The organism is Nostoc sp. (genome assembly GCF_036919815.1).
Lineage (GTDB): Bacteria > Cyanobacteriota > Cyanobacteriia > Cyanobacteriales > Nostocaceae > Nostoc.
The window spans coordinates 1-53,523 of sequence record NZ_JBALCE010000052.1 but is presented as its reverse complement, the minus strand read 5'-3'; the positions used below and the strand labels follow the sequence as shown (position 1 = coordinate 53,523).

Sequence of the window (53,523 nt, the reverse complement as noted above, 5' to 3'; positions counted from 1 at the left end):
TTTAGAATTTCTTATCTACTATCTCCTTCGCGTAGTTTGTATAGCAAATTATACTATGTTGTAGCGTATTAAATTTGTTTATTGTAGTGCGGGCAAGATGCCCGCACTACAATATTTTTGGGTTTTAGTGTTATACAATTTAGCTGCACATCAACTTAGTCTAGTTCCAGAACAAGACATGGTGTTTGGTTATCATGTCCATCTTCAAGGGGGTAAAGTGATGAAGTTGGAAACCCCTACATTCAACGAACATTGGGGTAGCCGAGGTGGATTAGTAGAATTTCAAAATCGTGTTGTAAAAGCGCTTAAATTAAAACGATAAGATGCATTTTTCTTGGGGTTTTATGCGATCGCATCACCGTGCATAAATCCCAAATTAAAACAGCCACAGCCAAAGTGGGAGAGTAACCAGCAATACTATAGCCCCAGCAGCTAAGGCAGTAACTGCCAGATCGCGATCGAGATTGAATGTCTCAGCAATTACCAGTGTGGCGAAAGCTGGAGGCATGGCCATTTGTAGCACAATGACTTTTGCGATCGCCCCAGTTAATCCAAATAGTGGTAAAATACTGCCCAATATCAAGGGAACTAACAACATTTTGATTCCCAAGCTCATCCCTGCTTGTGGTAGGCTACCCCAAGATTTCAGCAGCGCCAGTCGCATCCCAATTAACATCAAAGATAAAGCTACGACACTCCAAGCAAATTTCTCTAACCAGAATTCCGCGACTGTGGGAATTGTCGCCTGTCGAAACAGCAAGCCAAATCCGAAACCCCACAGTGCAGGATTAATTAAGATGGACTTAGCAGTCTGCCAATGATTATGTACACCGCCGCCAAAACGCGCTGCTATTAACACACCCAAGCCATAAGTTCCTGGGAATGAACCTAACAAATCGTAGAATAAGGCCCAAGCAAAGTATTCCTTGCCTACCATTGCTAAAGTAATGGGAAAGCCAAGATAACCTGTGTTACCCAGCATTGCTGCTAATATCAAGCTAGCCTGAGTCGATTGTTGCGGGACGGTATTTTTAAAATAGGCTTGTCCTTTAATGGCTAACCAAGCTAAAAATCCTCCTAGTAAAATGGCTAGGTAAGCGATCGCGGGTGCAATCCAAATTTGCCCCGACAAGCTAGATTGACGCAAAAACGATACTATGCTGATGGGTACTCCCACCCAAAACAGAAACTGTCCCAAACGTGTAGGAACTGTCATAGGTAGTTTGCGTCCCAGAATAAAACCTACCAGGACTAATCCTCCTAGCTTGACGTATAGTTCTAAAAGGTTTGTCAAGATTGCGCCTAAAAACCACAGATGTAAAATGCTAGCTGTTAGGTCTACTTTTGTCCAGTGCAAAATCTCTTATGGCTATCCCACAAAAACAGGAGTTTACCCTTGAATAAGGCTGGGTTTTCTGGAAAACCGCAAAACTCATCAAATGACCTTGGTGATGATATTCCAGTGGCTGTACGCGATACCCCTGATGCAACACCTAAAATATGGTCGCAACGCCAAATTGTGCTGATTGGGGGACTAACAGGATTTGTCCTGCTGGCTTTAATTAGCGGTTTTTTGTTTTTCGTCACTGCACCTAAAAAAATCGCCGATTCTCAACCCTCAGTTACTACTTCTACACCGGCACCGACTACAGAATCTGGTAATGTCAATACTGTGTTAGGGCATCTGGCATACCCAGAAGCGCCTGAGTCAGAACTAATAACCATCTCTGCAAATAGGGGCTTTAGAATGCGAAAAGCAGCTGCCCAAAAGTTTCAGGAGATGGTAGCAGCAGCGCGGAGTGCAGGTGTAATTTTAGTACCAATTTCTGGCTTTCGCTCAATCAAAGACCAGGAGCAGTTGTTTTTTGCTGTCGGTGCCCAACGAAATCAGACGCCAGCACAACGAGCTGCCCTCAGCGCTCCTCCTGGTCATAGCGAACATCACACAGGTTATGCTGTGGATGTTGGAGACGGAGCAGTACCAGCAACTAATCTCCAACCTAACTTTGACAATACCAAGGCTTATCGGTGGCTGCAAGCGAATGCAGCGCGTTTCAGCTTTGAAATGTCATTTCCTAAAGATAATGTTCAAGGTGTGAGTTATGAGCCTTGGCACTGGCGTTTTGTCGGCGATCGCAACAGCTTGGAAATGTTCTACAAAGCCAGAAATTTGAAACCCGCTAAGATGCCTTAATATAAGTTGATCTAGAGATTACTATACTTTTGATAAAGGAGCGGTTATTTGATGATTGGCAATTAAACTCGCGGGAAGTTTATATGGTTTATCCGAGCAGCTACCAGCAAAGCTAATTATAGTCATTGAATCACTATTTGGAAAATACAAACAATTTTCTGCACGTTGCCCAATACTAGGCAGAGTCGCTTAACGCACTGGCTCTTTTTGAATTTTGAATTTTGACTTCCGCCTTGCGGTACTAGTCTCCAGTCACATGTCCTGAATTTTGAGTTTTAGCTTCTGATGACTCAGGCTGAAGTTTTTTATACTTACCTGGATACTTATGTTGAAAATAAGCTTCTAACACTTGTAAAACCATTGGCCCACAAATAGTACCACCATGCTCGCCAGTATTTTCCCCAAAGGCCACAACCACAATTTCCGGCTGATTACTGGGGGCATAGGCACCAAACCAAGTATGATTTGGGCGACCACCACCAGCTTCAGCAGTACCACTCTTTCCAGACGCTGGGGGAATTGTCGGCACATTCAAGCTCTTACCTGTACCCTCACTCACCACCTTCCGCAGTCCCTCACGGAGAACTTTGATAGTTTCCGGCTTCATATTTAACGACGATCGCCAACTTTTTGCGTCTTCGTTGTCTTTGAGCAAATGCGGCTGAACTCGATACCCACCATTAGCGGGGACAGAAAACATAATCGCCGATTGCAGGGGTGTCACTTGCAAAGCACCTTGACCAATTGACATATTAATGGTATCACCGACACTCCAAGGCGTTTTCAAAACTCTCTGCTTCCATGTTTCATCTGGAACCAAGCCTTTTGATTCTTCGCCCTGAAATTCAATGCCAGTTTTTTGACCAAATCCGTATTTGCGACTCCATTCGATTAAAGTTGGGCCACCGACTTTTCTACCAACTTGATAGAAGAAAGTATCACTACTCATAGCGATCGCTCTGGGAAATCCTAATGTCCCGAATCCGGCGTGGTTCCACTCACCAAAAGTCACTCCCCCAACAGTTAAGGAACCAAAGGTCTGTAATATTGAGCCAGGAGAGAATTTACCCGATTCGAGTCCAGCTGTCGTAGTGACGATTTTGAAGGTACTGGCGGGTGGAAAGGCACTCAGCGCCCGATTGATCAAGGGATGCTCTTTACCTTGGACGCTTTCCCAATCTTTTTGGGAGAGTTTTTGTTTGGAAAAGATATTTGGGTCAAAGGTGGGGTAAGATACCATTGCTAAAACTGCACCATTCTTCGGATCAATTGCCGCGATCGCACCTCGATTATTTCCCAAAGCTTTTTCTGCTGCCTTTTGCACATCTAAATCTATGGTCAGGTGCAAATCGTTACCAGCTTTTGCCTGTTTCTCTCCCAAAACCCGGATTGGTCTACCCGCACCATCTACTTCCACTTGCTGACCGCCCCATTCGCCCCGCAGAGCTTTCTCATAAGCCTTTTCCACCCCCATCTGACCAATTACATCTCCGAGCCGGTAGCCTTGCTGCTTCTTGTCCTTTAACTGGTCGGCGGTTAATTCCCGTGTATAACCTAGTACGTGTGCTAATTGTTTACCGTGGGGATAATAACGCACAGCATCTGTATTAATTTCCACTTCCGGGAGTTGATTTTTATACTCTTTTAATGCCGTAATTTGTGCTTCATTTAGATCACGAGCGACGCGGATAAGTGAAGAAGAATTAGCACCGGCTTGTTCTAATTTCTTTTCCATCTCATCTTGCGAAATGTTGAGAATTTGCGTTAGACGCGGGCCGACTATAGACCAGGAAGGTTTAGTATGTGCCATCGGCCATAAGTATACAGAGCTAGCATAGCGAGTACTGGCTAAAAGTTTGCCATTTCGGTCAAAAATACTGCCCCGTTCCGGTTGTTTGAGAATCATCCGAATTCGGTTCGCTTCGGCTCTTTGGCGGAGTTTTGGCCCTTCAACAATTTGCAAATATGCCAAACGTGCCTCAATACCTACGGTCATTAATAGGGTAAATACGATTAAAAATATTGATTGGAAACCACGTCCAACTGTACGTGTATCTTTTTTGCTGCCAAGTGATGGGAACATAAACAATTCAAAATGAATAAACGCAATCCTAGCCAGCTTTTTAGCAATTGCTAATATGTAATTTTAATGCATATTAGCTTAACTAAAGAATGGATAAATCTAAGTAAAAATACATATTTTTGTACTCAGTAAGAGGGATGAAGAAATTGGGCGAGTATATTCTTAAACAATTGTTTTTGGCGGATACAATAAACCAAAGTGTCAAATCTAGTCTGCCCCATAGACTAGATCAATTGACAAACTAACGTTAGATCAGGACATTCTACTGAGGATTATGGCTCAAATTGTCATGCAGAATCAGAGGGGGATAACAACTTTTCAGCCACTTGATGTTGAACTGCGTAACGTCTTCAAGTTTTTTAACCAAGAACCAGCAGTACATGGAATCGATTTGGATGTCAGACAAGGAGAATTTTTTAGTATTTTAGGCCCCTCCGGTTGTGGTAAAACAACAATACTGCGTTTAATTGCTGGGTTTGAAATCGCTGACGCTGGCAAGGTGTTGATTCAGGGTCAGTCTATGACTAATGTGCCGCCTTACCGCCGACCGGTCAATACTGTATTTCAAAGTTACGCTCTATTTAACCATCTTGATGTCTGGGATAACATCGCCTTCGGACTGAGGTTAAAAAAAATACCAAAATCGGAAATTGAAAGTAGAGTCCAAGAAGCTTTAAAACTCGTGAAAATGGAAAGTTTACGATCGCGCTTTCCCAATCAACTTTCTGGTGGTCAACAGCAACGTGTCGCCTTAGCAAGGGCTTTAGTCAACCGTCCCACTGTCGTACTACTGGATGAACCTTTAGGGGCCTTAGATTTAAAACTGCGTAAGGAAATGCAGGTTGAGTTATCAAATTTACACAAGGGCTTAGGAGTGACCTTTGTGATGGTGACACACGACCAAGAAGAAGCATTGTGTTTGAGCGATCGCATTGCCGTGATGAACCAAGGCAAAATTGAACAAGTTGGCACTCCCAGCCAAATTTACGAACGTCCGCAGACAGCTTTTGTTGCTGATTTTATTGGCGATACTAATTTATTCAGTGGTGAAATCGTCGGCGTAGACTCCTCTAATGTGCAAATTTCGACAAAAACTGGACTCTCAATTGTCATTAGTCGCGTTGAAGATACACCATCTGAAATATCACAAGCGGTAGTAGTGAGTGTGCGCCCAGAAAAAATACAGCTTTCGCTTTATCCACCTAATTTGCCAGCTAATTGCTTTGAAGGACGGCTTGTGAATGTTATGTATTTGGGCACACACGTTAATTATGTTGTGGAATTAACAAATGGCATTAGCATAAATGTGCTACAACCTAATACTTTTGGCGGTTTACCAGACCGCGACACCCCCATCTACGCTTGGTGGGCAGAAAATGATTGTTTAGCTATTAGTCAATAGTTATAAGAATCTCCCTTAATTGGTAAGAGATCACAAATTCAGTTCCCTCGTTTGGTACGGAATTCACTTTAATCGAACCACTGTAGTCAATGTGGATAATTCTTCTTAATCAAATCCTATTATGTGGAATGTGGGTTATAACATTCAGTAATGGAATAATACCTTGACACCGTACTAGGAATATCAACCCATGTCAATTTTAAAAAGAGTTCCTTGGGTGTCCCTGGCGCTAGTGCTGCTTAGTTACAGTACTTTGGGCTGGGTAATATCTGAAGCACATCCTCCTGTGTTTGTGTGGCTGATAACTGTATTTGCTATCTTGCTTTTAATAGTAACGTTGACCGCTCCTTGGCCAAAGATGACATATTACATTTTGCTTAAATCAAATACCAGGACTTTCGGCGTTGCAGTCTTAGCAGCTTTCTTATTCTTTATCATGATTGCTTGGTTTCAGATATTTCTTGATACCTTACTGATCATTTCAGCGACTATATTAGTCAGGATAGACTTTCAAAGAGCGGGTCTTAGAGAAGGGCTAGCCTTTTCTACTGCATCTATATTTTCATTGGGAGGTTTAGCTTTGGGTGCGCTAATCTACAACTTAATATATTCCCAAATTCCGCTAAGGTTATGAACTATAGCCAAAAAAGCTAGCGATGCCTGCGGTGGGCTGTGCGAAGGCTTCATAACCACTATTGCATACTCACAACTTTCTTTTTGGATCAGATTCCCCGCTTGTTAAAAAAATTGGTCATCTTGTTCTTCAATACTTGGGTTCAAAATACAGGCTGTTCAAACAGCAGTAGAGAGAGGAAAAAATCCATGATAAAAATTGATACCCAACTAGTGACAACTGCTTTTGTTGCAGATTCTCCTACTTCCTTTGCTCCTCCTTTAGTAGTTAACCCCCAACTACAGCCAATAACAGCAACCAGCACTCCAAAAATAAACCCTTTTAGCAAAATAACAAACAAATCTGACGGTTCTAAAAAATCTCTGACTGATTCTAAAAATGTTTCGGGAATAATTTGGTAAAACTGTGAGCCGGCAAAAACTCCGCCGCTGATGCCCGTAACTAAAGCCAAAATCGTCATCAAAGGCACCATCAAACCACAAGCAATTACTCTCGGAAGTACTAAATAATCAATTGGATCAGTTTTGAGCATATAAAGTGCATCAATTTGCTCTGTTACCCGCATTGCACCTATTTCTGCGGCAAAAGCCGAACCGACTTGTCCCGCCATAATACTAGCGGTCAAAATTGGAGCCAATTCTCTACAAAAAGCTAAGGCAAAAGCGCCTCCCACAGCATTGATAGCCCCAAATCGGGCTAATTCCCTCGTTATCTGAATAGTAAAAATCATTCCGGCAAAACCGCTGACAAGGAGAACTGGAGAGATAGAAACTGGCCCAGCAGTGACCATATGTTGAAGAATCTTGCGGTAGTATGTTTTTCCTTGGACTAAATGTAGCCACACTTGACCGAAAAGCAATATTGCCGCAAAGCAGCGTACAATCTCAGATTGCTCAAAATTTGTTTTTAATCGCAATTTTATCGTCCTTAAGACTGACTTTTTTTGCACATATGTGATCTCAATTCTCTAAAATCAGACTACAGATACACAGAATGGTGGAAACCCAGCCAGATGTAATTTGACTTTCTCCATTAACTAACCCTGAAAGTAGAGGAGGTGTTTGGGCATGGTTCAACTTAGCTTAGTAAACTTTAGCGTTAATATTTTTAAATCCTACACGCTGACGCTACCAGTTGGGTGCTGTATTTTGGGAGATAAAGGAAGGCTACTCAAAAATTATTAGCGAATTTTCCGGAATCGATCACAACGGGGTGGTAGTACATATCAGAGCATCGATATTATACTGAACCTCTATAACTAACCTTCGGGGAATATAGCCCCATTGTTTCCGCTCAAAAGCCCGGTCTTCATGACCGGGTTTTTGATGTTTATAAGTAATTGGATAGAATTAATTACACAATGACTGTAAGTATCTTTGTTCATCTACTTACCAAGTTGCAGTCCAGCAATTCAGAGTCAGAGCGATCGCCTACGGTGGTCAAGTCGCTTCGCTCCAATTAAAAATTGCAATCAGTGGGGGCTTGTACCCCAAATTAATTAATTAAAAATTATTATTCTTCTCAATTTTTAACTTTTAATTTTTAATTAAAAAAAGGTCACTGAGCTTGTCGCACTTCGGCAAGCTACACAACACTTATTGAAACTGTCTGCGTATCAAATAAAACTATTTTCCAGAAACCTTTAAGAGATTTTATCAGTCTGGTTTTCCAAATTATCCAAAAATCTGCCAATGTTATCTTCTGCTCAAGGTATTCCCGGATTACCCGATTTGACGCATCCGATTTGGCTATACGCTGCTTGCTAGCTATAAAATCGAGCGTGACGGTACTAGGTTACAATAAACCGGGAGATTATGATTTTCCCTTCCAGCTGCAACCAGGGGAATAAACCACCTTTCGAGTCACTTATCAAGCTCAAGGAGGTTCTCACTGGGTTTATAGTGCAGGGGGACAGTTACTATCTAACTTCCGCCTGACCGCAATTACTAACTTTGCACCGGCTGATTTTGCCAGTGGTGTTGTACCTAATGAGATTAAAGTTGACGGACGCACTACTCAATTTACTTGGAAGTTTGACGATAATGTTTCAGTCAAAAATCCATTTGGAGTGTTTACCAACACCGACCCCATTCGTCATACGGGAGTAATTCCTCGGCTTTTATTATTAGCACCAGCAATATTTTTGTGGTGGATATTATTGTTATATTTATCACTACCAATGAGTTTCAGAAATATTGCGATCGCTGGTAGTATTTTCTTTGCTTGTCTGTTGACTTTGACCTATCTATCTCGCGTTATAAATGCTCAGTTAGCTTGGACTTTAATTTCCATCATCTTACTAATTTTAACATGGGGATTGGGAGCAAGTCGCAATGCTTCTCTGGCTGCAATCATTTGCACTATTGCTGGAGCAGTATTACCCATCTTTGGATTATTAGTACCATTCAGCGGCCTTACCCTCAGCCTAGCGGGTTTTCTTTCAGCCATCTGGCTAGCAGTTCGTCACTGGTATGGCTGGTACAGTTTGCACCCAGAAGACCAAAGATTGCAGACTCAGAAAAACGCTAAAGATTAGTTGATTCCGCTATGATTAGCGAAGTTTTAGCAAATACCACTTATGGATAACGATTTACTGGCTTTCTGTGCAGGTGCTGGGTTACTCATTCTCTATCTCATCTTTTCTGCATTAACTGAAATGGGGAGTAAACTACCTTGGAAGAAATAAGCAGATGGGGCGATAAAGTTACTTAAAAGTTTACACTTCTAAACCTCATTGGGCTTGGAAAAAGAAGTAAACATCCTTTAGGCTGAGTTGATATATTTATTGTTTGAGAGAGTGCCAAATGCGCGATCCACAGAAGAACCATATTAAAATTGATCCGGCAACTCTGGTTTTGATTGTGTCTATCCTAATACTCTTGCCTCTGCTGGTTGTTGGTTTTTTATCGCAGTGATAGCTAGTGAGGAGTAGTTAACAGATATATTCTCCCGACGTTTTTCACCAAATGCGAACAAGTCGCACTTTATATTGCTGTGCGATCTTAACCCAAGCTGCTGAATTGTTAATGCATCGACTGGTAATGGCATTGCATCGACTGGTAATGGCATTGTATCGACTTGTAATGGCATTGCATCGCCTGGTAATGGCATTGCATCGACTGGTAATGGCATTGCATCGACTGGTAATGGCATTGCATCGACTTGCAAAAATTAACCTACCCTTGAATTTTTAGGATAACTAAAAAGAGTAAGTAAATTAGGACTTATTATATCATGTCCAGGCAATTAAGCATCCCGGAACCCCACCCTGCCAAAGCTATGCTTCGTCTCCCCTCCCCGCTTGCGGGGAGGGGTTGGGGGTGGGGTTCTTTTATTATGGGTAATTTAGCGGACATGATATTACGCAATAACTCTCTGAAGCTCTTATTCCTTTACGTCCTTCTCTGCCAGACGCTGCGCCTAGCTTGCTTCTCCGTAGGAGTATGCAGTTCGTTTTTTCATGATTTTGCGTAAGTCTTGTAAATGTAAGAGATCAATTTTCCTTTAATTTTCAAACAATGTTAGCGCAATGCCTACGGCGGGATACGCCTACGCTCTTTGTATTAGGTGCGTTACGAAGACAGTTAACGCACCTGATTACGCAAAAACTACTTAGGTAAAACTTGCCGCAGTGCTGCTAAAAGTTGGTCAACACTTTCTTTACGACTATTAAAGCCCATCAATCCCACGCGCCAGACTTTACCAGCGAGTTCGCCAAGACCGCCGCCAATTTCAATATTATGTTCATTGAGTAACTGCCGAGCGATCGCTTTCCCATCTACCCCTGTTGGAATGCAGACAGTAGTAAGCGTTGGTAGTCTATACTCTTGCTCAACGTGCATACTCAATCCTAAATTTTCCAACCCTTCCCAGAGATATTCTACGTTCTTTTGATGCCGTTGCCAGGAGTTTGCTAACCCCTCTTCTGCAAGCAAACGCAATGCTTCCCGCAATGCATAGTATAAATTAATTGGTGCTGTGTGGTGATAGGTGCGTTCATGGCCCCAATACTTGCCCAGCAACAACATATCCAAATACCAGTTTGCAACCTTTGTTTGACGCTGTTGTAATTTCTCAACTGCACGCGCACTCATCGTAAAGGGGGAAGCACCAGGCGGGCAACCCAACCCTTTTTGGCTACAACTATAGGCAAGGTCAACTCCCCAAGTATCCAAAAACACGGGGACGCCACCCAAACTTGTCACCGTATCCACCAGCAGCAAAGTGCCAAATTCCTGACACAAATCAGCCACCCCTTCCAATGGTTGACGTGCGCCGGTCGAGGTTTCGGCATGAACTAGAGCTAAAATAGTTGGACGATGAGTTTTTAAAGCAGTTTGAAGTTCATCGAGGTTAAAAACTTGTCCCCAAGGTTTAGTAATGCTTCGCACATCAGCACCATAACGTCCAGCCATATCCACGAGGCGATTACCGAAATAACCAGCTACACCAATCAAAACCACATCACCGGGTTCAACGGCATTGGCAATAGTTGCTTCCATTGCAGCTGTTCCCGTACCACTGACTGCAATGGTTAGCGGGTTTTCGGTTTGCCATACGTAGCCTAGCAACGACTGAATTTCATCCATGAGTGCGAGAAAAGCTGGGTCAAGATGCCCAACGGGTGAGGTATTCATCGCCTGGAGAACTGTAGGATGTGCATTGGAGGGACCAGGCCCTAACAGCAGACGGGATGGGATTTCTAGCGGTGTGAGTTGCAAGCGCCCAGAGTCGTTGATTGAAATTGTTTGCGTCATAATCTGTCTTCGCCTAGACGATACTTATCGCATCATAGAGCGAACGCATCACCGATGTTTTAGTGAATCTGTCATTTGCCAGAAGATGCGAGTGCGGCAAGGTATTACACTGATTCAAACATTCAAACAAATGTGTGACAGTATACTTATTCAATTACCCGGAGAGATAATTATGGTTTTTGCTGGCAAACCACCAAATAATTTAGGTGTTAACAATGGTAAATTAGCATCCTGCCCTAATTCCCCTAACTGCGTTTCTAGTCAGAGTGCAGATGCAACCCACAAAATTGCACCACTGAGTTTTACATCTACTCCAGAACAAGCGATTACTAATCTCAAAAAGATTATTCAGTCCTTACCAAGAACCAAAATCATTACCGAAAGTAAAGATTATTTATATATAGAATTTAAAAGTGCTTTACTGGGATTTGTGGATGATGTAGAATTCTATCTAGACCGGAATGCTAATGTTATCCAAGTGCGTTCAGCCTCACGCTTAGGTCAGAGCGATTTGGGTGTCAATCGTCAACGAATAGAGACGATTAGAGGCAAATTAAAGTAATTTGTAATGACGCTCTCTACGAGACGCTAAAAGCGTAGCTTGCTTCTCTGTAAGAGTACGCGGACTCGCTACCGCTACGCTAAGGTAATTCGTAATTCAATTAGGAATTACGAGTTATTTAAACTGGACTAGATAACATCTGCGATCGCAACATTTGTGAGACTTAATTTATTTAAAAACTTTGACCCTCGACCCCGACTAATCTTTGCTGTCGGACTCGCTATATTAGTTTCAGTAATCCTTCCGCATTGGCTGCACTTACCCACTCGCATTCTCTGCGCTTGGAACTCTGGTGTTGACTTTTTCTTAGCCGTGACGTGGTGGAAGATGATCAAGGCTACCCCAGAAAAAATTCGCCGTTATGCTGAGAATAAATATGAAGGACATTTGGCTATATTTATGCTGGTGATAGCTGCGGCTTGTGCTAGTGTTTTAGCCATTGTGTTTTTACTAACTGATAAAAAAGGGGTGTCCAAACTTCTGCTTAACCTACATGTCATACTTTCAATTATGACTATTGTCGGTTCCTGGTTATTAGTGCATACGATGTTTGCAGTCCAATATGCACACAGCTATTACAAATACATTAATCGTAATAATAGTCAAGAAATCACCGGAGGTTTAAATTTTCCTGATAATGACCATCCAGATTATTGGGAATTTTTATATTATTCTTTTGTAGTTGGCATGACTAGTCAAGTTTCTGATGTGGAGACGAAATCACCCGCTATGAGGCGCTTGACTCTCTTACATAGCATATTATCCTTCTTTTTCAATACCAGCATTTTAGCTATGACTATTAATATCGTTGCATCGCTGATTTAAATTGGAGACTAGGGAACTGACGTGGTTCTCCATGCCGTCGGAAAATATGCAATGCTGTAGCTCTCCTTCTGGCAAAAGGAGAAGAAATTTTTTATGTGTCTGGGCGTGGCCAGTTGATCATGACTACTTAGTATATTAACTCGCGTCTTCCCAGTCACTGAGTAACTCATGTTGTTGTGCTGTTTTATTGCATTGGCGGAATGGTACTTTAGGAGTACCAATATTCAAACCAGGAAAAGACTGTTTTTTAGTCTTGGTGGGTCTATTTTCTGGTATCGTTGTGAATTGTTGGGTTTTCATTGGTAAATAAATTACTGATTAAAATCTCAGCACCAATCTATAACACCAATTTTCAAACGGCAACTTTCACTTTAGATAGCTCAATTCATCCAAATATTCTGGGAGAATGCGATTGCTAGTAACTGTGGATTCTATTTAATTTCTTAAGAGTTTTGCTCAAGCTTGTTTAGTCATTACTGGTGACATACTCGACACCCTCCCCTTTCAGGGTGAGTGTGGGCTTCTCAACGACTCTTCTATGAAGACATTAATTGAGCTTTTAGGGCGTGTGTCCCACGCGCCTTTATATTAATCGAAGCGTTCAAATCCCTGCACAAACTGGCATGACATACAGGACAGTTATGTATCCTTTGAGATAGCGGCTTTTTAACTTTATGACCACAGTTAGAACATTCTTGACTTGTACCGTTTGGGTTTACAGCTATTACTCGCAAACCAGCATTTTCGCGAAAGTGACCACAGGGATACTCCCCGTGGCGCATTTCGCGGCTTTGTTTGAAAGTATGTTTATAAACTGACCCCACCCCGCATCATTTATGCTTTTAGCCAATCTTGTTTTAGCCAGTCCCTTAATGTTCAACTTCTCAACAACGACTACATCATACTTATCAAGTAGTGATTTAGTAGTTTTAAAGTGAAAATCTTTTCTAGTATCAGCTACTTTTTTATGCTTTATTCCCAATTGCTTAATCGCTTTTTTGCGGCGATTAGAACCCTTCTTGCGACGTGATACTTTACGCTGTGCTGACTTTAATTTACGTTCAGCTTTACGTAAATGTTTTGGTGCTGCAATCCTGGTATTGTCGGAAGCGACATAAAAATCTATCAACCCTACATCAATACCAACAATATTATCAGCATCAAAATCAGGACTGATAGTTGGAACTGTTTTATCATCAAGGCTTAGAGTAACATAATAACCATCTGCTTTTTTGGTAACAGATACAGTCTTAATATCAAAGCCATCAGGTATTTGACGATGAACAATTACCTTAATATCACCTATTTTTGATAACGTAATTATATTATTGGCAAAGTGATGACGCTTGAATTGAGGGAATGTAAATGTTTTGTATTGACCAACTCCTTTGAATCTAGGTCTACCAGATTTCTTACCATTAATATTACCTTTTAACCAACGGTCAAAAGTTATCTCAACTTTTTTAGGAACTTCCTGCAAGACTTGAGAATGTATATTTTTGTACCAAGCTCTATTTACTTTAAGGCTAGTTAAAGACGCTTTTTGGTTGTAGTAGCTTGGTTGTTCTTTTAACTCTGGTAAGTGACAAATTAAAGGACATCTATCAATAGGACACCGATTCATCTCATACCAATCAAACCTTTGGGCAACTAAATAATTATATTGACAACGTAACATTTCTAGCGTGTTATCAATCTTTTTAGCTTGCTCTTTTATTGGCTTAAGTTTGTATTGGTAGGATGTTCTCATACGCTTTATTTTCGACCAACCTACATAGTATCATAAAAGCGTAGACATTGTGTAGGCGGATATGAAAAATAAAGCATTAAATTTGAGAATGTCCGAGCGTAGGTTAAATAAGTTACGGCTATACTCGGTTCAAAAGGATATGACTATGACTCGCATTATTGAAGACTTCATAGATTCACTTAATCTGGAAAATGGCAATTCCGACGCGGGAGTACCCGCTAACGCTTCTCTACGAGAGGCTGCGCCAACGCTATCATCGACCAACATTGTTGAGTGAACTACGTTCACTGTCACACGGCAATATCAATTCGTCATTGCCCCGCCATTCATCCCACGCTAAGAGTGAGTACAGGGTGAGGCGTGGGGCTTCTGTCGGTTTAAGCTAAATTCGCCACACATTCAGGGAATTGACGCTTTAATGCTGGAAACACCGGACAAGGCGCTTGTTCTTGTAAATTATCCGGTTTACTCCAAGTAAAGGGGGCTTTTTGTGCCGCAGACATCCACACCAGACGCTTTGCTCGTGTCATCGCAACGTAGAGTAAACGGTACTCCTCAGATATTTTCAAGTTCTTTGCCTGTTCCCATGCTTGTGTGACATTTGGTATAGTAGATTCTCCGTGGAGAGCCGCACGAATTTGGGCGCGGGCTACTTCTGATAAGGTAAAATCCCCTAAGAACTGCTTTTGGGGAGGAACCCAAAATCTACCAGGAATTAAGTTTTCGTGGAGAAAGGGAAGAAACACATAGTCCCAATCCAGCCCTTTGGCTTTGTGCATCGTAATAATGGTTAATTGACCGGGACGAGTGTAACGTTCTTCCGAATCCTCCGTTTCCACTGGTTCAAACCGTTCAGAACTGACGATTTCACTTAAAGCTGACAGCATTCCCCCCATCGAACTATTGCCAGCTATCTGCTGGTTAACCCGTTCTGCGAGTTTGTCAGCAGTTGCTAATTCTGCCTGGTCGTAATTTAAGGTCAAGGCGAGAAAGGAAATTAGCTGGTATAGGGGTAATTCCAAGCGAGCGCGGAGTAAACTGCGACACAACCGAGCGGCTTTTTCTACTGTCTCTGGCTGGGCTACTGCTAAAGGACCAGGATACAAAAATTCTTCTGGAAGACTAGCGAGGGCGTTGAGGTCTTGGGTAGGAATTAATTGGCGCTGTACTAATGCTTCTAATGCGGCTTTGAGGTAATCGGGGGAGTGAGGGCGATCGCAAAATTGCAATAATCCTAAAATTTCTTGCGGGACATGGGAACGGCGATCGCGTTCTCCCACATCGTAAAGTATAATATTATGCTCTTTGCAGACAGGTGTCAGAGCCTCTGCTAACCATCGTCCTTGGCGATTTTCTCGCACTAAAATCGCGGCACTATTTTTTGTTGGATCTTCGCCAAATAATTCAATCACTCTTTGAGATAACAATTCAACCGTGTGATGAATGTCACGCGGTGTATAAAGTTCTAGTCCTCGTCCGACTGCTGCGGGGTTAGCGTTAGTTTGCGGATCATTAACTTCAACAGGGCGAATTGTCTGCAAGCGAAATGGTACTTGGCGGTTATCTGGAGTCTGTTGTTTATGATTCGTTGTTGCTAACGACTGATTATTGATCCATTTAAGGGCAAAGTTAGCAGCTTCAATGATAATTCTAGTACTGCGACCAGCTTGATCCATCGTTGCCAATCGTTTAATGCGATCGCACTCTTCGCAAAATTGCCGAAAATAAATCGGATCGGCTGGAGTGAAAGTAGAGTTAATCGCTTGGTTAGGATCGCCGACTCTTACTAAATTGAGTGGGGAGTTAGGAGAGACGCGATTAATCGCGTCTGTACTGGGGAGTGAAGAATTATCTCCCCCATCACTTGCCAAAATTTCTAAAAGCTGCGTCTGAAGAGGGCTAGAATCTTGGGCTTCGTCTTCAAAGACGGCGAAAACTTGGTTTTGCTCGATGCGACGCGCACTGTCATTTTCTAAAACGCGCAGTGCGGCTAAAATCATATCGTCATAGTCGATGAAGTCACGTGATCGCATTAAGTTTTGATATTGCTCATACAATCCCGCTGCGACGCTTAATATTGCATATTCATCTGTGATTTGTTTACTCCACTCCCGCAACTTCTCTGGCGATATCCCAGAACTTTTTGCTTCATGAATTACCGTATTAGCCAATTCCGGTAATACTTCTGTTCGCAGTACCGATTGACGACGCAACCTTTCTGTCTCTTCACCATCAAATTGATGACCTTCTAATAACCGCAAATATATGCCGGGATTATTCCCAATCCATTGCTCTACGGCTGTTCTGATAAAGCGGTTACTTTGGGTTGGTGTAATTAATGTGACATTTTCTAATTGCAAACCTGATAAATCGGAATGGCGGCTGGCAATGTTTAACGCTAGACCATGTAGAGTATAGACAAAAAAGCCTGTCTGAGGTATAGATAAATCATCTCGTAAGAATTTGCGAATCTTCGCTTTAATATTGGCAGCAGCCGAGCGAGTAAAAGTCACAACTACCAAGTGACGGCGTAAGGATGAACGTTCATATTGACGTGCGATCGCGATCGCCGCCGCCGCCGCCATACCAGTAGATTTACCTGCACCAGGAACCGCAGAAATAGCCAAAGGGCCAGATTCCCAGTCAGCCATTTGTTGCTGTCCAGGGCGTAGACTGTTACGGATTCCGAGAATCTTCTCTTGCAGGTTAGGAATAAGCGATCGCACTTAGATATTCCATCTATATGAAGTGGTCGGGAATTCTGATTTTGGGCTGAAGTTTCACGCTTGGCGGGCTTCATTCTCTACTGAATAAGAATAGCATTATTAGCGATCGCGACGAGTTATGTATTTTATATATATTATTTTAAATCCACTTCTACTTCCTACTTTGTCGCCATTTAGATGTGTTTGCTCTGGGGAGGACACAACAACGTGTCCCCCCAGCAGGAAAAGTATCCTTGAATCTCCCTTCTGATGTCAGTACAATCTTTAATTTGACAACATTTTTATTTAATACTGACTCCTAGCGTATAGGAAAAATCAGGTTCAGAGTTGGTACCAAAGAAAGTTCCATTATTTTGAGGCAAGAAAGAATCTTGACTCACTGAGATGGAATACGTACCTGCACTCAGTAAACCGGTGATTGATGACGATTTTTGACTGGTGATTAAAGTCCCATAATCCTTAAACAGTCCGATAATTGCCTTTCCCGATGTCACTGTGTTGATAGTGATGGTTGCTGAATTTGGTAAATAAAATGTAAAAAAGTCAACATCGGGATTGTCTCCCCCTGGAACTGTTGCTAACTCGCCTGAAATATTAACTTTTGAGCCTGATGATAAGTAACCTAACCCTTCTGAGGTTCCTAGTGTGTTGTTTGTACTTTGTCCAGCATCTTCCCGCTCATAGAAAAGGAAGTCATCACTACGAAGTTGGAGATTGTTTTTCCCTTGCACAATACCGATGATCTCATCTGTCTGTCCCGGTTGCTGTGAGAATATTCGTGTGTTCCCTCCAACAGCTTGCAGGCGGTAGTCCTGTGGAGTTCCTTTGAGTTGAATTCGATCTTGGCTAGAGTCGAAGTCAGTAATAGTAGCGAAGTCTCCAAAACCAGGATTCGTACTGTTGTTATCATCGTAGAAAACATTTTCAGCGTCCCCCAAGACAAATGTATCTGCCCCAGTCCCGCCAGTCAAATTATCAATTTCTCCTAATCCAGGTGGAAGCAGACTCCCAGGATAAACACCGATGAGGATATCGTTTCCAGCCCCCCCATTAAGTACGTCATTGCCCGGCCCGCCCTGGAGACTATCATTGCCGTCGCCACCATTGAGGATATCATTACCAAAATTACCATCTAGGGTGTCATTGCCTCCTCTTCCATTCAGAGTGTTGTTAACACTATTACCAAAGAGGAAGTTGTTAAGACTGTTACCTGTGCCATTGATCGGGTTATTTCCGAGTAGCTTCAAGTTCTTAAAATTGGCACCTAGTGTATAGGTGACAGAAGACTGGATGCTATCCTTGCCGAAAGTAATTGCCATCTTATTTATCTCTCCTTAATTTCTCACTAATGATACGTACAAAGCCGATTTAAGTAATTGCCCCTTTTGACGAACTCCTAGAACAAGGGAAAATTACAGGCTAGTACCGCTTTGCAGAATTCTATTTCGTTAAGAAACTAAATCAGAAAAACAAGAATTTGTTTTTGGCTCAATAATTCTGCTTATAAAATATGAAGATACTGCAAAATCTAAAATCACAAAAAAAATGCTTAATTTCTTAAGCATTTGGCTCTTATGATACATCTATTGAGATTCTTGACCCAGTGTGTTCTAAACCTGATCTAAGTTGAGAACCGTAGTTTTCGCCCTCACCCTAAATCCCTCTCCCATATCTGGGAGAAGGACTTTGAAATTCTGGCTCCCCTTCTCCCAAATCTGGGAGAAGGGGTTGGGGGATGAGGGCAAATCCTTTTGATCACCGAAGAACTACAGGTTTCAAGATAGACGTGGTTTATTAAATAAAAGTTATTACAAAATTTAGTTGAATTTTGTAATAAATCGAATTTATTCGTCAATCTGCCAGGAATCCTTAGTTAATTCTTCATCGAGAATTTTCTTAGGACGCACAATGATAATAATTTGTCCTAGTAGAGGAACTTCCGGCTCAGTTTCAAACCACTGAAAATCTAATTCACCAGCATTTTCAACGACAAAGTAGTTGGAAATATCCCATTCTCGTTGGGCACGATCGATGACTACGACGACGGGTTCTATTCGGCTTTGGTTTTGGATGGGGAAGCGATCGCTATTGGCGATAATTACTACTGGATCTTCTGCTGCTAACAGCACTTGCCAACCTGGTAATGGTACCCAAGCTTGCTCTCCAGAAAACTTTACCATCCGAAATGGTTCAATTTCTGTAACTATGGGCACAGCTTGCAAATCTTGCCGTGACAATGGCAACTCGCCGACTACGGGAACGATTCGGGGTAATTGTTCTTCAGATTCCAGACGGTAAAAAGGTAAAATAGGAGCTGGACGCTGGGGAACGGTAGTAAAATCAGTTAGTAACTGTTCGATTTTTGTCCTTGCAGCTGGCGTGTGAGCAAAGCGTAAACCTTTAGCGATCAGACGCGATCGCTGTTGTAAATCTGTATTTTGGCGTGCCCGTTTCCAAACTTGGTAAGCAACGGCATCCCCAGGATGGGCAGAAAAGCCTTCTGGCAAAATGCGGAAATAGGAGAACTCTTTAATGGCTTTTGCCACATCCCGCGCTTCATCAGCATCGACTTTCTGGATAAAAATCAGTTCGGCGGCGCTAGCGCGTTCTTCTTGAGTAAGCAAACGCAATTCATATAAAATATCACTGCCGCGTGTGGCATAGTGCGATCGCGTTGCTGAGGAAGCTCCAAACTTTTCCAAAGAATTGTAAACTTGAGAACCAACAACCACCTGATTTTGTTGAATTGGCTCAAATCCAGTCGCCTCAAAAATTTCTTGGGGATTGTAACCGACTTTTAGCAACGAGGCGATCGCCATTCCCCATTCTACCCAGTTGCCTTGTTTTTGCCTCAACTTTCGCAGTAATTCTTGTGCTACATCGTTGGTAGCATTTTCTTCGGGATTCTGAGCGTTGGCTGGTAGATCAGTCATAATCGGAGTGCGAACTTCAACTTGAGAGGTTAATTAACACCTCATGAGCAAGTCCTATTCTAATCTATGAACTACCCAGACCTACTGCCTTGAGTTGATCTGTGGAAACTTATCTCGACTTTAATTTTGAGACGACTTACGCACAAGAGATCCCCCAACCCCCGATAAATTGGGGGCTTTTAGCGTTCCCCCCAATTTATCGGGGGGATCTAGGTTTCAGGTTTTCAGTGCGTAAGTCCTGTTTGAGATCCCAGGCCAGCAGAGATGTGCTACTTTACTGCGCGTTGCATCCAAAGGAGGTTTGTTAACGTAGCTCATCCATGATCAAAACCGTTATAGTTACGCTAAGTTAGTTAGTTTTTCTTGTGCAATTTTCTCTCTCTTCAGATATTTGAGCAGGCAAATTTCCTCTGTAGCATTTAAAATTACCGTATTTAAACATCTAAATTAAGTCCGTAAAAACCCTTGATAAATTTGAGCTATTATCAACTAAGCTTGGTATGGAATATAACAAGATAATGAATATTTAAAGGAAATATCTATCTGATGGATAAGTCCAATCTCGAAATTGATAAACTCCAATATCAAGTAATGACTCTCGAAAGACCAAAAAAGCTGAAAATCCTGGTAGTTGACGATGAGCCAGATAATCTCGATCTGCTTTATCGCACCTTTCGACGCGACTTTAATGTTTTGAAAGCTGATAGTGGGGTAAACGCCCTAGAAGTTTTAGCAGCAGAAGGGGAGGTAGCGGTGATTATCTCCGATCAACGGATGCCCGAAATGAAAGGAACTGAATTTCTCAGCAAGACTGTACCTCAGTTTCCCGATACGGTAAGAATAATTCTCACCGGATTTACTGATATTGAAGACTTGGTAGAAGCGATTAATGCGGGGCAAGTCTACAAATATATCACTAAGCCTTGGGACCCAGGGGAACTGAAGGCAGTAGTGCAAAGAGCAGCAGAAACCTACGACTTGCTCAAGCAACGTACAGAAGAATTACGCCGTGCTTATGCTCAGATGGCGCTGCTGAGTGTTTTGGTACAGGTAACTCAAGCAGCTTCTAGCTTAGAGCAAACTCTCGCTCCAATTGCTAGGGCTGTGAGTCAGACTTTTGGAGCAGAAGGCTGTATCTTACAACTTACAGATGGAAATACTCTGGTTGCGACTCAAGGAACTTACAGCGATACAGGTACAATAGAGAATTGGCTATCTCAAGATCCACTCACAAGGGAAGCGATCGCCACCGGGCAAATGCAACTTTCCTTAAATGTAATTAAAGACACTAAATTAGTTGATGCGATTCACTACAAAAATACGGGTGTGCAAGCACATTTAGTTATCCCAGTTAGCTATCGTAATCAACTTTTGGGCGTATTGTCCCTACAGTGGAAAGACCCCTGCACTTTACGGGAAGATGAATTAATGCTAATTAATTTATCAGCGCAACTGGTGGCGATCGCTCTTACTAGTTGTCATTAGTCATTAGTCATTTGTCATTTGTCAAAAACCAATGCCCAATGCCCAATGCCCAATGCCCAATGCCCAATGCCCTACCCCCAATGACAAACGAAATTCAGTCTATTTTTAACCGTATTGCTCCAGTTTATGACCAGTTGAACGACTGGTTGAGTTTGGGACAGCATCGAATATGGAAGGAAATGGCAGTGAAATGGAGTGCAGCTAAATCGGGTGATACTGCACTTGATTTGTGTTGCGGTAGTGGTGATTTAGCCTTACGTTTGGCGCGGCGTGTGGGAGCAACAGGACAGGTCTACGGAGTGGATTTTTCCCACAACCTCCTAGAAACTGCTTCATTACGTTCCCAAAGGCAGTACCCCGAACCTGCGATCGCCTGGGTAGAAGCCGATGTCCTAAATTTACCCTTTGACGATCACCAATTTGATGCCGCAACAATGGGCTATGGTTTAAGAAATGTTAAAGATATTCCCCGCAGCCTCCAAGAGTTATACCGGGTTTTGAAGCCGGGTGCTAAAGCCGCCATTTTAGACTTTCATCGACCGAGTAATCTTCAGCTACGTACCTTTCAGCAGTGGTATCTAAACGGTTTTGTGGTGCCAGTTGCCAATTATTTAGGCTTAAAAGAAGAATATGCTTACATCAGTCCCAGCTTAGATCGCTTTCCCATCGGGAAAGAGCAAATAGAGTTAGCGCATCAAGTTGGTTTTGCTGTTGCCACACACTACCCCATTGTGAACGGTATGATGGGAGTGCTGGTGGTCAAGAAAAATGAGTGATGAGTGAGGAGTTATAAGTTAGAAGTTATGAATTATCAGTAGTGATAAATTCTCATTTAAAATTTATCATTCTTAACTCCTAACTCTTGTACAGACGCGATTAATCGCGTCTCTGCTAACTCCTGACGCGATTAATCGCGTCTCTGGTAACTCCTGACTCTAAACTCCTAACTTATTTAATTCTTCCCTGTGGACTGGTCTCATCTTTGGCTTTATGTGTCTCCCCCGGTACTGGGTGGAATTATTGGCTATTTCACAAATGATATAGCCATCAAAATGTTGTTCCGTCCTTACCGAGCAATTTACATTGCTGGACGAAGAGTACCCTTCACCCCTGGATTGATTCCCCGCAACCAGGAACGTCTGGCTAAGAACATTTCCGATACAATCATGGGGTCACTCCTAACACCAGAAGAATTGCAAAATCTGGCGCGGCGTTTGTTGCAAACAGAACGGGTGCAAGCAGCAATTCTCTGGTTGTTGCGGCTGGCGATTGAACAAATCAAAACAGATAAAAACCAAAAAAGTGCCAAAATTGTGGCGGGAATTTTGCGGGATTTACTAGGGGAATCTTTGCCACGGTTACTCAAGGTTTTGGCGCGACGTGAAGACTTTTTGGAAGCGCAGATAAATCAAATTTTTGACCAGATATTGCTGGAATTTCAACTGAGTGAAGAACAAGCCACGCGGCTTGCTGATTGGTTGTTGCAAGTAGTTTTACCGCCGGATATGCTGCGCCAAACGATAGTTGATTTTTTGACCGATCGCACAATTCAAATTATTGATGAAGGCTTCCGCGAAAAAACCAGTGGTACTTATTGGGTAGTAGCGAATTTGTTTGGCTTACGTAATACTCTCACCCGGCTACGGACTTTTTGCTTGGATGAAAAGGAGGCTACCAATATTCGCTTGCAGGAATTGACTCAAGATTTAAAAATGCGCGATCGCATTAGGAAATTACTGCAAAATTTATCATTACAAAACCTGCCAATGGGTACGGTGCGCCAACTCCAAAAGACTACCCGCGAAAGTGTGCGCCATTACCTGCAAAACAGTGGCAGCGATTTTTTACAAGGATTAACTGATTCTGTTGATTGGGAAAATATTGCTGGAGTGCTGCTGAATCGTCTTAGTACTTCACCTGTTGTTAGTACTTCTTTAGAAGTCATGAGTCAAGAGTTGGCTCTAATTTTAGATAAGTATTTGGAAAAAGATTTAGAAGTAATTGTGGCGCAGGTGATTCCGATTTTGTCGATCGATGAAATGATAGTTGACCGTGTAAAATCAACTTCCCCGGCTGATTTAGAAGCTGCAATTGAGGGAATTGTGAAAACTGAATTGCAGGCGATTGTAACTTTAGGTGGTGTTTTGGGTTTTGTTATCGGGTTATTGCAGACAGTGTTTTTAACATTAAGTCAATATTAATTTTTTGTTTTCCCTGTAAATTTTTATCCAATTATAGTTTGAAGTTGGCTAGATTCTGAAATTGAGCGATCGCTTAACTCAAAATCTGTGCTAAATCCAGTATAAATCCAGGCAATATATCCTCACCTGATAAGGTAGTGGGCGATTGTAAAACCTCAACATCCTGTCCTGGGCGGTAAATTTCCACCTGTTGGTTCTGGGGGTCAATCAGCCATCCTAAACGCACACCATTGTCAATATACTCCTGCATTTTTTGCTGCACAGTCTTTAAGCTGTCTGAAGCAGAGCGCAATTCTACCGCAAAATCGGGAGCGAGTGGTAGGAATTTTGCAGGGTCTGGATTCAGGGCTTCTAATCGCTCCCGGCTCACCCAAGATGCATCAGGAGAGCGATTTGCACCATTGGGGAGTTTGAAACCCGTTGAGGAGTCAAAAGCCAAACCTGTGCCATCAGTGTCAGCCCAATTACCTAAGCGCTGTGTCAGTCTACTATTGCGATTTCCGCTTTCCCATCCAGTAGGTGGCATGATAATTAATTCTCCCTCTGCCGTGCGCTCAAGTCGCAAATCTCGATTATTTTGACACACTTGGAAGAACTGCTCATCTGTTAGTTCAATGGTGGGGCTGAGGTTCAGAATCAGGGCAGTCATAGTTGCCTCTCAATCTTGGTAACTGTAGCGTAGCACTTGGTTGACAACTCAAGCAGCAGTTAATTTTATTTTGGCTGGTGTGTGACGTACTGGGGATTAGGGATTGAATATTGGGAAACTGCGATCGCGGTTTGTAGCAGCAAAGGCAGTCAGTGCTTCTTGGCTCAGTTGGGTAGTTTGTTGTGATTCAAGTCTAATTTTGGATTGTACGTTACTCATGCTTATTCCTTTGATAAACCCAAGCCCTTAGGTTATATTTTAGAAATTAAGATATCAAATGCCAACAATCTTAAGAAAAGGCGGTTTTGAAGTTCGTATCTACCTTAACGATCATATTCCTGCTCATGTCCATATTTTTAAAGGGGGCGGAGAGGCAAAAATCAACATAGGAGATGAAAACCTCGCTCCAGAGTGGGTTTGGGTATCTCCGGGAATGAGTGATAAAGATGCGGTGAAAGCCTTACAGTTAGTTGCGGATCACCAATTGGAACTACTAAAAAAGTGGCGAGAATATCATGGTTAAGAAAATTGCGGCTACAGAAGAATTAAAAGAAAAGCTAGCCAATGCCAGAGCAAAGTCAGATGCGATCGCCACATCTGAACCACGAGCTACTCGTGCTTTTTATGACGCTTATTTAGGAATGATTATAGTTGTTTTGTCCAACAAATGTATGTTTGGGTTCCCTTCAGAGGTAGGAGAAGGACTGGCGGATGCTTCGGTCAAAGATTTAGCAGAAGTAGAAATAACACCTTCTGGTGAAGGATTACACTGGAAAACCCTAGATGTAGATTTGAGTATTCCTGCTTTGATGAATGGAATATTTGGAACTAAAAAATGGATGGCTGAACTTGCCAGAAAGGGTGGAAGTTCCACTTCTGCTGCAAAAACTGAGGCATCTCGACTGAATGGGACAAAGGGCGGTCGTCCCCGAAAAGAAATTGTACTGGCTACTGATGAAACTTGACGTACTAATAGGGCATTGAGTTCAACTAATTTGCTTCAACTTCGGATAAGCAATCCGTTTGTGATGAAATTGCTGCCAAACATCCACAAATATCTGGGCAATTTGTGACATTTGTTCTCGTGTTAGTCCTGAATCTACGAGTTGATTGTCTTGCCATTTTGCACGCAGAATATTATTCAGCATTGTTAAAGCTTGTTCGGTGGAGACATCTTTGAGCGATCGCTTCTCTCCCAAAGGTTTAGCCGATGCTTCGAGCGATCGCAGCGCTGCTTCACAAGAATCTGCTAACATCACAATTCCTGTTTCTCGTGATTGGGGAATTGGCCCATCGTAACGAAAGTCTGCGTCGTCTACTATTAAACTTGGATCTGCCTGAGCCATTTGCAGAGCTTGGTGATGGAAATAGGCAATCAGCATCGTTCCCTGATGCTCTGGAATAAAAGCTTGAATTGCCGTCGGTAAAAGGTGTTTACGCGCCATCACTACCCCTTCGGTTACGTGCCTTTTGATAATTTCTGCACTCTTCCAAGGGTCTTTAATCTCTGTATCATGTTTATTCAGCCCCCCCATTTGATTTTCAATAAAGCCAAGAGGGTCGTGCATTTTGCCAATATCGTGATATAATGTTCCAGCCCTAACTAATTCAACATTGCATCCCAGTTGTTTAGCAGCAGCTTCGGCAAGGGTAGCCACAAATAGCGTATGTTGAAAAGTTCCGGGAGTTTCAGTAGCGAGTCGTTTTAATAAGGGGCGGTTAGGGTTTGCCAATTCTGCGAGGCGGATTGGAGTGACTAAATCAAAAACTTTTTCCAGATAAGGACTCAAGCCTAAGGCGACAACACTCCAACCTAAACCGGATAAAGCAAATAACGCCGCTTCTCGGAGGACGATATACCAGCCCTGACCAAATGCTTGACCAATTAAGATTTTAACAACCAGATAAATGCTGCCCTGAGTTAAAGCGATCGCAATACCCAATAATGCTAATTCTTCACGCGATCGCAATCTCTGTGCAATGTAACTACCTAATATTGCTCCGCCTGCACCAGCTAAAAGCGCCGCCTTGCTCATCTCCAAGCTAATTGCTAATATCAGTGACAGCAATCCGACAACTGTCAACCCCAAAGTCGGGCCGTAGAAGCTTCCCAACAATAAACCAAGGGCGCTCCAGGTGGTATAAGGCAATCCCATCGTGATCACTGCTGGCACACTCAGAGTCAGCAATAATACTAATAGCCGATCGCGTTGTCGCAATTCGTAATTGATATGTCGTTCTACCCAAACAAAAATCCCAATGGCGATCGCAATAAAGCTTCCTAACTTCACCAACTCCTGCCATTTTACCTGACGGCGAATCAGGTGATAATACTCCAGCACCTCAAAGTTCCATGCACTAATCTGCTCTCCTTTTTTGACAATCACCTCACCATACCGAACCTTCACCATTACGCGAGGCACTCCAGCAGCAGCCTTTTGAGCGTTTTGTCTCGTTTGTTCTTCATCTTTTTGCAGATTCGGCTTGAGTACAGTTAACAACAGGTTCTTTGCCAAAGTTTCAGAAGATTCTGGTACAAAGGTCTGTAATTGTAAACTCACCGCATCTTCTAAGATATTTTTTGGTAGTCCCTGTGGGATGCCTTGGGTGAGAATCCGTTCTGAACTCTGATGGATTCCCATTTTTGTTTTTTCCCACTCCTCATCTAACAAATCCAAAAGCAGGGATTCCTCGTATATTGCTTTTGAGCTAACAGTCTCTAACTGTAAAAGTTTGGCAGTGGCTTGCGTGTATCTTGGGCGTACTTGAGAAATTTGGGCTATTAGTAAGGACAAGTTTTTCTCAGAAGTTGTGACACGGTAAGATTCTAGTTCTGCTACTGCTTGAATAAAGTCACTGTTTTGAGAAAAATCAACTGGCTGTGGCTTTACTGGCAAACTCTGGGAATCAGATTTTTGTGGTGTTGTGCGTGGCTGGCGTTGCTGATTGGGTGCAGCTATAGATGATGAACCGGATGAAGCGGCGGTTTGTCCTGTTCCTTTCTTCTGCTGATTTTTAGTATTTTCTATAGCTACTAGCAGTGCTTGCCATTCTGAGTCAACACAAGAGCGGAGGTAACGCTGGGTAGAGATGGACAAAACTACAGGATCAAAAAAAGGAAAAGCTCCAGCAACAGCGCGAATTTTGTTACCATCATCTAGAAGTTGTTGCAAATTTTTGTTGATTTGTTCGTTCGTTGCCGCATCAACCATCAACATTTGTAAAGAGCTATTACTGACGGCTTGGCGCTCGGCTTCGGTTTTTTTCTGATCTTCGATGCTAGCTGTGTAAGGCGCTGTAATTGTCTGGGGCGCGAGATGTCCTACTTGGAGTTGAGTCTGGTTGTATAATTTATACCCAATAACGCCTGTCAGAGACACGATAGCGATCGCCAAAATTACCGAGTAACGCTGTTTATGTGCCCAATCTAAACCGACTACATAAATACTACTCTTAGTTTTGACCAATTTTGCTTTTGATTTGAGCGCTCTTTCTTGTTTTCGGCAATGCCTACGGCGGGCTATGCCGGAGCTTTTCTCATTGGTTTTTGATAAAAACAGAAGTACATTTTTGAACATAGTCCTTAGAAGTTCGCTTCTATGACTTTTGCCTTTGGGACTTCTGATTAACTTTCCCTTACGGCGTAGTGCTTTGCACTGTCGCCGCCAGTGAGTCAATTGCTGCGTAAAGAACTGCAAAAATTGCTGCATTTTTATTATCTCTGCCTGCAATTGCCGACTTTGATAGCTCCAAAAAAGACAATCATCAGGGAAGTTTGATCTGCGGCTACTGCAACTAGGGTGGCGGGGGCTAATTCGTAATTCGTAATTCGTAATTCCTAATTAAGAATTGATAACTATTGTTAACGGGATCGAATCACGCGAGCTGCTGCGTAAACACAAAGCAAGTCCACCTCACATCCTTCTTCTGTTAACTCCCTTAGATTTAAGGTAATATCATACACTCCTGACCACACCGCCACAAATGCATCGATTAATTTTAACATTTGGGAAAAGCTAGTTAATCCCCATGCTGGAGAATTCTTCTGCAAGTGCAAGACTTGCCAATTTACGGGAATTCCACCTATACCATTATATGCGCCTGATAAAGCACCAGTAATTACGCCTGTAGCCTGTGAGCTTAGAGGCGTAGCATCTTGCACTTGAGAATTTCCATTGTGAGTCGCCCGCAAAACTGCAAGGCGAAAGTCTTCCAAAGTACTCAAAAAGCAGTAAAATGCCATAGGAATAATCTTACTGAGTTTTTCTTCCCTAGCAAACTCAGCTTCCGCCCTTGACAATCCCGCCCCTTGTTCTAATAAACTCTGGACTATTAATAAATTTTTTGGGATTGATGTCGGTGTTTCTCCGATAAAAGAAATTATTTGCGGGATGAGGGTTAGGGAGTCAAGTTTTTCTGTTAAGGCTTGAGCGATCGCATATCCGATTGCGAGTGTTCCATCCCGTACTACTGGGTCATCCTCCCAGATTTTGAGTACATCCAGCAACTTTTGTCGGAGCTTAATGGGATTTTCGTGAAAAAAAAGTGCTACTGGTAGTGTGGCAATAATTATTTCTATCGATATGTCATCAGTTGCTGCTAAATGAAGAGATTCTTGTTGCTGACGCCCTATCCAATCATCTAAATCTAATCTACCCAATGCAATCAAACTTTGGGTACCCAGAACCGCCATTCTACCCAAATTTAGGTAACTTTGAAACTGTATTTCACCACCAGCAGCTAAACTTTCCCCCAGCAATGCTCCGAGTAAAGTACCTTTAAACCGACTTAGAGGAGAGTAACGCATGAATTATATAGTTAAAAGTGAGGAGTTAATTATAGATTGCTAATTCCTAACTTTACTACCAATTCCTAACTCCTAACTCCTAACTGCTTCTTAAATAATTGACTAACGCTTGTAAGCCCAACAAGTAACTTTGTCCGCCAAAACCACTTATTTGCCCGATCGCTACTGGGGCGATGTACGAATGATGGCGAAAATCTTCCCGGCGGTAAATATTACTCAGATGCACTTCTACTGTGGGCAAGTTAACAGCAGCGATCGCATCCCGCAATGCCACACTTGTATGGGTATATGCCCCCGCATTAATCAAAATTCCCTGATATTGTCCTAATGCACCATGAATACTATCTACCAAAACTCCTTCATGATTTGACTGCACAGAAAAAACTTTCGCCTGTAACTTGAATCCTTCTTCTTCTAACAGGCGGTTAATTTCAGCTAATGTCAACGAACCATAAATTCCTGGTTCTCGCTGTCCTAGCAAATTTAAGTTTGGCCCATGCAGTGCGAGAATGCTTAAGGGTTGCAACGTCGAGTTCAGCACTTTCGGGCTAGTGGCGACGGCGCGAGCGATCGTTCACAGGAATCGGAATCAGTTCCGGTTCCCGCTCAACCTCTGGCCCTAACAGGCTCTCAATTAGCCTACGAGCTAATTCCTTAAGCTTTTCCAGCACCTTTTCTATATAGTCCATGAACTGACCGCTCCTGAGATACTACCTCAATTTTTGATTAACAGGTACGCAGAAAATGGCATATTTTCGCACCCTTGGCTTCCAATCGGGCTGAAACACAATCCCGTATTTCGGACATCAGCCACCTCTAAAACTTGGCGTTGTGTTCTCCCTTACTTTTTAGAGTATCACACTTGCAACCTACCCAACTTCATCCTATCAAGGATGGAGATCAAGGGTCAAGAGTCAGACTTTGGACTCTTGAGTGCCAATTTTAGATTGAAGAAAAGCCGATAGCCCCAATGGAGAGCGAGTCAGACGCTCTACGAGACGCTAGGCGAACGCTAGCTATCGAGCGTCTTTTAGATTTTTTGATTTTTCGTTCATGCCCGACTAACGTCAAACTACGCTAACACCTCTTGTAGGTGAAACAAATCCAAAATCGTTCGACTGAGCATCTCGACTTCGCTCGACGGAACCGTAGCCGTACCCCTCCGGGGAAGCAAGCTACGCGTACCGTTCCCCAGGAAAGTCCAAAATTGTTTGACTTGCAATTAACCTTCTGTGGCCTTTTTTTTCGCCGCAGTCGTTGATGACTTAGCAGTTGACTTAGATTTGGAACTCGTTGATTTACTCGTTTTGCGAGTCGATTTCCCAGTCGATGCTTTACTTGCCAACAAGTTCAGCGCCGCAGCCAGCGTTATATCTTCTACCGATTCACCTTCTGGGATACTTACATTAGTTTTGCCATGCTTAATGTAAGGGCCATAGGGTCCATCGTAGATGTTGATTGTTTCCCCGTCCTCTGGATGTGGACCCAATTCGCGTAAGGCTACCTTAGACTTGCTGTTGGTGGAACTGCGTCCCTTTTTTGGTTCGGATAATAATTCTAATGCACGTTCTAGGCTAATTGTCAATACATTATCAACAACTTTTAGGGAACGGTAGTCTTTCCCCTCCTTACCCTGGTCATGAACCACATAAGGGCCAAAGCGCCCCAAACTTGCTTGAATTTTGCCACCAGTTACTGCATGAACTCCCAATGTCCGGGGTAGTGCCAACAGACCAACAGCCATTTCCAGGGTAACGGTTTCTGGGGTGACACCTTTGAGTAGGGAGGCTTGTTTCGGTTTGGGATTTTCGTCGGTTTTGTCACCCAATTGGACATAGGGCCCATAAGCACCAATTTTCACATAAATCGGTTCGCCAGTTTCGGGATGCCGACCTACTTGATCAGGTCCTATGATTTTTTGTCGCAGCAATACTTCTACCTGCTTGGGGTCGAGGTCTGCTGGTGTCAGGTCTTTGGGAATTGAGGCGGTGATCACCCCCTCCCCATTTTCCACTTCAATATAAGGTCCATATTTCCCAATGCGGACTTTGGCATCTAGATTCTCTAGTTCTACAGTCCTAGCTTTGGTGGCATCAATTTGACTTTCCTGTTCTCTGACCAGGGTTTCCAGCCCTTTTTCTCCGAGATAGAATTGCTGCAAGTAGGGTAGCCATTTCACTTCACCTGTAGCAATGTCATCAAGGGTTTGCTCCATCTTCGATGTAAAACTGGGATCAACGATGTCTGGGAAATGTTTTTCCAGCAAGTCGGTGACGGCGAAAGCGGTGAAGGTGGGAATGAGAGCGTTAGTCACCAATTGGGCATAACCCTTGTCGATGATCGTGCCAATGATGCTGGCGTAGGTACTGGGACGACCGATACCTTCGCTTTCTAAGGTTTTCACCAAAGTAGCTTCGGTATACCTAGCTGGGGGTTGGGTTTCGTGCCCAACTGCGTCCAGTTCTGTACAATTCGGATGATCACCCACTTTCAGATTCGGCAAAATTACTTCCTGGTCTTCCAGTGCTGCTTCCGGGTCGTCTGAGCCTTCAACGTAGGCACGTAAGTATCCGGGAAATTCAATCCGTTTGCCAGAAGAACGAAATCCCGCGTCCTCGACTTGCAATTGCACGCTAATTTGAGTTTGCCGGGAATCAGCCATTTGACAGGCAACAGTCCGCTTCCAAATCAAATCGTAAACCGCAAGTTCCCGACCGCCCAAAGCAGTTTCTTGGGGGGTGCGAAAACTGCTACCGGCTGGACGAATTGCTTCGTGCGCCTCTTGTGCGCCTTTGGATTTGGTAGTGTATTGCCGAGGTTGGGGACTGAGGTATTGTTTACCGTAGAGCTTTTCTACACAACTACGAGCAGCTGCGATCGCCTGATCTGACAAATGCACCGAATCTGTCCGCATATAGGTAATATACCCCTGCTCGTACAAATTCTGGGCAACCCGCATCGTGTCACGGGCTGAGAGGCGCAGTTTTCGGTTAGATTCTTGTTGCAGCGTCGAGGTGGTGAACGGTGGCGACGGTTTGCGCGTCACCGGGCGTTCCTCGATATCGCTAACACTCCAAGTTTTTCCAGTCAGGCGTTCCTTGAGGGCGATCGCTTGGTCAACGTTTAGCAATAAGACATTGCGGCCTGCGGTAATTTGTCCGGTTGCTGCGTCAAAATCGCTGCCGTTAGCTATTTTCGCTCCTGCCAATGTTACCAACTGGGCACCAAAGGCGGTTTTTTCCTTTGACAAATTGGCTTTCAAATCCCAGTACGTACCTTCATGGAAAGCGCGGCGTTGGCGTTCCCTAGTCACTAAAAGTCGCACCGCTACAGATTGCACTCGCCCAGCAGATAATCCCCAGGCGATTTTTTTCCATAGCAGAGGAGACAGGGTGTAGCCCACAAGTCGATCTAAAATCCGCCGCGTTTCTTGGGCGCGAACCAACTGCTCATCAATATTACGGCAGTTGCTCAACGCTTTTTTGATCGCGTCTTCGGTAATTTCGTGAAACACCATCCGCTTAGTCGGAACTTTTGGCTTCAGCAATTGGTATAAATGCCAACTAATGCTTTCACCTTCCCGGTCTTCGTCCGTTGCCAGAATCAGTTCATCTACATCTTTGAGGGCTTCTTTGAGCTGAGTGACAATTTTCTTTTTGTCTTTCGGGACAACATATACCGGTTCAAAGTCGGCGTCCACATTTACCCCTAGCTGCGCCCATGTTTCCCCCTTGACGGCGGCAGGAATTTCACTAGCCGACTGGGGTAGGTCACGCACATGACCCATAGACGCCTCCACCCGATAGCCTGATGGCAGGTAGTTGCGAATGGTACGAGCTTTGGTTGGAGATTCGACGATGACGAGGGTTGACATGGAAATTTCAAAAAAAAGAATAGCTACTAAGCTAAACAGTCAAATTGAGGTAATTTTTGCAAATTGTCAAGATAAAAGGTCACGCTTAGGGCGGTGATTTAATCCTCACACAAACTGCCCGTTAGGGCGAAAATCCGCTTAACTTAGGGTGCAGTCCTTCCTAAAGGATAGGGTAGGGGAACGCTGGGTGTGAATATTCCAGCTATTTCAATCTTTAACTTATCTAACGCATAATTGGCGAGTAAAGTTTTCAAAATATCCTTTAATTGGGGAATGGGGAGTGGGGAAGAAATAACCAATGCCCAATGCCCAATGCCCCACTCTCATAGAGCTTGTGCCAAAATTAAAACAAACTTGAGAGTAAAAGCGAAGTGGGGTTTATACCTATCCGCTTGAGGCAAAACTATGCAACCAATTCGTCAAGGTGATGTAATTTTACTACCTGTGCAGCAGGTTGAAGGATAAAAAATACCTCATTTAACTTTGGCAGAAGGCGAAGTTACGGGTCATAAACATCGTATTACTGAGGCCAAGGCGGAATTATACGAACAAGATAGCACACTCTATTTACGTGTGTTTTCCAAGTCGGCATTGCTAGCTCATGAGGAGCATAAAGCTATTTCTATTCCCCAAGGTGATTGGATGGTGAAAATTCAGAGGGAATACGAGCCTGAAGGTTGGCGTTATGTCGCTGATTGAAAAGTTAACGCCTGAGCAAGAGGCTTTGATTCCAGTTTATCGAAAGAAGTGGCGAAAAATTGCGCTTTCAACTGAGCGAATTGATAGAGAGAAGGCGGCGGAAGCTGTAAAAGCTGCCTATGTTGCAATTGACTTTGGCTATGAATGGCTGCTTTCAACCAGAAATTGAAGTTAATCGCATGACTGAGTTTGATTTCTATATCTCTGCTTTGAACATTGATTATCCTCAACAGGAATGGAAAGTATTTCAATCTTTAATTCAAGAATGTGGTTGGTTGTTTGCGTATGATGATATTTGTATTATCTGCGATCGCCCCCTTCACCTGCGTTTCGACAATCAAAATCGCCTCCACGCTGAAGGTGAACCCGCTATTGAATTTACCGATGGATATAGTTTGTACTCATACCACGGTGTAACTTTGCCTGAAAAATACGGTAAAATCCACCCGCAGCAATGGCAATCTCAATGGCTTTTGACAGAGGAAAACGCCGAACTGCAGCGAGTGCTAATTCAGGGTATTGATTACGCCCGAATTTGCCAAGAATTACAAGCTATTGAATTAGATACTTGGAATGAATACACGCTATTAAAAATTGATGCTGATGTTGATGAAGAACCAATTTATTTATTAAAAATGACTTGCCCTAGCACAAGCTTTATTCACGCCTTGCGAGTTCCACCGAATATGAACTCAGCGCGTGAAGCAATTCGCTGGATAAATTGGGATGTTGATCCAGAAGAATTTGCTGTGCAAACCTGAGTTTTGAGTAGGACAACAAACTAAAAAAATAGTAAGTATAAACACAAACGATCGACCCTACCATACATCAGTAAAATTGACTGTACAACATAAAACTCTAAACTTAAACAAAGCTTCATTAATTCAGTATATATACTGACAAATTTTTTAGATTAATTCTCTTCAGATGCTTTATTATAAAAACTTTTTTGCCATCTTCAGATTTATTGGCTCAATAAATTGTTTTGATAAAAATGATTCTTGCCTACTACACAAATCCCAGCCTGATATGCCAGGGTATGGGTATCAAATGTTTCAGGTAATAAATCAATGTCTACTGTGCAAAAACTATCATTAGCCTTAGTTGGAACAGCAGTTCTTTTGATGAGTGCTAACCCAGCTGGCGCTGTTACCCTGACTAGAGGAAGCACAACTCCTACTCCAAATGGGATATTCTCTACTGTTGCTGGAGCCGTTACAGTTAATTTTGAAAGTGGCGCACCGACCACTGGATTTGCTAAATACTCTTCTCCTGTTGGTACTCCCACGGTAGTTCAAGGAACCGTAGATAGTCAATATGCTGCACCGGCTGGTGATACAAGCAAATATTTAACTATTTCTCCCGTAAGCTCCAACGTCAAAGGCAACACTGGTTCTGTGACGATTGATTTTGCTCAAGCACTTGATTACTTTGGCTTGGACTGGGGTTCAATTGACACGTATAATTCGATCGCATTTTTTAACGGCAATACTCTGTTGAATACCTTTACTGGCAGCCAAGTTCCTGGAAGTACTGCTAGCGGTAATCAGAGTAGTCCTCAGGACAATGTTTTCGTTAATTTCCTCGCAGATCAGGGACAGACTTTTAATAAGGTAGTCCTAAGTTCTAGTGGTGTTGCATTTGAAAGTGATAACCATAGCTACAGATTAGCTAGTGTCCCTGAACCTACTGCAACATTGGGCTTGCTAGCGTTCGGTATTATGAGTGCTGGTTCATTTGTGAAACGGAAATCAAAGTTAGTTTAAAATCATCTATTTAGACCAGATGATAAACTAACAATATCATTCTCATTTTAAGATATAAAACCCAGCAAAAAATGCTGGGTTTTTATTTTGAAATCATCCAAAAAAGCGAAGACACAAATAATAAATTTGCGTCTTTAGGTAAAATTGGGAAAATTAGAAAGTGAATGTGGTTCTCACTGTACCAATCACAATATCATCGTTTTGATTGTTATGATCTGGCGCTGTTAACCAGATAATTCCTGGGGTAATGCTGATATTGTCACTCAGGCTATATTGATAAAAACCTTCAATGTGATATGAAGTGTCTGGATCTTTGTTGATACCTGCATTGCTCAGAGAACTGCTCACACTGGTAACTTTAGGTTCCATACCCACAATAATGCCTGCAATGTTACCTTTTTTACCAAGATCCGGGAAAGCCAGTGTAACAGCATAGTTCCAGATTTCAGCATCACCAGGAGTCACTGAAAGGACGCGAGCTTGCGTCAAGCCAGCCCAACCGCCAATCACGAATTTTGAGCTAGGTTGAAAGGATGCTTCTATACCGTAGGAGTTGCTAGAAGCATTCTGCAATATGTTGTCATTAGCGTTATTGCTACCACCACTACCATTGGCAAAAAAAGTATTTTTGTAGGCGTTAATGTAGGTCAAACCAAGGGTAATTTGGTCGCTAGGCTTTACAGTTAACTGCGCCATAGCACCATAAGCACCGTTCAATAGTCCAGAGCCTAGCTGAGGGCTAGCAGCATCATTCGCTAAATACCCCAAGCTTAGTTCGAGGTTATCACTGAACTCGTGTTTTATTCCTATACCAGTACCATTAACTAGATAATAAATTGGGTTGCGACTCCCAAATTGGGAAAAGGCACCGCTACCACCGTCCCCATCTAAGTAAGGGTTGACTGTGTTAGTGAAATCATCAATTGCACCTGCATTTGCTTCCAGGGTGACACCTGTTCTCTTACCGAGAGGAAACTGATACAACAGCGCGTCTACCACAACTCCATTACTGTTGTTACCACCAGCAAATCGGAAGTCACCTTCTGGTGTAAAGGTAGCAGTCTGAGAGAAGGGGTCTAGGTTTGTTGCCTGAAGTCGTGTTCTGAGTAAATCTTGACCTGTGAAACTAGTGTCGAAGTTCAGACGCACCCGGTCTGCAAGGACAGTATTTTGGTTGACTTTTTGACCATTAACTCTGTTTCCACTTATGACGCTGGCGATCGCTATTACCACTTCCGCATTCAGCTTGGTTGTGGTTGAGAACTGATTCGCTTCCAATTCAGCAGTGTGTGCTTCTACTGAATCTACACGACCCCGGAGTGTCGCTAGTTCGGCTGAAAAGTCTTCTTGCAGCTTTTGTAATGTGGCTAAATCTTCTTTTTTAACTAAATCACCAGTGGCTGTAGCAATTAGTTCGTTAAGGCGGTTAAGACAAGCATTCAAACCAGCAGCAAACTCATATCGCGTCAATGCCCGATTACCACGATAAGTGCTATTTGGGTATCCTGCAATACAGCCATAGCGCTCAACTAAGGACTGCAATGCTTGGAATGCCCAATCAGTGGGTTGTACGTCGGAAAATTGAGACACAGAGGTAACTTGCCCTATTGTCTGAACTGGCGCTATGTTCTGTGCTTTTGTGTCTGGATTAGCTGAAACTTGCGGTTGATTGATTTCAGACTTACTCGATGTTTCACCTGCAAATGTAGCAGTATTCACAAATAGCATTGCACCCCAGATTGCTGGACTAACTAGCAGATATTTACAGAATTTTTGCATTTTTCACCTCACACTTATCTACAATTCACACCCAAACCACGTTTCTTAAACGTATTTTTATGAGAATCTTTATCAGTAACTTTATCAGAATTAAGCAAACTTATTAATAAATAAAGTCAATAAATCCTAATAATTCAGGGAAAACTAAATTGCAGAGGGCTGTACCGGGTGAAAAGTTTCACTGTTACTCATTACACAGGAAACCCAGAATGATATTATGTATCTTGAATGAGAATGAGAATTATTATAGTATAAAATGCAGAATAGGAATTGTGACAGAGACAGACTTGCATCCGTTTTGAGGAGAAAACACGGTGATTATGAATTGCAGAGGACTTAGAACAGGCAGACAAAGAAGCGGCATCTTATCGGTAATTACTCTGCTAATGTTGTCAATGGTTACTGGCTGTAGTCAATCGAATCCAAATCAGGGAACAACTTCCGAACAGTCGCCGCAAGCACAGGAAACTCGATCTATTCCACCGGCGCAGTCGGGAAAAACTAAAGTAGTGACAACACTTTTGCCGATATATTTGTTTACTAAGGCAGTGGCTGGAAATGTGGCAGATGTAGAAATTCTAGTGCCACCTGGTACGGAGGTGCATGAATACCAAGCGACACCAGAAAATGTCAAGGCGATCGCTACTGCAAATGTGTTAGTAAAAAATGGTTTAGGGCTAGAGGTATTTCTGGAAAATACTGTCAAAAATGCCCAAAATCCCAAATTAGCTGAAATTGATGCCAGTAAAGGTATTAAACCCTTAAATGAAATTTCACCTGTTGTGAAAACGACGCAAGAGGAAAAAGACGATGAACACGCTCAAGGTAATCCGCACATTTGGTTAGATCCAGTTTTGGCAAAACAGCAGGTAACAAATATTCGGGATGGCTTAATTGCTGCTGACTCGGCAAATAAAACTACTTATGAGGCTAATGCTGCGGCTTATATTAAACAATTAGAAAGTTTAAATAGTGAATTTCAGCAGACTTTGCAGAAAACTCCTACTTGCACCTTTATTACCTTTCATGATGCGTTTCCATATTTAGCTAAACGTTATAACCTCAAGCAAGTTGCTGTGGTGCAAATTCCTGAAGATCAACTTTCACCAACGGATGTGCAAAATGCAGTTAATGCAGTGAAAAAGTACAAAGTTAAAGCTTTATTTAGTGAACCAGGAGTAGATAATAAACTGCTGGTCAGCCTCTCCAAAGACTTGAAGTTAACTTTGCGTCCTTTGGATTCTCTGGAAACTGGCGAAACAGATCCGCAGCATTATTTCAAGGCTATGAAAGCTAACTTGCAAACTCTGGAAACGGCGTGTAAATAGGTTTGTCATTTCTCAGTTGTCCTTTGTCCTTTGCAAATGACCAATGACTAATGACTAATGACCAATAACCAATGACAAATCACAAATGATAAATGACATTGCTATTTTGAAAGTAGAAGGATTAACTGTCTATCAAGGCAGCTATCTAGCTGTTCAAGATGTTTCCTTTGAATTGTTGCCAGGAACAGATACAGCCATCGTTGGCCCCAATGGCGCTGGTAAAAGTACCCTGGTAAAAGCGGTTTTAGATTTGATACCTCGAAGTGCTGGGACGATTGAAATATTGGGTCGTCCAATTGCAAGGCTAGGGCGTTTACGTCACCTGTTGGGCTATATGCCGCAAAACTTCATCTTTGACCGCAGTTTTCCCATTTCTGTTAGCGAGTTGGTGGGGCTGGGATGGACTAATGAAGGGAAAAGAAAGGATTCATTTTTCTCTAGTATGTGGAAACAAGACCGGGAAAAATCAGCAGCAGTAGCAGAAGCTTTACGGCGAACTGATGCTTATCATTTACAGCATCAAGCTATTGGTACTCTTAGCGGTGGTCAACTGAAGCGGGTTTTATTGGCTTATTGTTTGGTAATGCCTCGGAAACTGTTGGTACTAGATGAAGCCTTTGCTGGTGTTGATGTGCAAGGTACAGCAGATTTTTATGCTTTGCTAAATGAATTAAAGCGGGAGGAGGGTTGGACAGTATTGCAAGTTTCTCATGATATTGATATGGTAAATCGCCATTGCGATCGCGTGCTTTGCCTGAATCAAAGTATTGTTTGTACTGGTAAGCCCGAAATTGCCCTTTCACCGCAAAATCTGTTAGCAACCTATGGTCCAGGTTTCAGTCGCTACCAGCACCAACATTAAAATAATTCGTAATTCGTAATGACGCTCGTTCGCTCTTAGCGTCTCCCCTTCTCTACGAGACGCTACGCGAAGGGAGATGACTCGCTAACGTAATTCGTAATTAAAGAATGAAAGATGCCAGTAATTATAAATTTCTGCAATGATTGTCAGATAGCAAGGCTTGCGATCGCTAATAGCAATGACTTGCTACAGTTGTTACAATTCCCCTTTATGCAGCGTGCGATCGTCGGTGCTGTATTAATGGGAATACTTGGCGGTATGTTGGGTAGTTTTGTCACCTTGCGCCAGTTATCCTTTTTCAGTCACGCGGTTGGTCATGCAGCATTAGTAGGTGTGGCGTTAGGTGTGCTGCTACAAATAAATCCTACTTGGATGCTGTTACCTTTTACCTTGGTTTTTGGCGTTATTGTCCTCTACTTCATCGACAAAACCGACTTAGCTAGCGATAGTGTACTTAGCATAGTGCTATCTGGGGCATTAGCGATCGGTGTGATTCTCACGAGCCTGATTAAAGGATATCGTGGCAACTTGATGGCGGTGCTGTTCGGGGATATTCTAGCGATCGATACCACAGATTTGATTTTGACGCTGCTAGTACTTGTAGGAGGTAGCATATTTTTACTATCAACCCTGCGCCAGCAAATTTTATTGACCCTTAACCCCGATGTCGCGCAAGTTCAAGGTATTCCCGTCCAATTGTACCGCTATGTATTTGTGGTCTTGCTTTCACTCGCCGTTGCTGTAGCGATTAAAGCTGTTGGTGTTTTACTGGTGAACGCCTTTTTAGTTATTCCCGCCTCTACCGCCAAACTGATGAGTCACCACTTTAGCCGCTTTCTAGTCATGTCGGTGATAGTTGGTTCCATCAGCAGCATTGCTGGCATCATTATGTCAGGTATTTTCAACTTTGCTTCTGGCCCAAGTATTGTTCTTGTCCAGTTTCTGATATTTGTAGCCGTTTTCATCTGGTTCAAGTTGAGGTTGAAGGTCGCATAAATATTTTTCTCCAAGGGCTTGCTATATTCTCTGATGTTTGCTACATTTAGTAATCGTGGCTCACAAAAGCCCCAGCCGGGATAGCTCAGTTGGTAGAGCAGAGGACTGAAAATCCTCGTGTCACCGGTTCAAGTCCGGTTCCTGGCATAATTTACAACGCAATATCAAGGGATTGTGACTCAAAATCATCTATTTCTCTTAGGCAAGCTTTAGTCAAAAGATTTTAACCCGTTTTGATGTCCCAAAATTTTCGGCACACTGGGCCTGTCGCTCTTATTGCTCATCAGTTCAAAAGCCCTCTGGTGATGCTTTTCGCTAATCCAGTGATGGTAAAGTTCCGAGTGAACCTTGGCGCTGTGTCCCATTTGTTGCGCGGATAGGGTGATGTCTAAGCCAAACTCTAGGGATCTAATTGCCCAGCAGTGGCGCAAGCTGTAAGGGGCAAACCCAATTTCATGGCGCTTAAACCAAACAGTGACAACGTGACCCAAAGCGTGATTCGCTTGGTTCAAATCAACTTTTGGCAAGACCACCTCTTGCAAATTGAACTCTTCAAACCACTCTGGGTAACAAGGCCAAACCCGCCGGGAACCAGTTTTAGAATTTTCACCAACGCTGACAATGTAGTTTCCATTGGCGATCGCTCCAAAATCCAACCGAAAGACTTCATGATTCCGCAAGCCGTAAGCCGCCAGCATCCCATACACCCAACGCCAGGACTCGGATTCAATCTCGTAAAAATGTTTGGCGATGGTTAAATCCGTTGGCAAGTCCCTTGGTGTAACGAGTCTGGGGCTATATCTGCCTCTGTATGGCTTGAGATTTATTTCTATTTGGGCAAACTTGGCTATAGCTGAAAGCGCCATACAGGTACGCTTGCGGGTCTTGGTGTCGGGAATGGTATTTGTCACCACTTTTAAAATATTCTGAGCGTTTAGAATATCGGTTTGGGGCAATTTTTGAAACACTCGCCAATAATCAATTAACCAGGTAGTAAGAGTTTGTTGATTGCGATCTCGCGTTTGAAAATAATATTTTTCAAATCTTTGGATTAGAACTTCAATAGTTTCAACTGCCAGCAATTCGACGCTGGGGGCTTTTAGGTAAGCATCCCAACGAAAATTTTTACAGGCGATTAACCCACCCAAGAGTTTCGCCTCGGCTTCGGCTCGTTTTAATCCCTCGTCGCTAGCATAGATTCCCAGAGCGATGCGTTGTTGGTAGGGTTGGGTTTTTTGGGAATTAGGCTTTGGCGGTAGGGTGGCGCGGAGGTATAAACGATTGCTGATTTGCTGAATTCTCACGCCTGTTTGGGCAATTTTTAGGCGATCGTTAATTTTGGCAAGTACATCATTCATTCGTGGGGTATGTCTCTGTGGTCAAAAAATTCCGTTAGCGCAGCTAGTGAATACCGTTTTTTCTCGATTGGATAGCCGTAAATAACTTCTTCAATGACATCCGAGTGTTTGTCTAGCCGCGCCAAGCAATCATTGCAGACAACAGCAACGGCACCATCGCTCGGCACGCCACACACCAAGCAACCCCAGCCCGTGCCAGGTACGGGAGCTTTTTTTTGCAACATGATGAGATTTTGTACTGTTTTCCCAGTGCAACCGCAGCCACAGCACGTCCCCAGGTCTAGCTGTTCTTCGTCGTAATCTGGGTCATCCTCGTCAAACGCCCAAACATGACCACAGTCCAAACATTCCCAGTAGCCGTAATTTTCTTGATACTGTAGCCGCGTAGATTCGCACCTTGGGCAGTTGTGATTCATTGCATCAATTCCTTTCGCTTCTTTGTTTCAAGAATTTCACAGCACCAGCGCATATTTCTAATTTTTTGGCTTCGGACAATTCATAGTCAGTCATGCTGATGATCAGATATTGCTGTTCTCTGAAAACCAAATTAATGTGTCTTACGTACAGGTCTGGATAGCCAAGCATCCCAGGCATAATCATCTCGCGGACTACCAAAGATTCTTTGGTTAGTGATTCTTCCCCAGCAGTAAACCCGTGTTTGTCTTCTTTTTCTAAATCGTGATAAGTGAGATAATTCATCGCAGAGTTACAAATTAGTTGGATTTCTTAAGTTTTTTAAACCCCAGAAATTTTATCGCGCGATCGCATTCTGGTTGGAGTGCGATCGCGCAAAGACTCAACTTGACTGGAGATGTCGCCATTTTCACAAGCGCAGATGCCAAGGCTTCATTACTATCCATTCCTTTGTCCCTCATCTAAGATTTGTTGCAATCGCTGTTTACCTTCTTCCCAGCGACGACCGCCCATTTTTAAAACTTGCTCGATAACGTAGGTTTCACCTTTGACTTCTAACAACGACTTAATTGCCAGATAAAAGGCTTTGTTTTCGTTCGTGGAAGTGGAAGCTTCCCCAGTTCGATCCGCGCTCGGCTCTTTATATAAGTGTTCCAAGCTGGTGGTCAACTCTTCCCTAACTTCCGGCGGGTAAGTTGGTGCAGCGCCATAGATTTCATAAAGCGCTTGCTCTTGTTGCTGGGTGTGCAGTGCAACTTCTGTTTGTTCTAGCTCTTGGTTCATCGCCACAAGCGCTGCGCGTCGAGCATCTTGCACGATTAATCGGCGTGACTCACCAACCAGTTGCACCGATGCCACTAGCGCCAAACTGTAGCTGATTCCCTTGGCGATCGCTGGGACAGGAGAAAGTGCCGCCAACCAAAAGGCTGTTGCACTAGCTAGCAAGCAGTTGGTTTTTAACCACCTATCAGCCATGACAACATTCCTCCCAAGACAATGGAAACTGCGATCGCAATCAGCAAGGCATAATAGTCGTGCTGCGACAATTTGAGAAAGGGTCTAACAGCGTCGTCCGTAAGCAGTGCAAGGCATAATGCAGCGCAACACATGATGTAGATAACCCACATCACCCGAAATAACGCCGGATGCAACGCCCCTAGCCAAGCCACAGAGCTAGAGGCGATACACCCCAGAAGGAACCAAGCCCCCAGGTGTACCGCCTTTGCCATTAGTATTTGTCCTTGATTTTGGCTTTCAATTCGTCAACGCGTTGTTGGGCTTTGTTCTCAGCCCGGTCTAAGCCGAAACCGAGTTTTGCATATTCGGGTCTGAGTGTGTGCAGATGTCTAGCAGTTGATGCATCCGCGCGTTTTTTCGTGAGTTCGTTGTTTGCAACTCCCTTAATGTAGCTACGATGGGCAGTGTGTACCTGTGCGTCAGATTCTTCCAGTTTCTTGAGAGATTTGTAAGCACGTAGTGCCTGGCGTGCTTCTTCTCTCTTTTGAGTTGCACAAGCTTTAAGTGCATCTGCTTCAGCTTTGTTGAAGTAGCGTGGTGTATGATTTACTGGTGCTGTCCTGACAGTCTCCCAAGTACCCACGTTCACTGGGTTTATCACACTGGGATCTGTTGGTGACAGTACCCGATTTTTATCTATGCCGTGGCCACCTGTGGAAAGTGAAGCCTCATTACTGTTGCTACCGTTCTTGCTAGATTTTCCAGCATTGGTAATTCGTGCCAGGATTCCCATTGTTTACTCCTATCTGCAAACTTGATTTTTGACTTTTTCTAACTGTTGGCTTTGGGCTTTCATCTCGCGCAGTTGCACTTGATCCGCACTTTGGTAAGTTGAGATTGCACCAATGCTTAAGCCAGCAACCAGTGCAGCTGCGATGATTACTAAATAAGCCGCGGCGTTATTGACTACTGGTGTAGGTTCCTCGTCGGGAACAGGGTAAAATTCGCCGGTGAATGGTACGACTTTACTACTGGGTTGCTGTTTACTCTGCTTCATCTAGCATCATTGGCTGATAGGTGGGTAAGAGTAGATGCTCTGTTCCGGCGTTGAGCGCTGCGCGGACTGATAATTGCACTATTTCTCGTTCCTGGGGTGTGGGATTGTCCCGCATTTGCTTGATGCGCCGCAACGTTCGCCCTGGCAGCAGTCGCCAATATTGTTGAGCAAGTCGCTGTGCATCCTCTTCTAAAAGCGATTCAAGTAAATCAGGTGCATCGGATTCTGCATCATTTTCTGCATCGTCGTCAGTTGCATTTTTCGATGCACGGCGACTTTGCAACAGTTCAATTCCCGCATCAGTCCACAGTTTTTGCCCGTGTTCATCAATCGCAACGTGAATATCCATCTGGAATACTTCAGTATGGCGACTCATCCAACTGCGGATTGTGCTTTGGGGAATGCCGGTGACTTTGGCCGCTTCAGGAGTGGTGTACAGGTTTTGCATTCTGCCCCCAGCGAATTTGATTGACAATCGCTTCCATGATTCCGGCTTGGTCGGAGAGTGAAAGTTGATCTGTCATTTCTCCCGCTATCGCGTAAATTTCGCCGCGAACACCTCCGTCAAGCTGGTTTCCCAAGTTTGATGCCAAAATCATCAATATAGAGAGCTTTTCTCTCTTGCTAATTTTCTCGAATGTTGCGCCGTATTCCTCTTGTAGCTTTTCCAGGAATGACTCATCGCCTGGGGTGTAACTCGTGTAGTAGCCTAATGGCTTAGACATTGGTAAAATCTCCTTATTGATAGAACCATTTACATTCGGCGATCGCTCTGTATTGCGATCGCTTTTTCAATACTCTTCCGGTGTCGCTATCTTCTTAAATTCGCTAATTCCACCAGAAAAATGCCTTGCAATCCCTGCTGTCACCTCGTCGTCGGTTAATTCATCAATTTGTTCTTCTGGTAGATCACGCCAGGGGCAGCAATCTTTAATCCAGTTTTTCGCGTCAAGTAATTGACTTGGTGTTAGTTCCTCCATTGGTTGCCTTGCGATGCCTGCGGCGGGCGTAGCCATCGCCTTTTTGCTGTTTCACTCGCTATCTGTTAAGCTGTTGCTCATTAATCTTCTCTTTCCTGATGCATTGTCTTCATCTCATCCAGAGCCTCATTTCGCTCTGGATTTTTAATTGCCAAAAATCAGTTAACCTCCCTCTTCCTCGTCGTCCTCTTCTTCCTCGTCGTCCTCTTCTTCCTCACTGATGACAATGGTCAGTTTGTTGTCGCCTGGGGCAAAGCTGATGATGAAATATTCCTGAGCGTTTTCGAGTTCTTCGATCGCAACCTCTGCATTTGGCTCGTACTCGTGCAGCTTTTCAATTAGCTCTTTGACTGTCACTTTCATGTCGGTTATCTCCTGGGTAAGTTTGGTTCAGTTCTGCTAACCCCGCGATCGCTACGACTTATGGGTGAATGCAGTTGTCAGTTATCGGTTGCAGTTTCCCCTAGCAGGTCTTTGAATTACCTCAATGGCGGTAGGCTGCTATCTCTACCTGGTTTGGGAGGATGAGAGTTGTTACGCTGGGTTGCAAATTCAGTTGTATGAGGATACAACTGAATATAGTCTAATACTAGGCTCAATAAATGTAAAGGTTCTGTGCGGATACAATAGGGGGAAGTCTATGGGTACAACAAAAAATGAGGAAGCCGTTACATGGACAGAGGAAGCAGAGCCTGAATCTGTCAATTTCTCCAGAAGCCGTGGACTTGCTGGAGGAGAAAGCGAATCTATTGGGAATCAGCAAAAGCGAGATAATCGAGCGCATCGCTCGCAATCAAGTATCTTCAGCCCCGGAACAGCAGTTACTGGGGGAGTACTTGACAACCTGATCGATGAATATTGCGATCAGGTGGATCTTAAAGAGAATGAGATTCAGCGCCTTAATGACGAAGTAAATCGGCTCAAGTCTAGAGTTCAAGAGTTTAGAGTACTTCGAGGCGAACTCCAAAAACAATTTCAAGAAGCTTTATAACGCCGTCCCGCCTGCAAAGGCGTGGACGGCTTTCTCATGGATATGTCGCCGACTATCTACTGGCAGGCGACGCATCTGTGACTATTGGGTGTCTAATTGCGATCGGAGATCATCTAGTGGCGATCCCAGATCATCCAAGGGTGACTGAGTTTTTTCAGGTTCGGTAGGGGAGTTTTTCAAAAAAGCCTCTGGATCGTCAGGGATGAATTCTAGCCGAAAACGGAATCGTCCCTTCTGCCAGCCTCCGCCTTTACCTTTAACCTGTAAAACCTTACACCTACAACCCCCTTCCGAAAACCAGTCGTGCTCAGGAGCATGGTAATTATTCTTCGTAGCCCAGGAACACAGGGATCGCACAAGGTTGTCGAGCCTAAGTATGTGATCTGTCTGTATCTCAAAAGCTTTTGAAGAAAAATTAGATACAAGATCCTCATCGTCCAAGTTAAATCTGTCTCCATCGCTGAAGTCGAATCTATATTTCTTCTTCTCATCTCTGAATTTTTCGCTCTCATCGCTGAAGCTCGACGGTCTCCGTCTATGACTACTCATTCGATTTTCTCTTTCGGTATACAAACTGGCTGATCAAGTTCATACCTCGATCCGCCTTCGCTAAGTTTTCCCATCTCCACCAACAAAGGAATAAAACCAATGATCAGAGCTAAATTCACCTGCCAGCGAAATATTTTCAACCACGAAACCCAGACAGCAGAAGTTATCCTCCATCCAGTAACCACTAACCCGCCCAGCGAAGAAAATCTGACCTTCTGGAAAGCCACACCAGCCGGTCAGATTACGCTACAAATCACCAACCCAAAGGCATCGGCTCAATTTTGTGTGGGTTGTGACTATTACGTTGACTTCACTGCTGCGTGAGTGCGATCAAAGCTATGACAAGAGACGACGCGCTAGAACTGATAGCCCTTGGAAAACCCTGCTTCTATATCGGGGTTATCCTCAAAAGCTTCAATACCAGAGAACTTTGCATTCTGGAGTTAACCGACTCTACCAGTCGGTTTCAAGCTGCCAGAGTTTCCCTATCCCCAGAGAGTGAGTACCACAAATCTGTTTGGGTCAAGCTTACTCAGTTAGCAGTAACACCAGAGAATTCTCTTGATTAGTGTTAACCCTAACTCCTAACTGCGATCGCTCCTCTTAAAAATGATGCATCCAGGATTCCCCAGTCGATTACCCAATGCCCAATGCCCAATGACTGATAAAAAACCCGAAGGCGAAAGAATCGAAGACCTAATGAACCAGATCGACGCGGAGATAGAACGACTCAATTGGACTATTCCCCAAGGTCGAGAGCATTTGTTCAAATATTACGGGAAGCGATCGCGCCTCCTGTTGACCGAGGAAGAATTAGACAACTTTCTCCTCTATTTGCAACTGACCGATTCCCCAACCACTAACCCCGAATAAATCCAATGTTTGGCTTTGAGACATCAAACAAGGCGATCGTTCCTCTCCTTGAACAAATCAAAAACAACAAGGAAGGCGAAAAGCTTACCCACAAGGAAGTACGAGCCTACGCAAGGCTAATGCTAAATATGCTTCCTGCCTTAGTTCTGGATGATGAAAAAGAAATCAATTTTCTGCTTGCGGCCATCTCTAGCTCTGGGCTGCCACACTACGATCGCTCTTTCGCAGCAGAACAGATTCTCAAGCTGCTAGAGCAGGAAGAAAAACGTAACCTAAATACCCCTAGTGGATTTTGAATAATGCGAACCGAACGACCCTTTTTAAAAACTATGACTAGAGAAGAAGAAATTAAAGCTGCGATCGTAGTTACTCCCGATGCGATCGGCTTCCTCAGCCCGGAAATGAATCAGGCATCGCAGCACATGGGACTGCAAATGCATCTTTTTGTAGATTTTTTGCAAATCCTAGAACCCAACTTACAAAGATTTGAGGCAACCCAGCTAGCATCTGCCTTTCTGGAAAATTTACCAGAGATGTGCCAGGACAGCCCCAAACTGATTGATTGCTTAAAACAGAATGCCCAATTTTTGATAGAAAGGAGAATTTCAAAGGAATGAGTGCGATCGCTAAATCAAGACATTAGAGAACGGTTAACGAATGCTTATCATCCTGTCAACAAGCAAAAAAAAAGCGACAAGGAGCCGCTAGTAAAACTTAATTTTTATGATTTATGAAAACAATCTTAGCATCTTCTGGAGGGTAGCACAATGATTTTATCTACCCTTAGTGTTGTCAATAGCAGTCTCCTGGAACGCCACTTCAAAGAATTTAAATCAAGCGCTATTTCCGATACACTCATCAAGCTCAACTTCCGAACAATTGACGACTCTAACGAAGTTGATAGAATCCTAAACAGAAACAATAAAAAGCGCTGGAATCATTCAAATAAACTAGTACCAGCCTGGATGGTTTCTGGAATTGATCCATTGACGGATGAGCCAACATTGCAAGGTGTCCAAGTAAAGCCTGATACCCCAGATGTAGGTGAAGATGGCAAAATCAGAAAATACTTAGGAGCTAAAGATTATGAGACAGCCCCGCTATTTTTAAATACAGGAATCCCCTATTACTGGAAAACTGTTTTTGATGATGTTCTCACCTCTATCATCATCACAGAGGGAGCTAAAAAGGCAGCTGCTGGACTATCTATCAACCTACCGACTATCTCGATTCCAGGGGTTTCTACGTGCAGAAAAAAAGGGCGACTACACCAGAACCTAGAACTATTTGCAAAACTTGGCAGAACCTTTTACTTGTGCTTTGACAACGACATCCTACACAAGGTTGCAGTTCAGAAAGCTCTTTCCTCTTTGTCCAGAGAGCTAGCAGCCAAGGGCAGTAAAATCATGATCCTTCAAATCCCCGAAGGAGAAGCTAAAGGCATGGATGATTATATCGCCATACACGGCGAGGAGTCATTCAAAGAATTAATAACTAATGCTTTGACCTTCGAGGAATGGACAGAAGAAATCCAAAATCGGGAAGCAGAAGAAGACACATTTAAATCAAGAACTGCTATGAGATTTCATGAAATCAATAAAATTTGGGGAGAGCATCTTCGATACAATACCCTCAAAAAAGATGTCGAACTATATGGTAGTTCCCTAGACATGAACCATATCAAGCTAATTATTGCTTTAGAGTTTGATATTGATGTTACTAAAGACGATGGATTTACCATCATTGAAAAAATAGCAAAATCTAATGCTTATTCTCCAGTAGTTGAATATCTAAATGAGGTAGGAGCCAAACACCCAGATATCACAGGCTCTTTCCTCGATGATCTAGCCTTTCAGTTTTTTGGGACCAATGACCCACTTCACGCCACATATTTGAAGAATTTTCTAGTGGCATCTGTAGCACGGGCGAGACAACCAGGTTGCTGGATGGACTGCGCTTTGATTCTGGAAGGCAAGCAGGGAATAAGAAAATCAACCTTCTGGCGAACTCTGTTTGGCGACGATTGGTTTACCGATGACCTGGGGAATGACAATGACAAAGACGAAAAAATGAAAATGCACCGCTTCTGGTGTTTAGAGTGGGGCGAGTTCGAGACTGTCTACAAGCGTAAGGACGTAGAAGAACTAAAGCGCTTTTTAGCTAAAAAGGAAGAAACATTCAGAACCCCCTACGACAGACAGCCCGTAGATTATCAGAGGGGATTCGTTTTTGTCGGCACCACTAATCAAAAAGAAATTCTCAATGACCCAACTGGGGACAGAAGGTTTTGGATCATCCCCGTCAAAACCAATAATATTCCCGTCGAGCGTGTGCAGATACTCAGGGATAAAATCTGGGCTGCTGCAAACGCTCTCTATAATTCCGGCTATGCCTACCGTCTCTCCCAAGATGAAGAAGTCAAGAGAGCCGAACAGAATCAAGAGTACCAAATTACCGACCCGTGGCTAGAAATCATAGAAGAGTTTATTTGCCCTGGACAGAAGTTTGTGTCAACTCAGAGCATTTACAGATTGCTAGGACTTGAACCATCAAGCCAGGATACATTCGCCGCCCGACGAATTTCTAATGTTATGCGTCGCCTCGGTTGGGAACAGGGTAGAGAATCTGGAGTTAGGGGGAAGCGCGGATGGATTCTAGAAGAAATCACGATTGAAAAATTCCCAAAAAATCAAAATTCTACTGGATCAACTGGATCAACTGGATCATCGACTGAAGAAACCTTGATATATCAAGACTTTCAACGTGATCCAGTAACTGATCCAGTAAAAACAAATCTACTGGATCAGTTACTGGATCAACTGGATCCGGATAACATTAATGTATTAGATGTTACTTGTCTATATCCGGATCCAGTTGATCCAGTAAAAACAAATCTACTGGATCATTTACTGGATCAACAAGAAGTCACTCATAGCAATACTTCCAGCAACAGTGATCCAGTTGATCCAGTTGATCCAGTAGATTTTGCAAAAAATGAAAATTTTAAATTTGATGATACAAACTGCATAACCTCACAGCCACTAAGTGAAGATGTCGTGGGTTTGTCTGCTGCTTGTCCCAAAAAATGCGACTACTACAGCTTGTACAATACGAAACCTTTCATATTTAAAGTAGAGTCAGACTTCGGAACAGTTCAGGTCAGCGCCGAACCCTATCACCGATTCCAAAGTGGTGAGAGCAAAATCTGGCTTATTTTTGAGATGCCAGACGCACAGATTTTAACCAAGACTATCAAGGCAACCCCAGATAAAAAGCTACTACCCAGATGGTCTGTAGAATGTGGCGTTATTCAGCAGTGGCAAGAAAAAATAAGTAGAAAATTGAGTTCCAAAGTTGAAAATTTAGATTGCAGATACAAAGTGCGGATTCTCGGAGATGATGCTTACGAGTGGATCGAAGATTGTATTCTCACGGGCATACCCAACCCTCCTGCTCTTGCCCATTTCCTCTTTAAAACTCGGAATAACACGGTATTAGTTTCTCATCTTGGCGAGTTTGAGGAAATGAAATGAACAAAAACCTAACTCGCATTCAGTGTCACCGATGGTACTGTCAAGACTGTGATGCCTGCGGGCGGAGCGATGGCTCCGCCCGCCGTAGGCATCGCTCTTTTCAGGCAGAGTCAAACGCTTGTCAGGAGTGTTAAGAATAAGGTGATTTTTCTCAGGCACGATCATGGACTTCACCGAAATCAACTCCTTAGTCGATAATGCGATTAACTTTGTCACCGGATTCGGCACTCAAAAGCAAGCATACGAAATACAGCTAGCTTCTAAGGATCAGCGAATCACTGATTTGGAATTACAACTCAAAACAGCGATCGCCACAGGGCAAGGTAATGCAATGGAAATCCAAACGCTGCACGATAAGCTGACACAGTTGGTGGCGCTGGTGAATCCGCAACCGGCATCTGTTTAGAAATTTTGGGGGAGTTAAAGCTTCCCCACTGGTAAGCATGGAGACTTTAGTTGCAGATATACAACAAAAGTTAACTATGGGTAATTACTAATTTTTAAAAGCTAACTCTTAGTTTCAAGTACCTGTTTTACGCTCTAGGAAGGTTAAATAGGTGCATACTTCTCATTCTCTAGGTAGCATCCCTGTAATCACCTCTACGTATAGCTTCCCAAGCGCTGAAATATTCCACTTCTACATAAAACTGGAATATTTACACAATTTTTAATTGCTCATACAACGGATGTATTCGCTTCACAAAAATCTGTTTATGAGTCAACCAGCAATTACTGATTTATTTGGCGCTACTGCGACATTCGCCGGGACTCCCAAAACTCTTGAGATTCCTTTGACATCATTACCGGCTTTAACTGGTGCAAATCCTACAGCATTGGAGCTTTACTCAGCGATTATTTCTTATGCTCATACTTGGTTCGCCGCTAATGCAGATACCTCGGTAATGGGAACGAGCGATCTAACAATTTCTTCCCCAATAACTCGCAACGGTGTTGCCAAGACTCAATTCCAATATTCGGAACGTTTTTACGGAACCTATAGCGCCCCAACTTTCGATCCTAATGCTGTTTAAAAATGACAACAGTTAATCCTGGTGGCAGTTGTACTTTAACTGTTAATTTTATCACTCCTGGTTATAGTAACGGTACAGATACCGGTAATTATAGTGTTCCAGATGGAAGTTATCAAAGTGCTTATATGGTTGTTATCGGCGGTCCGCCTAGCAATACTTATGAGTTACGCGTTAACGGAAATTTAGGAACAATTTTACTTGCAACTAATAGTCCTGGAAGCATTAACGTAAGCATTGCTTCTAGTAGCAATTCATGTATTAATGTTACAAAATATGATTGTTTAAATGGTCAGTGTGTTGCAGTGACACAATATCATACCCCTGGAACTTACGCCAGCTTAACTGATTGTCAAGCTGTTTGTGCCAATGGTGGGGCTTGTAGTCCCGGCAAACAATGCGTTGATCCAACAACATTCTGCCCCGATGGCAAGGTTTGTATTGAGCAGGGTGAATTTTCCTCAATTGAAGCATTAATTTCTAAAATTGGTAGCGAGGTTTGTTAAATGTCTAGTTCAGGACAAGCTCTCATTTCCTCGTTATCAAATATTAGTAATTGCTCTGGTCATCAGTGTGATTGCTGTGCCGAATTGGAAGGTAAAATTACTAATTTACAGGCACAAATACACCTTGTAAATGAAAGGTGCGCTGCAATAGAAATGAATGCCGGGGTATTACTAGAAAGAATAGAGAGACTTCAGCAAGAAATTGATCTGCTTATAGCTATTGATTTAGTCGCCGCATTATTCGCTTTGATACTCCCGGAAATCATAGCCGCAGCTGGACCAGTAATCGCTGGAATAATTGGAAATGCGGTACCTGTTGCGATCGCAGCAGCTATGTTGGGCGCACTCAAAGAAATTTCTGAAGCAGTTGGCGCGGGAAGCGCAGAAATCGGGGCTTTAGGCAGTTCTGCAAAAGAGGGAGTCGAAGCAGTAGGCAGTTCTGCAAAAGAGGGGCTAGAAGGTTTGGCTAGTTCTGCTAAAGGGGGACTAGAAGCTGCGGCTCGTTCTGGTGAGAGTGCGGTGGAGGCTGCGGCTCGTTCTGGTGAGAGTGCGGTGGAAGCTGCGGCTCGTTCTGGTGAGAGTGCGGTGGAGGCTGCGGCTCGTTCTGGTGAGAGTGCGGTGGAGGCTGCGGCTCAGTCGGCTGAAACTGAACTCAAAGGAGTTGCTCAGTCGGCTGAAACTGAACTCAAAGGAGTTGCTCAGTCGGCTGAAACTGAACTCAAAGGAGTTGCTCAGTCGGCTGAGACCGAACTCAAAGGAGTTGCTCAGTCGGCTGAAACTGAACTCAAAGGAGTTGCTCAGACTGCTGAAACTGAACTCAAAGGAGTTGCTCAGTCGGCTGAAACTGAACTCAAAGGAGTTGCTCAGTCGGCTGAAACTGAACTCAAAGGAGTTGCTCAGACTGCTGAAACTGAACTCAAAGGAGTTGCTCAGACTGCTGAAACTGAACTCAAAGGAGTTGCTCA

General features: G+C 43.3%; 60 protein-coding genes, 1 tRNA gene and 2 pseudogenes. 32 read left to right on the top strand and 31 right to left on the bottom strand.

The features are described from left to right. Window positions 1–97 precede the first annotated feature (97 nt). Window positions 98–322: a hypothetical protein gene (locus tag V7K15_RS13330; protein ID WP_334905973.1), complete on the top strand. Its 225-nt coding sequence runs from the start codon at window positions 98–100 to the stop codon at window positions 320–322. Window positions 323–376: 54 nt separating this feature from the next. Here the strand turns inward: V7K15_RS13330 and V7K15_RS13325 are convergent, their stop codons facing one another. After that, on the bottom strand, window positions 377–1,294 hold the full coding sequence (locus tag V7K15_RS13325; RefSeq protein WP_334905977.1) for an AEC family transporter: 918 nt from the start codon (window positions 1,292–1,294) through the stop codon (window positions 377–379). A gap of 102 nt (window positions 1,295–1,396) precedes the next feature. Between V7K15_RS13325 and V7K15_RS13320 the strand changes: the two genes are divergently transcribed. Further along, window positions 1,397–2,194 carry a M15 family metallopeptidase gene (locus V7K15_RS13320; RefSeq protein ID WP_334905972.1) on the top strand — a complete coding sequence of 266 codons (798 nt, stop codon included), beginning with the start codon at window positions 1,397–1,399 and terminating at the stop codon, window positions 2,192–2,194. Window positions 2,195–2,435: 241 nt separating this feature from the next. On the opposite strand, the gene mrdA is transcribed toward V7K15_RS13320, so the two are convergent. Next, a complete protein-coding gene (gene mrdA, locus V7K15_RS13315) occupies window positions 2,436–4,277 on the bottom strand; it encodes a penicillin-binding protein 2 (protein WP_334905971.1) in 1,842 nt (613 codons plus the stop codon). A 274-nt stretch (window positions 4,278–4,551) separates the two neighbouring features. On the opposite strand from mrdA, the gene V7K15_RS13310 reads away from it, so the two are divergent. Both V7K15_RS13310 and V7K15_RS13305 read left to right on the top strand, forming a co-directional pair. After that, on the top strand, window positions 4,552–5,679 hold the full coding sequence (locus V7K15_RS13310) for an ABC transporter ATP-binding protein (RefSeq protein WP_334905970.1): 1,128 nt from the start codon (window positions 4,552–4,554) through the stop codon (window positions 5,677–5,679). A 190-nt stretch (window positions 5,680–5,869) separates the two neighbouring features. Further along, window positions 5,870–6,313 (top strand): hypothetical protein, encoded by a 444-nt coding sequence (locus tag V7K15_RS13305; RefSeq protein WP_334905969.1) that lies wholly within the window; start codon window positions 5,870–5,872, stop codon window positions 6,311–6,313. Window positions 6,314–6,455: 142 nt separating this feature from the next. Here the strand turns inward: V7K15_RS13305 and V7K15_RS13300 are convergent, their stop codons facing one another. Continuing rightward, entirely contained in the window at window positions 6,456–7,229 is a 774-nt protein-coding gene (locus tag V7K15_RS13300) for an MlaE family lipid ABC transporter permease subunit (RefSeq protein WP_334905968.1), read from the bottom strand. A gap of 830 nt (window positions 7,230–8,059) precedes the next feature. Here V7K15_RS13300 and V7K15_RS13295 point away from each other — a divergent pair. After that, window positions 8,060–8,849 (top strand): annotated as a pseudogene (locus V7K15_RS13295) (hypothetical protein); the annotation flags it as partial. Between the two features lie 329 nt (window positions 8,850–9,178). On the opposite strand, the gene V7K15_RS13290 reads toward V7K15_RS13295, so the two are convergent. Next, a complete protein-coding gene (locus V7K15_RS13290; protein WP_334905967.1) occupies window positions 9,179–9,466 on the bottom strand; it encodes a hypothetical protein in 288 nt (95 codons plus the stop codon). A 455-nt stretch (window positions 9,467–9,921) separates the two neighbouring features. After that, window positions 9,922–11,070, bottom strand: coding sequence for an alanine--glyoxylate aminotransferase family protein (locus V7K15_RS13285; protein WP_334905966.1), 1,149 nt, complete (start codon window positions 11,068–11,070; stop codon window positions 9,922–9,924). Window positions 11,071–11,242: 172 nt separating this feature from the next. On the opposite strand from V7K15_RS13285, the gene V7K15_RS13280 reads away from it, so the two are divergent. Next, on the top strand, window positions 11,243–11,632 hold the full coding sequence (locus tag V7K15_RS13280) for a DUF1499 domain-containing protein (protein WP_334905976.1): 390 nt from the start codon (window positions 11,243–11,245) through the stop codon (window positions 11,630–11,632). Between the two features lie 156 nt (window positions 11,633–11,788). Continuing rightward, the gene (locus V7K15_RS13275) at window positions 11,789–12,457 is read left to right on the top strand and encodes a DUF1345 domain-containing protein (protein ID WP_334905965.1); all 669 of its coding nucleotides are present in this window, start codon (window positions 11,789–11,791) and stop codon (window positions 12,455–12,457) included. A gap of 135 nt (window positions 12,458–12,592) precedes the next feature. Here the strand turns inward: V7K15_RS13275 and V7K15_RS13270 are convergent, their stop codons facing one another. Both V7K15_RS13270 and V7K15_RS13260 read right to left on the bottom strand, forming a co-directional pair. Next, entirely contained in the window at window positions 12,593–12,757 is a 165-nt protein-coding gene (locus V7K15_RS13270; protein WP_334905964.1) for a hypothetical protein, read from the bottom strand. Window positions 12,758–12,923: 166 nt separating this feature from the next. After that, a pseudogene (locus V7K15_RS13260) lies at window positions 12,924–14,207 on the bottom strand (RNA-guided endonuclease InsQ/TnpB family protein). Between the two features lie 145 nt (window positions 14,208–14,352). Here V7K15_RS13260 and V7K15_RS13255 point away from each other — a divergent pair. Next, on the top strand, window positions 14,353–14,484 hold the full coding sequence (locus tag V7K15_RS13255) for a hypothetical protein (RefSeq protein ID WP_334905961.1): 132 nt from the start codon (window positions 14,353–14,355) through the stop codon (window positions 14,482–14,484). 100 nt (window positions 14,485–14,584) lie between these two features. Here the strand turns inward: V7K15_RS13255 and V7K15_RS13250 are convergent, their stop codons facing one another. The 3 genes from V7K15_RS13250 to V7K15_RS13240 all read right to left on the bottom strand — a co-directional run bounded on the left by V7K15_RS13250 (window position 14,585) and on the right by V7K15_RS13240 (window position 19,866). Then, window positions 14,585–16,933, bottom strand: a complete 2,349-nt coding sequence (locus V7K15_RS13250) for an ATP-dependent helicase (protein ID WP_334905960.1) — start codon at window positions 16,931–16,933, stop codon at window positions 14,585–14,587. A gap of 281 nt (window positions 16,934–17,214) precedes the next feature. Then, a complete protein-coding gene (locus tag V7K15_RS13245; protein ID WP_334905959.1) occupies window positions 17,215–18,252 on the bottom strand; it encodes a calcium-binding protein in 1,038 nt (345 codons plus the stop codon). A 525-nt stretch (window positions 18,253–18,777) separates the two neighbouring features. Beyond that, window positions 18,778–19,866: a RuBisCO accumulation factor 1 gene (locus tag V7K15_RS13240; protein ID WP_334905958.1), complete on the bottom strand. Its 1,089-nt coding sequence runs from the start codon at window positions 19,864–19,866 to the stop codon at window positions 18,778–18,780. A gap of 546 nt (window positions 19,867–20,412) precedes the next feature. Here V7K15_RS13240 and V7K15_RS13235 point away from each other — a divergent pair. The 3 genes from V7K15_RS13235 (at window position 20,413) to V7K15_RS13225 (ending at window position 23,552) form a co-directional block, all read left to right on the top strand. Beyond that, window positions 20,413–21,351 carry a response regulator gene (locus V7K15_RS13235; RefSeq protein WP_334905957.1) on the top strand — a complete coding sequence of 313 codons (939 nt, stop codon included), beginning with the start codon at window positions 20,413–20,415 and terminating at the stop codon, window positions 21,349–21,351. 80 nt (window positions 21,352–21,431) lie between these two features. Next, window positions 21,432–22,127 (top strand): bifunctional demethylmenaquinone methyltransferase/2-methoxy-6-polyprenyl-1,4-benzoquinol methylase UbiE, encoded by a 696-nt coding sequence (gene ubiE / locus V7K15_RS13230; protein WP_334905975.1) that lies wholly within the window; start codon window positions 21,432–21,434, stop codon window positions 22,125–22,127. Between the two features lie 189 nt (window positions 22,128–22,316). Further along, the gene (locus V7K15_RS13225; protein WP_334905956.1) at window positions 22,317–23,552 is read left to right on the top strand and encodes a DUF445 domain-containing protein; all 1,236 of its coding nucleotides are present in this window, start codon (window positions 22,317–22,319) and stop codon (window positions 23,550–23,552) included. Window positions 23,553–23,625: 73 nt separating this feature from the next. Here V7K15_RS13225 and V7K15_RS13220 read toward each other — a convergent pair whose 3' ends face one another. Together V7K15_RS13220 and V7K15_RS13215 are read right to left on the bottom strand one after the other, a co-directional pair. Then, on the bottom strand, window positions 23,626–24,201 hold the full coding sequence (locus V7K15_RS13220) for a Uma2 family endonuclease (RefSeq protein WP_334905955.1): 576 nt from the start codon (window positions 24,199–24,201) through the stop codon (window positions 23,626–23,628). A gap of 96 nt (window positions 24,202–24,297) precedes the next feature. Next, window positions 24,298–24,420: a hypothetical protein gene (locus V7K15_RS13215; protein WP_334905954.1), complete on the bottom strand. Its 123-nt coding sequence runs from the start codon at window positions 24,418–24,420 to the stop codon at window positions 24,298–24,300. A 58-nt stretch (window positions 24,421–24,478) separates the two neighbouring features. On the opposite strand from V7K15_RS13215, the gene V7K15_RS13210 reads away from it, so the two are divergent. Both V7K15_RS13210 and V7K15_RS13205 read left to right on the top strand, forming a co-directional pair. After that, window positions 24,479–24,724, top strand: coding sequence for a DUF4160 domain-containing protein (locus V7K15_RS13210; protein WP_334905953.1), 246 nt, complete (start codon window positions 24,479–24,481; stop codon window positions 24,722–24,724). Beyond that, window positions 24,717–25,166 (top strand): DUF2442 domain-containing protein, encoded by a 450-nt coding sequence (locus V7K15_RS13205; protein ID WP_334905952.1) that lies wholly within the window; start codon window positions 24,717–24,719, stop codon window positions 25,164–25,166. Before V7K15_RS13210 ends, V7K15_RS13205 begins: the two co-directional genes overlap by 8 nt. Window positions 25,167–25,187: 21 nt before the next feature. On the opposite strand, the gene V7K15_RS13200 is transcribed toward V7K15_RS13205, so the two are convergent. The 5 genes from V7K15_RS13200 to topA all read right to left on the bottom strand — a co-directional run bounded on the left by V7K15_RS13200 (window position 25,188) and on the right by topA (window position 32,882). Then, a complete protein-coding gene (locus V7K15_RS13200; protein WP_334905974.1) occupies window positions 25,188–27,917 on the bottom strand; it encodes an HD family phosphohydrolase in 2,730 nt (909 codons plus the stop codon). A gap of 146 nt (window positions 27,918–28,063) precedes the next feature. After that, the gene (locus V7K15_RS13195) at window positions 28,064–29,008 is read right to left on the bottom strand and encodes an ADP-ribosylglycohydrolase family protein (protein WP_334905951.1); all 945 of its coding nucleotides are present in this window, start codon (window positions 29,006–29,008) and stop codon (window positions 28,064–28,066) included. A gap of 79 nt (window positions 29,009–29,087) precedes the next feature. Then, entirely contained in the window at window positions 29,088–29,549 is a 462-nt protein-coding gene (gene aroQ / locus V7K15_RS13190; protein WP_334905950.1) for a type II 3-dehydroquinate dehydratase, read from the bottom strand. A 7-nt stretch (window positions 29,550–29,556) separates the two neighbouring features. Further along, window positions 29,557–29,697: a hypothetical protein gene (locus tag V7K15_RS13185; protein ID WP_334905949.1), complete on the bottom strand. Its 141-nt coding sequence runs from the start codon at window positions 29,695–29,697 to the stop codon at window positions 29,557–29,559. A gap of 533 nt (window positions 29,698–30,230) precedes the next feature. Beyond that, entirely contained in the window at window positions 30,231–32,882 is a 2,652-nt protein-coding gene (gene topA / locus V7K15_RS13180; RefSeq protein WP_334905948.1) for a type I DNA topoisomerase, read from the bottom strand. Between the two features lie 483 nt (window positions 32,883–33,365). On the opposite strand from topA, the gene V7K15_RS13175 reads away from it, so the two are divergent. From V7K15_RS13175 to V7K15_RS13160, 4 genes are all read left to right on the top strand, one after another. Next, on the top strand, window positions 33,366–33,581 hold the full coding sequence (locus V7K15_RS13175) for a hypothetical protein (protein WP_334905947.1): 216 nt from the start codon (window positions 33,366–33,368) through the stop codon (window positions 33,579–33,581). Continuing rightward, window positions 33,568–33,750 carry a hypothetical protein gene (locus V7K15_RS13170; RefSeq protein WP_334905946.1) on the top strand — a complete coding sequence of 61 codons (183 nt, stop codon included), beginning with the start codon at window positions 33,568–33,570 and terminating at the stop codon, window positions 33,748–33,750. Before V7K15_RS13175 ends, V7K15_RS13170 begins: the two co-directional genes overlap by 14 nt. After that, on the top strand, window positions 33,722–34,342 hold the full coding sequence (locus tag V7K15_RS13165) for a DUF6745 domain-containing protein (RefSeq protein WP_334905945.1): 621 nt from the start codon (window positions 33,722–33,724) through the stop codon (window positions 34,340–34,342). The genes V7K15_RS13170 and V7K15_RS13165 overlap by 29 nt, the downstream gene beginning before the upstream one ends. A 309-nt stretch (window positions 34,343–34,651) precedes the next feature. After that, a complete protein-coding gene (locus V7K15_RS13160) occupies window positions 34,652–35,347 on the top strand; it encodes an Npun_F0296 family exosortase-dependent surface protein (protein ID WP_334905944.1) in 696 nt (231 codons plus the stop codon). Window positions 35,348–35,500: 153 nt separating this feature from the next. Here the strand turns inward: V7K15_RS13160 and V7K15_RS13155 are convergent, their stop codons facing one another. Continuing rightward, window positions 35,501–37,126 (bottom strand): iron uptake porin, encoded by a 1,626-nt coding sequence (locus V7K15_RS13155; RefSeq protein ID WP_334905943.1) that lies wholly within the window; start codon window positions 37,124–37,126, stop codon window positions 35,501–35,503. Window positions 37,127–37,446: 320 nt separating this feature from the next. Here V7K15_RS13155 and V7K15_RS13150 point away from each other — a divergent pair, with 320 nt between their 5' ends. The 4 genes from V7K15_RS13150 (at window position 37,447) to V7K15_RS13135 (ending at window position 40,459) form a co-directional block, all read left to right on the top strand. Then, window positions 37,447–38,454, top strand: coding sequence for a metal ABC transporter substrate-binding protein (locus V7K15_RS13150; RefSeq protein ID WP_334905942.1), 1,008 nt, complete (start codon window positions 37,447–37,449; stop codon window positions 38,452–38,454). An 85-nt stretch (window positions 38,455–38,539) separates the two neighbouring features. Next, on the top strand, window positions 38,540–39,316 hold the full coding sequence (locus tag V7K15_RS13145) for a metal ABC transporter ATP-binding protein (RefSeq protein WP_334905941.1): 777 nt from the start codon (window positions 38,540–38,542) through the stop codon (window positions 39,314–39,316). 114 nt (window positions 39,317–39,430) lie between these two features. Then, a complete protein-coding gene (locus V7K15_RS13140; protein ID WP_334905940.1) occupies window positions 39,431–40,312 on the top strand; it encodes a metal ABC transporter permease in 882 nt (293 codons plus the stop codon). Window positions 40,313–40,386: 74 nt separating this feature from the next. After that, window positions 40,387–40,459, top strand: a tRNA-Phe gene (locus V7K15_RS13135). A 62-nt stretch (window positions 40,460–40,521) separates the two neighbouring features. On the opposite strand, the gene V7K15_RS13130 is transcribed toward V7K15_RS13135, so the two are convergent. The 12 genes from V7K15_RS13130 to V7K15_RS13075 form a co-directional block, all read right to left on the bottom strand. Then, complete coding sequence (locus V7K15_RS13130) at window positions 40,522–41,670, bottom strand: site-specific integrase (RefSeq protein WP_334905939.1); 1,149 nt, start codon at window positions 41,668–41,670, stop codon at window positions 40,522–40,524. Further along, complete coding sequence (locus V7K15_RS13125) at window positions 41,667–42,086, bottom strand: hypothetical protein (RefSeq protein WP_334905938.1); 420 nt, start codon at window positions 42,084–42,086, stop codon at window positions 41,667–41,669. The genes V7K15_RS13130 and V7K15_RS13125 overlap by 4 nt, the downstream gene beginning before the upstream one ends. Window positions 42,087–42,090: 4 nt before the next feature. Next, on the bottom strand, window positions 42,091–42,369 hold the full coding sequence (locus V7K15_RS13120) for a hypothetical protein (RefSeq protein WP_334905937.1): 279 nt from the start codon (window positions 42,367–42,369) through the stop codon (window positions 42,091–42,093). 14 nt (window positions 42,370–42,383) lie between these two features. Then, the gene (locus V7K15_RS13115) at window positions 42,384–42,530 is read right to left on the bottom strand and encodes a hypothetical protein (RefSeq protein ID WP_334905936.1); all 147 of its coding nucleotides are present in this window, start codon (window positions 42,528–42,530) and stop codon (window positions 42,384–42,386) included. Continuing rightward, window positions 42,523–43,059: a hypothetical protein gene (locus tag V7K15_RS13110; RefSeq protein ID WP_334905935.1), complete on the bottom strand. Its 537-nt coding sequence runs from the start codon at window positions 43,057–43,059 to the stop codon at window positions 42,523–42,525. Before V7K15_RS13110 ends, V7K15_RS13115 begins: the two co-directional genes overlap by 8 nt. Then, on the bottom strand, window positions 43,041–43,313 hold the full coding sequence (locus V7K15_RS13105; protein ID WP_292840365.1) for a hypothetical protein: 273 nt from the start codon (window positions 43,311–43,313) through the stop codon (window positions 43,041–43,043). Before V7K15_RS13105 ends, V7K15_RS13110 begins: the two co-directional genes overlap by 19 nt. After that, window positions 43,313–43,834 (bottom strand): hypothetical protein, encoded by a 522-nt coding sequence (locus V7K15_RS13100; protein WP_334905934.1) that lies wholly within the window; start codon window positions 43,832–43,834, stop codon window positions 43,313–43,315. Before V7K15_RS13100 ends, V7K15_RS13105 begins: the two co-directional genes overlap by 1 nt. Window positions 43,835–43,843: 9 nt before the next feature. Next, a complete protein-coding gene (locus V7K15_RS13095; RefSeq protein WP_334905933.1) occupies window positions 43,844–44,098 on the bottom strand; it encodes a hypothetical protein in 255 nt (84 codons plus the stop codon). After that, window positions 44,085–44,546, bottom strand: a complete 462-nt coding sequence (locus V7K15_RS13090) for a hypothetical protein (protein WP_334905932.1) — start codon at window positions 44,544–44,546, stop codon at window positions 44,085–44,087. Before V7K15_RS13090 ends, V7K15_RS13095 begins: the two co-directional genes overlap by 14 nt. Beyond that, entirely contained in the window at window positions 44,521–44,823 is a 303-nt protein-coding gene (locus V7K15_RS13085; RefSeq protein WP_334905931.1) for a hypothetical protein, read from the bottom strand. The genes V7K15_RS13090 and V7K15_RS13085 overlap by 26 nt, the downstream gene beginning before the upstream one ends. Window positions 44,824–44,889: 66 nt before the next feature. After that, window positions 44,890–45,114, bottom strand: a complete 225-nt coding sequence (locus V7K15_RS13080) for a peptide ABC transporter substrate-binding protein (protein ID WP_334905930.1) — start codon at window positions 45,112–45,114, stop codon at window positions 44,890–44,892. Window positions 45,115–45,240: 126 nt separating this feature from the next. Further along, window positions 45,241–45,441, bottom strand: a complete 201-nt coding sequence (locus tag V7K15_RS13075) for a hypothetical protein (protein WP_334905929.1) — start codon at window positions 45,439–45,441, stop codon at window positions 45,241–45,243. Window positions 45,442–45,734: 293 nt separating this feature from the next. Between V7K15_RS13075 and V7K15_RS29980 the strand changes: the two genes are divergently transcribed. After that, complete coding sequence (locus tag V7K15_RS29980; RefSeq protein WP_442949671.1) at window positions 45,735–45,926, top strand: ribbon-helix-helix domain-containing protein; 192 nt, start codon at window positions 45,735–45,737, stop codon at window positions 45,924–45,926. Between the two features lie 224 nt (window positions 45,927–46,150). Here V7K15_RS29980 and V7K15_RS13065 read toward each other — a convergent pair whose 3' ends face one another. Continuing rightward, window positions 46,151–46,426, bottom strand: coding sequence for a KGK domain-containing protein (locus tag V7K15_RS13065; RefSeq protein ID WP_334905927.1), 276 nt, complete (start codon window positions 46,424–46,426; stop codon window positions 46,151–46,153). A 291-nt stretch (window positions 46,427–46,717) separates the two neighbouring features. Here V7K15_RS13065 and V7K15_RS13060 point away from each other — a divergent pair, with 291 nt between their 5' ends. From V7K15_RS13060 to V7K15_RS13015, 10 genes are all read left to right on the top strand, one after another. Further along, entirely contained in the window at window positions 46,718–46,942 is a 225-nt protein-coding gene (locus V7K15_RS13060; RefSeq protein ID WP_334905926.1) for a hypothetical protein, read from the top strand. 14 nt (window positions 46,943–46,956) lie between these two features. Then, complete coding sequence (locus V7K15_RS13055; RefSeq protein ID WP_334905925.1) at window positions 46,957–47,187, top strand: hypothetical protein; 231 nt, start codon at window positions 46,957–46,959, stop codon at window positions 47,185–47,187. 40 nt (window positions 47,188–47,227) lie between these two features. Further along, window positions 47,228–47,491, top strand: a complete 264-nt coding sequence (locus V7K15_RS13050) for a hypothetical protein (protein ID WP_334905924.1) — start codon at window positions 47,228–47,230, stop codon at window positions 47,489–47,491. A gap of 5 nt (window positions 47,492–47,496) precedes the next feature. Continuing rightward, window positions 47,497–47,787 carry a hypothetical protein gene (locus V7K15_RS13045; protein WP_334905923.1) on the top strand — a complete coding sequence of 97 codons (291 nt, stop codon included), beginning with the start codon at window positions 47,497–47,499 and terminating at the stop codon, window positions 47,785–47,787. A 3-nt stretch (window positions 47,788–47,790) separates the two neighbouring features. Next, window positions 47,791–48,108, top strand: a complete 318-nt coding sequence (locus V7K15_RS13040) for a hypothetical protein (protein WP_334905922.1) — start codon at window positions 47,791–47,793, stop codon at window positions 48,106–48,108. Window positions 48,109–48,258: 150 nt separating this feature from the next. Further along, a complete protein-coding gene (locus V7K15_RS13035) occupies window positions 48,259–51,024 on the top strand; it encodes a VapE domain-containing protein (RefSeq protein WP_334905921.1) in 2,766 nt (921 codons plus the stop codon). Between the two features lie 163 nt (window positions 51,025–51,187). Continuing rightward, window positions 51,188–51,430, top strand: a complete 243-nt coding sequence (locus tag V7K15_RS13030) for a hypothetical protein (RefSeq protein WP_334905920.1) — start codon at window positions 51,188–51,190, stop codon at window positions 51,428–51,430. A 307-nt stretch (window positions 51,431–51,737) separates the two neighbouring features. Further along, a complete protein-coding gene (locus V7K15_RS13025) occupies window positions 51,738–52,055 on the top strand; it encodes a hypothetical protein (protein ID WP_334905919.1) in 318 nt (105 codons plus the stop codon). A gap of 2 nt (window positions 52,056–52,057) precedes the next feature. After that, complete coding sequence (locus V7K15_RS13020; RefSeq protein WP_334905918.1) at window positions 52,058–52,558, top strand: hypothetical protein; 501 nt, start codon at window positions 52,058–52,060, stop codon at window positions 52,556–52,558. Continuing rightward, the coding region (locus V7K15_RS13015) for a hypothetical protein (RefSeq protein ID WP_334905917.1) at window positions 52,559–53,523 on the top strand (965 nt) is incomplete at its 3' end. It abuts the gene before it with no gap.

Coding starts and splice junctions, on each gene's coding strand:
- V7K15_RS13170 (WP_334905946.1), top strand. CDS start 33,568: ATGTCGCTGATTGAAAAGTTAACGCCTGAGCAAGAGGCTTTGATTCCA.
- V7K15_RS13290 (WP_334905967.1), bottom strand. CDS start 9,466: ATGCCATTACCAGTCGATGCAATGCCATTACCAGTCGATGCAATGCCA.
- V7K15_RS13040 (WP_334905922.1), top strand. CDS start 47,791: ATGCGAACCGAACGACCCTTTTTAAAAACTATGACTAGAGAAGAAGAA.
- V7K15_RS13185 (WP_334905949.1), bottom strand. CDS start 29,697: ATGGACTATATAGAAAAGGTGCTGGAAAAGCTTAAGGAATTAGCTCGT.
- V7K15_RS13115 (WP_334905936.1), bottom strand. CDS start 42,530: ATGGATAGTAATGAAGCCTTGGCATCTGCGCTTGTGAAAATGGCGACA.
- V7K15_RS13145 (WP_334905941.1), top strand. CDS start 38,540: ATGATAAATGACATTGCTATTTTGAAAGTAGAAGGATTAACTGTCTAT.
- V7K15_RS13235 (WP_334905957.1), top strand. CDS start 20,413: ATGGATAAGTCCAATCTCGAAATTGATAAACTCCAATATCAAGTAATG.
- mrdA (WP_334905971.1), bottom strand. CDS start 4,277: ATGTTCCCATCACTTGGCAGCAAAAAAGATACACGTACAGTTGGACGT.
- V7K15_RS13330 (WP_334905973.1), top strand. CDS start 98: ATGCCCGCACTACAATATTTTTGGGTTTTAGTGTTATACAATTTAGCT.
- V7K15_RS13035 (WP_334905921.1), top strand. CDS start 48,259: ATGATTTTATCTACCCTTAGTGTTGTCAATAGCAGTCTCCTGGAACGC.
- V7K15_RS13310 (WP_334905970.1), top strand. CDS start 4,552: ATGGCTCAAATTGTCATGCAGAATCAGAGGGGGATAACAACTTTTCAG.
- V7K15_RS13240 (WP_334905958.1), bottom strand. CDS start 19,866: ATGACTGATCTACCAGCCAACGCTCAGAATCCCGAAGAAAATGCTACC.
- V7K15_RS13165 (WP_334905945.1), top strand. CDS start 33,722: ATGAATGGCTGCTTTCAACCAGAAATTGAAGTTAATCGCATGACTGAG.
- V7K15_RS13125 (WP_334905938.1), bottom strand. CDS start 42,086: ATGAATCACAACTGCCCAAGGTGCGAATCTACGCGGCTACAGTATCAA.
- V7K15_RS13270 (WP_334905964.1), bottom strand. CDS start 12,757: ATGAAAACCCAACAATTCACAACGATACCAGAAAATAGACCCACCAAG.
- topA (WP_334905948.1), bottom strand. CDS start 32,882: ATGTCAACCCTCGTCATCGTCGAATCTCCAACCAAAGCTCGTACCATT.
- V7K15_RS13210 (WP_334905953.1), top strand. CDS start 24,479: ATGCCAACAATCTTAAGAAAAGGCGGTTTTGAAGTTCGTATCTACCTT.
- V7K15_RS13085 (WP_334905931.1), bottom strand. CDS start 44,823: ATGTCTAAGCCATTAGGCTACTACACGAGTTACACCCCAGGCGATGAG.
- V7K15_RS13045 (WP_334905923.1), top strand. CDS start 47,497: ATGTTTGGCTTTGAGACATCAAACAAGGCGATCGTTCCTCTCCTTGAA.
- V7K15_RS13030 (WP_334905920.1), top strand. CDS start 51,188: ATGGACTTCACCGAAATCAACTCCTTAGTCGATAATGCGATTAACTTT.
- V7K15_RS13080 (WP_334905930.1), bottom strand. CDS start 45,114: ATGGCTACGCCCGCCGCAGGCATCGCAAGGCAACCAATGGAGGAACTA.
- V7K15_RS13020 (WP_334905918.1), top strand. CDS start 52,058: ATGACAACAGTTAATCCTGGTGGCAGTTGTACTTTAACTGTTAATTTT.
- V7K15_RS13050 (WP_334905924.1), top strand. CDS start 47,228: ATGATGCATCCAGGATTCCCCAGTCGATTACCCAATGCCCAATGCCCA.
- V7K15_RS13160 (WP_334905944.1), top strand. CDS start 34,652: ATGTCTACTGTGCAAAAACTATCATTAGCCTTAGTTGGAACAGCAGTT.
- V7K15_RS13105 (WP_292840365.1), bottom strand. CDS start 43,313: ATGGCAAAGGCGGTACACCTGGGGGCTTGGTTCCTTCTGGGGTGTATC.
- V7K15_RS13245 (WP_334905959.1), bottom strand. CDS start 18,252: ATGGCAATTACTTTCGGCAAGGATAGCATCCAGTCTTCTGTCACCTAT.
- V7K15_RS13205 (WP_334905952.1), top strand. CDS start 24,717: ATGGTTAAGAAAATTGCGGCTACAGAAGAATTAAAAGAAAAGCTAGCC.
- V7K15_RS13150 (WP_334905942.1), top strand. CDS start 37,447: ATGAATTGCAGAGGACTTAGAACAGGCAGACAAAGAAGCGGCATCTTA.
- V7K15_RS13025 (WP_334905919.1), top strand. CDS start 51,738: ATGAGTCAACCAGCAATTACTGATTTATTTGGCGCTACTGCGACATTC.
- V7K15_RS13120 (WP_334905937.1), bottom strand. CDS start 42,369: ATGAATTATCTCACTTATCACGATTTAGAAAAAGAAGACAAACACGGG.
- V7K15_RS13130 (WP_334905939.1), bottom strand. CDS start 41,670: ATGAATGATGTACTTGCCAAAATTAACGATCGCCTAAAAATTGCCCAA.
- V7K15_RS13060 (WP_334905926.1), top strand. CDS start 46,718: ATGATCAGAGCTAAATTCACCTGCCAGCGAAATATTTTCAACCACGAA.
- V7K15_RS13220 (WP_334905955.1), bottom strand. CDS start 24,201: ATGACTGCCCTGATTCTGAACCTCAGCCCCACCATTGAACTAACAGAT.
- V7K15_RS13075 (WP_334905929.1), bottom strand. CDS start 45,441: ATGAAAGTGACAGTCAAAGAGCTAATTGAAAAGCTGCACGAGTACGAG.
- V7K15_RS13100 (WP_334905934.1), bottom strand. CDS start 43,834: ATGGGAATCCTGGCACGAATTACCAATGCTGGAAAATCTAGCAAGAAC.
- V7K15_RS13285 (WP_334905966.1), bottom strand. CDS start 11,070: ATGACGCAAACAATTTCAATCAACGACTCTGGGCGCTTGCAACTCACA.
- V7K15_RS13255 (WP_334905961.1), top strand. CDS start 14,353: ATGACTCGCATTATTGAAGACTTCATAGATTCACTTAATCTGGAAAAT.
- V7K15_RS13090 (WP_334905932.1), bottom strand. CDS start 44,546: ATGCAAAACCTGTACACCACTCCTGAAGCGGCCAAAGTCACCGGCATT.
- V7K15_RS13110 (WP_334905935.1), bottom strand. CDS start 43,059: ATGGCTGATAGGTGGTTAAAAACCAACTGCTTGCTAGCTAGTGCAACA.
- ubiE (WP_334905975.1), top strand. CDS start 21,432: ATGACAAACGAAATTCAGTCTATTTTTAACCGTATTGCTCCAGTTTAT.
- V7K15_RS13055 (WP_334905925.1), top strand. CDS start 46,957: ATGACAAGAGACGACGCGCTAGAACTGATAGCCCTTGGAAAACCCTGC.
- V7K15_RS29980 (WP_442949671.1), top strand. CDS start 45,735: ATGAGGAAGCCGTTACATGGACAGAGGAAGCAGAGCCTGAATCTGTCA.
- V7K15_RS13195 (WP_334905951.1), bottom strand. CDS start 29,008: ATGCGTTACTCTCCTCTAAGTCGGTTTAAAGGTACTTTACTCGGAGCA.
- V7K15_RS13305 (WP_334905969.1), top strand. CDS start 5,870: ATGTCAATTTTAAAAAGAGTTCCTTGGGTGTCCCTGGCGCTAGTGCTG.
- V7K15_RS13095 (WP_334905933.1), bottom strand. CDS start 44,098: ATGAAGCAGAGTAAACAGCAACCCAGTAGTAAAGTCGTACCATTCACC.
- V7K15_RS13140 (WP_334905940.1), top strand. CDS start 39,431: ATGCCAGTAATTATAAATTTCTGCAATGATTGTCAGATAGCAAGGCTT.
- V7K15_RS13280 (WP_334905976.1), top strand. CDS start 11,243: ATGGTTTTTGCTGGCAAACCACCAAATAATTTAGGTGTTAACAATGGT.
- V7K15_RS13155 (WP_334905943.1), bottom strand. CDS start 37,126: ATGCAAAAATTCTGTAAATATCTGCTAGTTAGTCCAGCAATCTGGGGT.
- V7K15_RS13215 (WP_334905954.1), bottom strand. CDS start 24,420: ATGAGTAACGTACAATCCAAAATTAGACTTGAATCACAACAAACTACC.